The following is a 56716-nucleotide window of genomic DNA, read 5'->3' on the forward strand; positions in this document are numbered from 1 at the left end:
ATCTCGCCGGAGTCGCGGCCCACGACGGCGCACGCCTTCTCCAGCACGTCGATCTTGTGACGCACGGTGGCCGGCGCACCGAAGAAGTTGCAGGCGTCCCCGTACCGGGCCACCGTCGGGATCAGTACCCGCTCGCCGCCACCGCCGATGAGGATCGGCGGACCGTCGGCGTTGACCGGTCCCGGCACGTTGATCGGCTCGTCGATCCGGTGGTACGTGCCGGAGAACCGTGGCGCGTGCTCGGTGAACATCGCCCGGCAGATCTGCACCGCCTCGGCCAGTCCCTTGAGGCGCTCTCCGGTGGACTGGAAGTCCATGCCGTAGGCGCGGCACTCGTCCTCGTGCCAGCCGGCGCCGATGCCGAGCATCGCGCGCCCCTTGCTGATGACGTCGATGGTCGTCACCATCTTCGCCAGCAGCGCGGGGTTTCGGAATCCGTTGCACGAGACGAGCACACCGAGGCGTGCGGTCGACGTGACGGCGGCCAGCGCCGCGAGCGTCGTGTATGCCTCCAGGATCGGCTCGTCCGGCTCGCCGACCGAGGCGATCTGGTGCACGTGGTCCATGGTCCACAGGCTGTCGAAGCCGGCGGCCTCGGCGGTCCGCGCCATGTCGACGACACGGTCGAAGAGCTGGTTGTCCATGGTCCCGGGGAAGGAGTAGCCGGGGATCTGCAGGCCGACCCGGGTGATGGCTGCTCGACTCATCCGGCGGCTGCCGCCTGCTCGAGCACCGCGGCGTCGGCGGGTGTGGCGACCTGGAGGATGCCGAGTTCGACGAGGCGGCCGCAGAGGGTGTGCACGGGCTGCTCGATCTCGGCGACCGGGAGACCCGACTCCGCGGCGAGGTCCTCGACGACCCGGGCGACGCTGCGGCGCCCGTCGATGAGCCGCCAGACCTTGCGCGCGTCGGCGTCGATCACGTAGCGGCCGATCAGCCTTTCGATCAGGAGACCGCCCTCGTGGCGCTCGCTGAGTTCCACCACCTGATCGGGCACGCGGGCGGTCACGTCCAGCCGGCGGATCAGGACGTCGTTGGTGTTGACGGTGGTCATGAGGTCTTCTCCGTAGCCAGGGCCTGCTCGATGTAGGTCGAAGCGGCCTCGATTGTGGGCGCGATGAAAGGCAGGTCGATCGGCAGCTCCAGTCCGAGCTCCTCGTTCAGGCGGGCACCGATCTCCACTGCGTGCAGCGAGTCGCCGCCGAGGCCGTCCAGGAAGTGCGCGTCGTGCGCGACGCGCTCGACGCCGAGGACGTCGAGCCAGACCCGCTCGACGAGTTCGGTGATGTTCACCGTGCCGGCGCGGGTCGGTGGCCGCGGGGAGTCCTGGGCCAAGTCCGGTTGCGCCGACGGGCGTTCGAGCCAGAACCGGCGGCGGGTGAAGGGGTAGGTCGGCAGCGGGACCCGGCCGCGCGACTCGTCGCCGTAGTAGGCGGCCCAGTCGACCGCGACCCCCGCCCGCCACGCCGCGGCCACCACGCCGGCCAGGTCGAAGGACGGGCCGACGACGATGCGGCCGGCGCCCTCGCGGACGGATCCGGCGTCGGAGTCGGCGGTACAGGCGCCGAGGGCCGCCTCCAGCGACGCGGGGTCGGCGCCCGCGGCCAGCCACTGGGTGGCCGGACGCGCCCACTTCGGCCCGTCCACCCTGGCGAAGGTCAGGCCGAGGCGGCGCAGGGCCCGGGCGACACCGAGCGCGGCGAGCGCGCCGGCACGTTCCGGGGCGAGACCGCGGAGTTCGGCACGTCCGGTGAGGCCGGTCAGCGCGGAGCGCAGCAACGGCTCGGTGGCGAGCAGCCGTTCGCCCATCGCGGCCAGTTCGCCGGCGGTCCCGTGGATCGCCAGTGTCCACCGCGCGGTGGGCCGGTCGGCCTCGTCGGGAGCGCGTAACCGAGCGACGGCCTCGTCGGAGTCGGCGACCACGGCCGCCCAGCGCCGGGCGAATCTGGTGCGCCCCACTCCGAGGGTGTACGCGATGTCGGCCAGCGCGGCGTCATCGGCATCCGCCGCCGCGTCGAGCCGGTCGGCGAGCCGCTCCCGCATCCGGCTCAGTTCGTCGTCGCCGCGCGCGGACAGCGCGAGGACATGACGTGAGCGCGGGGCGGACCCGGCGGGCGCGGCGGGCGCGGCGGGCGCGGACTCCAGCACCACGTGCGCGTTGGACCCGCCGAGGCCGAACGAGCTGACACCGGCGATACGCGGTCCCTCGGGGTTCCAGGGCAGGGTTTCGGAGGTGAGGGCGAACGGGGTCGAGTCCAGGTCGATCTCGGGGTTCGGCGAGCGGAAGTGGAGCGTTCCCGGGATGGTGGCCCGCTCGACGGCCAGCGCCGCCTTGATCAGCCCCGCGACGCCCGCCGCCGCGTCGGTGTGCCCGATGTTGGGCTTGACCGCGCCGAGCGTGAGCGGCGACCCGGCCGGTCGGCCGGGGGTCGCGAAGACGCGCCGCAGCGCCTCGAATTCGACGGGGTCGCCGATGGCGGTGCCGGTGCCGTGGGTCTCCACGTAGCCCACCTGGTCGGGCTTGACGTCCGCCCGCCCGAGCGCGGCACGGATGACCGCTTCCTGCCCGTCGATGTTCGGGACGGTGAATCCCCCGCGTGACCCACCGTCGTTGTTGACCGCCCAGCCGCGGATGACCGCCCTGCGGTGGTCACGGTCGGCCCGTGCGTCCGACTCCCGTCTCAGCACGACGATTCCGGCGCCCGAGCCGGGTATCGTGCCGGAGGCCTCGGCGTCGAAGGCCCGGCACCGCCCGTCGGCCGACAGGATCCCGCCGTCGGTGTAGGTGTAGCCGTCGACGTCGGGCATCAACAGGCTCACACCGCCCGCCAGGGCGATGTCGCAGTCGCCCGCGGCCAGTGCCGAGCAGGCGAGCGCCACCGCGGTGAGCGCCGTGGCACAACCCGTCTGCACGGTGATGGCAGGACCGCTGAGGCCGAGCTTGAAGGCGAGCCGCGGTGCGAGGAAGTCCTTTTCGTTCGCCAGCGTGACGCGGACGTCGCCGGAGCGTCCCGCCCGGGCCTCCGACGGGGCCACGTATTCGCGGAAGTAGTGATTCTCGCCGGAACCGACGAACACCCCGCAAACGGAGTCGTGTTCTCCGGCGTAGCCGGCGTCCTCCAGCGCCTCGGCCGCCACTTCCAGCAGCACACGCTGCTGCGGATCCATGACGATGGCTTCCGTCGGCTGTATGCGGAAGTGGTCGGCGTCGAACGACTCGATGCCGCCGACCCGCGCGACCGCTCGCACGAACCGGCCGTTGCGGACGCCGCCTTCCGGACCGGCCTCGTCACCGGTCGGCCGGTTCGACGACTCGACGCCTTCGACAAGGTTCGTCCAGTACCGCTCGACATTTTCCGCGCCTGCGAAACGGGCCGCCAAGCCGATCAACGCAATAGGAGGTGCGCAAGGTGGCCTTTGCAGCATCTGTACAGCTCCCGGGATCAGTATGGCCTCGCGGCGACTCATTCGGCGGTGGCTTGCAGTACGGCACGCGAGAAGACATCGGCGCGTGAAACTATCAGAGAGTTGGCTCCTGCATCAATCATTTTGATCACTCCGCATTCCGGCGACAAATACGGAACCAAAGGTTCCTGAAAATCACTGCGCATACGGCATTCCGCTTTTGATTCAGTGGTCGGCGGCCGCACTCACCGGGGTCGCGGCCTGGGCACGCACCCGCTCGACGAAGTCGGCGAGCCGCGGCGCCTGGAACAGGGCGCGCGCGCCGACCTGCGCGCCGATCTCCTTGCGGGTACGACGGATGACGTTCGCGACCAGCAGCGAATGCCCACCGAGGTCGAAGAAGTCGTCGCCGGGACCGACTTCGGGGACACCGAGTTCCTCGGCCCAGATGCCCGCCACGGCCGCCTGGAGGGAATCGGCCGGGTGGGCGTCCTGCGGGGCGGGGCCGGCGGTCCGGGAGGTCGTGCGTGCCCGCTCGAGCAGGGCCTTGCGGTCGACCTTGCCGTTGGGAGTCAGGGGCATGGAGTCCACGGTTCTCAGCTCGTTGGGAACCATGTGCCCGGGCAGCCGGTCGGCCAGGAACGCCCGGAGTCCGTCCGTGCCCGGGCCCCCGGGGCGGACGGTCGCCCAGGCGAGGAGGCGGGAGCCCACCGAGTCACCGGTGTCGGTCGCGACGCAGGCGTCGACGACGTCCGGGTGGGACTTGAGCGCCGCACCGACCTCACCCAGCTCGACGCGGTAGCCGCGGACCTTCACCTGCTCGTCGCGCCGCCCCACGTAGAAGAGCCGTCCGTCGCCGTCCGCTCGCGCGAGATCGCCGCTGAGGTAGGTCCGCCGGTGGTCGTCGGGACCCCAGGCCGCCATGCGGAAGGCGCGTGCGGTGGCGTCGTCGTCGTCGAAGTACCCGCGGGCGAGCCCGGGCCCCGAGACCCATATCTCGCCGACCTCGCCCACCGGGGTCGGTGCGCCGTCCTCGTCCCGCAGCGATACCTCCAGGTCGGGCAGTGGCACACCGATGGGGCTGCCCGCGTCGGCCGCCGCGTGCTGTGCCGTGATCGGGCAGTACGTGACGTGGACCGTCGTCTCGGTGATCCCGTACATGTTCACCACGCGCGGCCGCTCGTCGCCCCGGCGGGCGAACCATCCGCTCAGCGTGGCCGGGTCGAGGCGTTCGCCGCCGAGGACGACCAGCCGCAGGCGGTCGAGGCCGGCCGGTCGCAGCTCGTCGGCGCCTGTCAGAGCCGCCAGCGCCGAGGGCGTCTGGCTCAGTACCGTGACGCCTTCGCGGTCGATCAGGTCGAGCATCTCGTCGGGAGCACGGGCCTCGTCGTCCTCGACGACGAGGAGGCGACCGCCGAACAGCAAGGCCCCCCACATCTCCCAAACGGAGAAGTCGAAGGCGTAGGAGTGCGACATCGTCCACACGTCGTCGGGACCGAGGCCGTAGATCGCCGAAGTCCCGGCCATCAGCCGCGTGACGTTGTGGTGCGTTATCTTCACGCCCTTGGGCGTGCCGGTCGAGCCCGACGTGAACATCACGTAGGCGAGGTCGTCGGGGGCGACCTCGACGCTCGGCGCCGGGCAGTCCGGATCCGCGGCGTCGCCGGCCAGCACGAAGGAGCCGGCGTGCCACGCCTTCGCCCGTACGACCAGTTCGTCATCGGTCACGATCACGCCCGCCCCGACCCGTTCGGCCAGGCTCGCGAGGCGGGTGTCGGGGTACCGGGGGTCGAGCGGCACATAGGCGGCGCCCGTCATCAGCACGCCGAGGATCGCGGGAACGACCCGGCCGCGCGGAACGAGCACCGGAACGAGGTCACCGGGACGCACGCCCGCCGCGACCAGACGTGCGGCGATGTGTCCGGCCGATTCGTGCAGTTCCGCGTAGGACATGGAGGTTCCGCCGGCGGTGAGCGCCGTGGCCCCGGGGCTCCTGGCGGCCTGCCGGGCGAACCAGGTGTGAAGTGTGTCGGCCGCTGCCGCGGGCTTCGTCGTCGGGCACGTTCTGTCGTTCAGTTCCGCCACAATTGCCCCCATAGGTTGAACCTGACCTCACGTCGGATTGCAGTGGACAGTAATTCCGCCTGCCTCAGGACGGTGTCGCCCTATTCCGTTCTCGCGTGTCACTGACTTCTGCTCGGCCTCCGATAAACCGGAATTAAACCCTCCGCCCATTCCTCGGCCTTCGGCCTCATGCGGTGAGCCACCCGGGCCGGGAAACCGTTTTCGACTATCGCGGCCAATCGCATTCGACCGATCCCGAACCGGCTGTCTCAACGGGCATGGATCACCGAGAAGTGGCGTTCGATCGCCTCGACGTACCGCGGCCGGTTGACGGGATCGAAGAGGGCGAAGTGGCCACCGGAAAGGACGTGCACCTCACACTCCGCGGCCGAGTACGCGCCCCATCCCGCCAGCGCCTCCTGGTCGATCAGGCGGTCCTCGCCTCCGCACAGCACGGTGATGGGCACGTCGAGGCGGACGCCCCTGCTCCGCTCGGCGCTCTCCGCACCGAGCCTGAGGTCCGCGCGCAGGTTGTCCAGGAGTGCCCTGCGCCATCCCGGGTCCGCCATGAACACGGACGGCATGTCACCGCCGAGTTCGAGCAACCGCAGGACGTCCTCGTCGCCGGCGTGCTCGGAGAACCGGCCGGCTCCGTCACGCGGCTCCTGCCCCGACGCGATCAGACCGACACAGTGCTCGCCGAGGGCGTGCGCGAGATGGAGACCGATCGTCGCGCCCAGGCTGTGGCCGAGTATCAGCGTGGGCACCTCGGGCGAGGGGATCGTGGCGAGGCTGCCGAGCACCTCGTCCAGGGTCGCGCCGGGAGGCTCCGTCCTGCGGCGCTCCCTGCCCGGGAGCGTGAGTCCCCGTATCTCCACGTCGTCGGGAAGATCGCCGACCAGCCGCAGGTAGCGGTTCGGGCCGCCACCGGAGTGCGGCACGACGAGGAGCCGGGCACGGGGTGCGCGGCCGGGCTCCTCACTCGGTCGCAGCAGTGACCACCACAGTGGCGGTGGTGTCGGTCGAACACGCACTACGGGGGCCTTTCTCGAAGAGCGGGACGGGATCAGGCGAGCCAGGAGTCGGGTGCCGGGTTGCCGATCACCTTGATGGCGCCGGGCTCGTCCTCCAGGATGTGGCTGGCGCCCACGATGGCGAGGTCCCAGACGTCCAGCTTGAGTTGGAGCGAGGCGAGGACACCGGAGAACTCCCGCCACGGCAGCAGTTCACCGCGCTCCGCGCTCTCCAGCCACGCCCTGATCCGCCCCGCGGGCTCCGCGAGGTCAGGACGCTCGGCGGCGCGCTCCGTGACCAGCCGGCCGATGCGCCGCACGGCTGCCGCACGGTCGAGACAGACCCCTCCGAACTCGCCGGAGTGCAGCACCCGGTCGAGAAGTTCCTCGTCCGCCGCCGAGGGGACGCCTTCCGCCAGTCGGCCGAGCAGCCGGCGACGCGGTACGGGATCCATCAGCAGGTTCAGCTCTCGGACCAGGTCAGCCGGTTCGTCGGCACAGTGGATCATGCTGCACAGCCGGTTGGGCCGCCGCAGCAGGCTGCGCAGGCTGTCCGCGGCCTGCTGCGAGATGTCCGCCTTCCCCTTGAGCGAGCTGAGGTGCACGGTCGCGGGGACGGCATGGCTGCCGTGGCTGCGCAGGAGCAGCATGAGAGCGGGCCCGGCCTGCAGCACGATGTCGTTGACGGCGAGGCGGTCCAGCGTGGCCAACGTGTGCTGGTGGCGCCAGAGTTCACGGCCCGTGTGGCGGTTGAAGGAGAACATCTCAGCGCCGACGACGGTGAACTCGTGGTCGCCCAGGAAGTCCAGGATGACCTTGAGCTTTCCGGTGGCCATGCCGTCGGGCTTGACCAGCATCAGCGCGGAGCGGTGCAGGACCTCGTCCCGCCGGCCGCCGAAGGCCTCCTGGCACTCGCTCAGGCCTTCGCGGAAACAGGTGTCGAGCTCGTAGTGGTACGCCTTGATCGGCATACGCGTGAGGGTGCTCCAGTTCAAGGGGCCCATATCGCTACTACTCTCTCGTTCAGGGTGGTGCGCGGTCCGGTGTCAGGGGTGCAGCAGTGATGCCAGGCGTGCGAAGTTGGCGTCCAGATCGGCGGAGAGGCCGAACTCGACGACAGCCATGCCCGAGAGCAGCGCGCGGAGATCGCCCTCCACCCGCTCCCGTACGGCGGGGCTCTCCTTGCCCGCCGTGAAGTCGCTGCGGCACAGGTCGAGCGCCGCCTCGACCGGCAGAGGCCGGACGGTCTCGTGGTCCCGGGTCAGCACGAGCAGCGCGCGCGGACGCACGGCGGGCCGCAACCGGCTCTGGTAGAGGGCGGGCCACTCGACGCGGCTCTTGTCGCGCGCGGGAACCGGCGCGGCCGGCGCGTCGGCGAGTTCCGGCCTGCTCTTGATCAGCGCCGGGTCGAGGTAGGCACAGCGGGGATGGCCCCAGAACCGGCCCTCCGTGTCATCGATGTGCCGCATCATCGCGTCCTCGCCGGCGAAGTCGGCGCCCTGGAACAGGCCCCATGCCGTGAAGGTCGACTTCCCGACGCCGCTGTCCGCGGTGACCAGGGCAGCGCGGCCGTCCACGGACAGCGCGCCGGCGTGCAGCCCGTAGTGCCGGTCGGAGCGGAGCGTGAGGACGAGAAAGGCCTTCTCGACGAGCCAACGGCCCCACACGATGGGGTCATCGAGGTCGGAGCGGGCCAGCGTCACCCGTACCGTCCACCGGGCGGGAGTGATCACCGCCCGGGAGCTTCCCGTGTCGAGGACGACCTCGTCCGAGGTGTCCCAGTGCTCCGGGAAATAGGGCGGCGGCACGGGTTGGCGGTCCGTGTCGGTCAGCTCGACCGACAGGTGCACGGTGTCCGGTGTCCAGGGCGACCGGGCCGCGTCGTCGGGAAGCGGCGGGGCGCCGAAGAGCCTGCCGATCACCGCCTCGGCTTCCGGGGGCGCCGTGCAGGCGACCCGGTACCCGTAGAACTCGTAACGGTCTTCGCGCATGGACTATCCCCTCCGGGCCCGGTCGGTGGCCTGTGCGCGCAGAGCGCGCCGGGCGTCGTCGTACTGCTCCAGGACCAGGCGGCGCAGCGCGGGCGGGGCCGCGCCGTGGCGTTCCAGCCAGGCTTCGGCCGCGCCGAGCGCGGTGCGGCCGCCGGCCGCCGGGTACAGGCCGAGCACGATCTGCTTGGCCATCTCGTGGCTCCTGGTCTCCCACACGTCGAGAACCGCTTCGAAGTACCGGTCCGTGTACGGCGCGAGCAGGTCGGGGTCGAGGGTTTCGGCGAAGCCCGCGATGACCGCCCGCTGAAGCTGGTTGGGCAGGTCGCCGCGGTCCACGACGGCCGCCCAGGCGGCTGCCTTGGCACCGGCGTCGGGCAGAGACGCACGGGCCGTCGCCGCGTGGCACTCGCCCGCGGGGGTGGGGTCACGTCGCTGCTCGGCCGCGACGCCGTCCTCGTCGAGGCGTCCGGCGGCGGCCAGGCGCACCACGATCGCCCAGCGCACCTCGGTGTCCACCGCGAGGCCGCGCACCGGTGCCGCTCCGTCGACGAGCGCGGCGAGCAGGTCGAGGTGCCCTTCGGTACGGGCGGCCGCCACGAAGGCCCGCAGCCACACGAGCTGGTGGTCGCTGCCGGGCTCGGCCGTGCGCAGCCGTTCGAGGGCGGCATCGGCCCAGCCGCCTGTGAGGCGCACCCGCTCGGCGGGGTCGGTGAAGTGTTCCAGGGCGTGCAGGACCTGGCGGAGCAGTGACTCCACGACGCCGATGTCGCTCTCCGAGCCGATCGCGGAGAGCACCAGACTCAGGTAGTCCCGGGCGGCCAGCTCTCCGTCCCGCGTCATGTCCCACGCCGCGGCCCAGCACAGGGCGCGGGGCAGCGGGTCGGCGAAGGAGCCGAGGTGCCGTGTCAGAGCGCGCAGGGACACGTCGTCGAAGCGGACCTTGGCGTAGCTGAGGTCGTCGTCGTTCAGCAGCACCACGTCGGGGCGCCGGCGGCCCACCATGTCGCGTACGTCCGTGTACGCGGCGGCGGCGACGTCCAGTTCCGTACGGTGGGTGCGCCGCAGCTCCCCGTGCGCGCCGTCCAGCGTGTAGCAGCCCACCGCGATGCGGTGCGGGCGCAGCGTCGCCTTGCCGGGGACGCCGGGCGGCAGGTCCTGCGCCTCCTGGCGAATGCGGAAGGCGGTGATGATCCCGTCCGCGTCCGTCTCGATCTCGGGCCGCAGCACATTGATCCCCGCGGTCTCCAGCCACTGCTTCGACCAGCTGCCCAGGTCGCGCCCCGAGGCCTCCTCCAGTGCCCTCAGCAGGTCCCCCAGCCGCGTGCTGCCGTAGGCGTGGGCGGCGAAGTAGGCGCGTACGCCCTCGAAGAAGGCGTCCATACCGACGTACGCGACCAGCTGCTTCAGGACGGAGGCGCCCTTGGCGTAGGTGATGCCGTCGAAGTTGACGAGGACGTCGTCGAGGTCCCGGATCTCCGCCACGACGGGGTGGGTGGAGGGCAGTTGGTCCTGGCGGTACGCCTTCGCTTTCTGGTGGTTGGCGAAGGTCGTCCACGCGTCGGCCCACCGCGGGTCGGGCCCGAGCGCCTGGCAGGCGAACGAACTGTAGGTGGCGAAGGACTCGTTGAGCCACAGGTCGCTCCACCACGCCATGGTGACCAGATCACCGAACCACATGTGGCTCAGCTCGTGGAGGATCGTCGCGGCCCGCTTGCGGTGAGCGGCTTCGGTGGCCCGCGAGCGGAAGAGGTACTTCTCGTGGAAGGTGACGGCGGCCGCGTTCTCCATGGCCCCCGCGTTGAAGCCGGGGACGAAGATCTGGTCGTACTTCTCGAAGGGGTAGGGGTGGCCGAACCGCTCCTCGAACCAGTCGAAGCCCTGCCGTGTCACTGCGAAGATCTCGTCGGGATCGAGGTGTCCGGCCAGGCTCCTCCTGCAGTACAGGCCGAGCGGGATGGTGCGGTCGCCGCGCCGGTGCTCCGCGCGCACGGCGTGGTAGGGCCCGGCGACCAGGGAGACGACGTACGTGGAGAGCCGGGGCGTCGTCCCGAACGACCGGACAGTGCCGTCCTGTCGGGAGCCTTCGACGGTGACGGCGGCCGAGTTGGAGACCACCGTCCAGTCAGCCGGCGCGCTCACCGTGAACCGGAACCGCGCCTTCAGATCCGGCTGGTCGAAGCACGCGAAGACCCGCCGGGCGTCCGCGACCTCGAACTGCGAGTAGAGGTAGACGCCGCCGTCGACCGGGTCGGTGAAGCGGTGCAGCCCTTCGCCGGTGTTCGTGTAGGCGCAGTCCGCCACCACCCGCACCTCGTTGCGGCCGGCCACGAGGTGCGAGAGCTCGATCCGGGAGTCCCGGAAGACCCGGTCCGCGGCCAGGGCAAGGCCGTTGACCACGACCTCCCGCACCGCGGGGGCCCGCAGGTCGAGGAAGACCGGTGCGTCCGGGTCGGCGCAGTCGAAGCGGATCTCCGTCACCGACCGGAAGGTGGCCGAGCCGGCGGCGGCGCGCAGGTCGAGCGCGATGTCGTAGGTGTCCACGGTGACCGCGCGAGAGCGTTCTTCGGCCTCCTGGGCCGTCAGGTTCGTCCCTGGCATGGGTCAGGCGTCCTCGCCGGTGAGGAGCCGGGACCGCAGCCGGTCGACCGTGTCGTCCGTGAGCCCGACCCGGTCCTTGAGGTAGCCGTGCACGGACCCGTGGCGGGCTTCGAGGTCGGCCAGGACCAGCTCCATGATCTTCGCGGGGGCGCGTCCGTAGCCAGGCCACTTCATGACCCGGTCGGGGTTGGCGGTGTGCCAGTCCGCGAGCAGGCGCTCCGTGGCCAGCTCCGTCAGCGCGAAGTCCGCGAGGACGTCCTCGCGGTCCACGCCGAGCAGGGTGAGGACGAACACTCCGATGAGACCGGTGCGGTCCTTGCCCGACGTGCAGTGGAAGACAACGGGGCCGGGAGCCTCGGCGATCTGCTCGAGGACCTGCCGGATCTCGTCGGCACCGTCCTCGGTGACCTCGGCGAACCGGTCGGCGAGGTAGCGCCACGGGTCGACGTCGGGGGAGATCTCCGCCTGGTCGTAAGGCCGGTGCTCGATGCTCAGGTTGACGTAGTGGAACCGCCCGGCCTCGGGCACCCGGCCCTTGGCCTCGATCTCCCAGGGGTAGCGCAGGTCGATGACGGTCCGCACGCCGAGCGCCAGGAACCGCTCCCAGTCGGCCCCCCGCAGCTTGCCGAGCGAGTCGGCCCGGTACAGCGTCCGCCAGGCGACGGTCCCGCCGTCGGCCGAACGGTAACCGCCCAGGTCACGGAAGTTGTGCAGCCGCTCGAACACGACGTGCCGGTTCATCGGGTCTCTCCTTGTTCGTCGGGCACCCCTCGTGCCGGTATCCAGACTCATCGCACGGCCACCCGCAGTCCGCTGTCGGTGGAGAGCCGCGCCCGGTCGAGCTTCCCCGACGGGGCGAGCGGCATCTCCGAGACCACCACGATCCGGTTGGGCAGCATGTGCGCGGGCAGCCGCGTGCGGCACGCCTCGCGCAGCCGCGCCGTGAGTTGCTCCGTCGCCGTCCGGTCCTCGGCGAGGGCCACATAGGCGACGAGGAGCGACTCGCCGCCCGCGGTCTCCTCGGTCAGGGCGACCGCGTCGAGGACGTCGGCCTCGGCGCGCAGGGCCGCCTCGACCTCGCCGAGTTCGACCCGGAACCCGCGCAGGCTGATCTGCCGGTCGTTGCGGCCGAGGTACTCGTACGTGCCGTCGGGCAGCCGCCGGGCGACATCACCCGTGCGGTACCAGGTGCGCGTCTCGTCGTCACCGGCCAGCTCGAACCGGGGGAATCGCTCGGCCGTCAGGTCCGGCCGGCCGAAGTATCCGTCGGCGAGTCCCGGGCCCGCGATGTACACCTCGCCAGGCTCGCCGACGGGAACCGGCCGCCCTTCCGGAGTCAGCACGGCCATGCGGTGGTGCGCGAGCGGCTCCCCGATCCAGGTGCCCGACCCGTCGGACGCCACCCGTTCCTCGGTGAGCTCGCCGAACGTGGTGTGCACGGTCGTCTCGGTGATCCCGTACATGTTGACCAGCGTCTCCGCGCCCGGCCGCAGTCGCATCCACCGGCGTACCGACATGGGGTCCAGCTGCTCGCCGCCGAAGACCACGTAGCGCAGGGCGAGCGGGACGGGAGCCCGCTCGTACGCCTTCGGCATGTACTTGAAGAAGCTCGGCACCGCGTTGAGCACCGTGACCCGTTCCTCGGCGAGGAGTCCGAGGAGGGCCGCGGGACGCCGGGCGGTCTCCGGCGGCACGATCACGAGCCGTCCGCCGAACAGCAGACTGCCCCAGATCTCCCAGACGGAGAAGTCGAAGCTGTAGCTGAAGTACTGCGTCCACGTGTCGTCCGGACCGAACTCGAACGGTCCGTCGGAGCAGGACCTGAACAGTTCGAGGACCGCGCTCTCGGGGACGGCGACGCCCTTGGGCAGCCCGGTCGACCCCGATGTGTAGATCACGTAGACCGGTGTGCCCGCCGGTCTCGGCAAGGGCTCGGCGGGCGCGGCCGCGGCGCCCGAGCGCGTCACCCGGACGAAGCCGGCGGGCAGCGCCGCGTTGTCCGCCGCCGAGATCGCCACCCGCACGCCGCTGTCCCGCGCCATGAAGGCGAGCCGGTCCGCCGGGTACGACGGATCCAGCGGGACGTAGCCGCAGCCGTGGCCGAGGACGGCGAGGATCGCCGCGACGACCTCCCAGCCCCGTTCGAGGCTGATGCCCACCAGATCCCCGGGCCGTACGCCGTGCCGCGCGAGACCGGCGCGGTACTCCCACGCCGCGCTCTCGAGTTCGCGGTACGTGATGTCGAGCGGGCCGTCCGTGATCGCCACGGCGTCCGGGCGCTGTACGGCCTGTCCGGCGAACACCTCGTACAGCGATGTGGCCTGCTTCAGCTCGTGCACGGCTCTCCCGGTCACTTGGCGGACCCCGCCGGCAGAGCGGTGAGGGCCGCGTGCAGCCGGTCGTAGCTCTCGTCCAGGTCGTCGGAGACCTCGAACTCCCAGAGCGGCAGCCCCGCCAGAAGGGCCCGCAGGTCCTCCTCCACCACGGCGACCTCATCGGTGCTCTTCGCGGTGGCGTAGTCGTCGCGGCAGCGGTCGAGGGCCTCGGCCAGGTCCAGCTCGCGCGGTGCGCCGCCCTCGCCCCTGACCAGGAAGACCAGGCAGGAGGGGCGGGCCCGGGACGACAGCCGGTCCTCCAGCGTCCCGGGGACGGTGACCCGGCACTTGGCGCCGTTCTCGATCGGCACGGCGGTCGCGTCCTGGAGCGCCTCGCTGCGGGCGATCATCTCGGGCGTCAGGTACAGGGCTCGCGGGTAGCCCCACAGCGCGCCGCCGGGCTCGTCCATGTTCCTGGCCAGGATGTCCTCGCCGACCAGGCGCGCGCCGCGGTGCAGCGCCCAGTACGTGAACGTCGACTTGCCCACGCCTGCCGCGGCCGTCAGGACGGCGACCCGCCCTTCCGTCTCGATGGCCCCCGCGTGCAGCGGATAGCTGCGCGGGGAGCGGCAGACGAGGTACAGGAAGAGCCGCTCCAGGATCCACCTGCCCCACACCGCGGAGCTGTCCAGGTCGGCCCGGGCCAGGGTGAGTTCCCCCGAGGCGGTCGACGGGTCGAACACGCAGCGGGAGCTTGCCGTGTCGATCACGATGGGGTCGCCCGTCATCACCTCCAGGTTGTGGGGCGGGTTCACGGGTTCGGTGGGCACGCCGTCCTGCACCGAGAAGCCGAGCCGCACGGTGCTGGTGTGGGCGCCGGTCAGGGCGTCATCGGCCAGAGCCGGTCCGAAGAAGTCCCGCACCACGCCGCGCGCCGCGACATCGTACGAGCACTCCACGCGGTAGCCGTAGCACTCGTGCACGGAGTGGATCCGGTCGGCGCCGAGCGTCGGGGCGGTGACCCGCATGGTGGTCGAGACGTCCTGGGCGGTGGGGACGAGATGGAGCCGCTGGACGTCGGACCCGGCGCCGTCGGCCGCGTCGGCTGCGGCGGCGTGGCCGCAGTCCGCGCACGGCTGCCGGCCGAACCCGGCGAACCGGTAGGCCACTTCCATGATCCGGTTGCGTTCCGTGGCACGGAAGTCGGCCGTCAGGTGCACCCCGGCGCGGTGGGCCTCGGCGATGAGCCGGCGCAGGATCGTGGCGCCGGTGCCGAAGGAGACCACGCGGCAGGACGTGGCCAGGAGCTTGAGGTGCCAGCTCCGCTCGCCGCGCTCGAGGAGCAGCACGCCGACGGCACCGTGGCTGCCGAAGCGGTCGGTCAGGCTCATGACGAGGACGTCGTGGTCCGGGTCGCAGAGCAGGGCCCGCAGGTCGGCGTCCGAGTAGTGCACGCCGGTCGCGTTCATCTGGCTCGTGCGCAGCGTCAGTTCCTCGACCCGGGCGAGGTGCTCGTCCCCCGCGTGCTCGATGACCAGGCGCAGGTCGAGCGACTTGAGGAACTCCTCGCTGGAGCCGACGTGTTCCTGCTCGGCCCGTTCACGCCGGAAGCCGGCCTGGTACATCGCACGGCGGTTCGCCGCGTCCTCGGTGACGTGGGCGGGGCTGAACTCGGGGAGCCCGGTCAGCTCCGCGGCGCGCTCGGCGTCGTAGGTCCGCACGGCGGGCAGCTCATGAGTCACCTCGGCGCGTTCGGCGGGCTGGTCGTCGATGAAGGCGACGACCGACTCGGCGAACTGGAGCCCGCTCGCGATGGCACGGACGGAGTCCGACTTGCGGCCCCAGCCGATCTGGGGCAGGACGAAGTACTCCGCGATCCCGAGCTTCTCCAGCCGCTCCCAGGCGAGGTCGTGGTCGTTGCGGCTGGCGACGGACTGCAGGATGCCCCGCGCGTCCAGTTCGAGCACGGTACGCCGGATCTCCTCGGTCAGCTCGACCTCGTCGTCCTCGAGGAGCGTGCCCCGCCACAGGGTGTTGTCCAGGTCCCAGACCAGGCACTTGACCAGCGGCTGGTCCGCTGCGGTCGGAGTCGGCTCGGCTGCGGTGTGCGACATGGTCAGATCTCCCAGAGTGTGGCAGCCCAGGCGGCGACCGGGCTGTTGTTCAGGACGAGCACGTGATCGCCCCGCCGCAGGCCGCCCTCGGCAAGCAGCATTTGGAGGTTGAGCACGACGTCCATCGCCCCCAGATGGCCGAGCTCCGCGAGATGGCGCCTGCAGACGGGGTGGATGGGCAGACCGAGCAGGGACTCGTAGAAGTCGAATGCTCCGGCGGTGACGTTCTGCATCAGGGTCGCGGCGATGTCCCGCTTGCCGATCCCGGCGTCGGCGAGCACCTCGTCGGTCAGCCGGCCGAGGCGCTCCCTGCTGTGCAGGGCCAGCTCGAACCGGTAGCGGTCCGCCGACCGGCACTCCTCACGCCACTCGTACCAAGGCGCGGATCGGTAGTCGACGCGGAACAGGTCGTGGAAGGTGCCGTCGCTCTCCATCCGGTGGGCCCGCAGCACCGGGCGGCCGCCGCGCACCATCGTCATGGCGTACGCGCCGTCGCCTATCACGGTGACCGGGTAGCGCACCCGGTCGGCCCCGGTGGGGCGGCTCGCGTGGGCGATCACCGCACTGCTCCGGTTCGGGTCCGCGACGATCAGGTCCCGGGCCAGGGCCCACGCCGCGCTGGAGCCGGTGCAGCCCAGGCCGTCCACGGTGAAGGAGAACGCCCCGGAAAGACCGGACTCGGCCTGCACCTGGCCGACGTCGGAACCGAGCAGCACGTCCGGCGAGCGGGGACTGACCAGGAGCAGCAGATCCGGCCGCTCGTCGGCCGCGAGGCCGAGCCCGCGCACGGCCTCGGCCGCCAGGCCCGCCGTGGCGCGCCCGTCGAACACGCCGACGGTCTCCACTCCCGAGTCCCGGGCGAACTCGGCCTCCTCGTGGCCGAGCAGAACCGTCTCGGGCAGCTCCGCCACCTTCGTCCGTACGTCCGGCAGCAGGCAGTGGACGGCACCCAGGCCGATCTCGCCGCCGTGCCCCTCGTGGCCCGTCATGCCCACACCGTCATGGCCTCGTCGGCGAGGATCAGCTGGCTGATCTCGTTGCTTCCTTCGATGATCTCCATCAACTTGGCGTCCCGGTACGCGCGGGCCACCACGTGCGAGTTCGAGGCCCCCGCCGACGCCAGGACCTGCACGGCGCCGGCCGCGCCGCGCGCCGCGTGCCCCGCGGCCACGTGCTTGGCCAGCACGGCTGCCGCCGTGTGCTGCGGCCGCTTGGCGTCCCAGTCCTCGCTCGCCCGCTCGCAGACGCGGGTCGAGGCGCGCTCGCCCGCGTACAGCTCGGCGATGTGCCGCCGGATCAGCTGGTGGTCCGCGAGCGGGCTGCCGAAGGTCTCTCGCCGGGCACCGTGCCGTACGACCGCGCGCAGACAGGCCCGCATCATGCCCACGCAGCCCCAGGCCACGGAGATCCGGCCGTGGGTGAGCGGCGAAGTCGCCAGCATGGTGACCGGCATTCCCGCGCCGCCGAGCAGGTGCTCGGCGGACAGCCGCACGTTCCTGAGGCGCACCGTGGAGTGGCCGGCCGCGCGGCAGCCGAGCGGGTCGGGGACGCGCTCGACGCTCACTCCGGGTGCGTCGGCCGGCACCACGGCCATGGCGGCGCCGCCGCCGTACCGGCCGAAGACCACGAGCAGGGACGCGTAGTGGGCGCCCGTCACCCAGACCTTCTCGCCCTCGACGACGATCGAGTCACCGTCCCGGGTGATCTCGGTGGCCATCGCGGACAGGTCGCTGCCGGCCCCGCTCTCGCTGAACGCCACGCCCGCGCTCTCGCCGGACGTGAGCCGCGGCAGGAAGTCCGCCCGCTGCTCGGCCGAGCCGAACCGGGACACGGTCCAGGCGGCGATGCCCTGCGACGTCATGATGCTGCGCAGGGAACTGCACGCCTCGCCCGTGGCGGCGATCAGCTGCCCGTTGTCGAGACCGCTCAGGCCGAGGCCGCCGAAGTGCTCGGGCACATCGGCGCAGAGGACACCCTTGGCACCGAGCTCGCGAATCACCTCGCGCGGCATCTCGGCGCGGCGGTCCCACTCCTCGGCCTGCCCGTCGGTGAGGCCGGTGGCGAGGGCCACCGCCTGCTCCACGGCCTCGTTCATGAGCGGGCACCGTCCCCTGGCTCGGCGCGCAGCCGCTCGATGAGCCCCACCATGGTCCGCACGCTGCGGAAGTTGTCCATGCGCAGCTCGTCCCCCTGGACGGCGACGCCGTACGTCGTCTCCACATGGACGACGAGTTCGAGGGAGAACAGCGAGGTGACCGCCCCCGAGGCGAACAGGTCGGTGTCGGCGGCCACCGGCACCTTCACGCGCTCCTCCAGGAAGGAGAGCAGCGCGGACTCGATCTCGGCTGCGGTCGGTTCGGCGGACGAGGTGGTGGACACGGTGATCAGAGGCCTCTCGGTCATGGGTCCCGAAGGAACCGCGGTGGTCGGGTCGGGGCGCGCGCGGGACGGGTCAGGACGGGTACGAATAGAAGCCACGTCCCGTCTTGCGGCCGAAGTCACCCGCGTCGACCTTGCTGAGCAGCAGGTCGCACGGTGCGTACCCGACGTCGCCGGTACGGTCGTGCAGTACCCGGAGGCTGTCGACGACGTTGTCCAGGCCGATCAGGTCGGCGGTGGCGAGCGGCCCCGTCGCATGGCCGAGGCAGCCCCGGAACAGGGAGTCGACGTCCGCGGGCGAGGAGATGCCCTCCTGGACGATCCGGGCGGATTCGTTGATCATCCGCTGCAGGATCCGGTTGATCACGAAGCCGGGGCCGTCCCCGACCACGATCGACTCCCGGTCGAGGGCCGTGAGCAGCTCCAGGGCCCGGCCGAGGGCGGCCTCGGAGGTACGCGGTCCCCTGATCACCTCGACGGTGCGGATCAGGTACGGCGGATTCATGAAGTGCGCCCCGAGGACATCGGCCGGGCGGGCGCTGTGCCCGGCGAGTTCGTCGACCGGGATGCCGGAGGTGTTCGTCACGACCGGTGTGCCGGGAGCGATCAGTTCGGACACCTCGCCGAGGACCTTGGCCTTCACCGCCGGCAGTTCCACCACGGCCTCCACGACGAGCGTGGCCCCGCTCACCTCTTCGAGCGAGGTGGTGGTCACCAGCGGTGGAACCGTCGTGTCCCGTGGCAGCTTGCCGAGGAGCCGGCCCTGGCGGATGCGCTGCGGCACCGCCTCGGCGGCCCGCTCGAGCGCGGCGGCGTCCACATCGACGAGGACCACGGGAATGCCGTGGCCGAGCGCCAGCGCGGAGATGCCCACGCCCATGACTCCCGCGCCCAGCACGGCGAGCAGAGCGGTCTGCTGTCCTTCCGTCACGTCTTCCTCACTCATCTCGATCGGATCCGGGTGCGCCACGGCTCCCGAGCAGTTCCAGATAGGCCGGGTCCTTGGCGGCGAGATGCCGCAACGCGGCGCGCAGCAGCTCCCCGGTGGGCTCCGGGCTGTGTCCGCTCTCGGCCAGCCAGGGCCGCCATGCCGCGGCTTCCACCGCGCTGTCGCCGCCCTCGTGTCCCGCGAGGTCGTAGAGCGCCATGCTGTTCAGCACCTCGTTGTCCACGGCACGGGCCCGGTCGACCATCGCGGACAGCCAGTCGGCGCGGCTCAGCGGCTCGGTGGGCAGCCCGCTCTCGCCGAGCAGCGCGAACAGCCGCTGTGCACTGACCCCTTCGGGCGCCACGAGGTGGAAGGCCCGCCCCGCCGCGCCGGGCGTGAAGGCGAGGTCGACGACGGCCCGCGACACGAGATCGACGGGCGCCATCGGCATCGGCCGGTCGTCCAGCGGATGGACACCCGTGGCGAGGCCGGCCGCCAGCATGCGCCACAGCATGTCCTTGGGGTTGCAGGCGCCGGTGGCGGTGGCGCCCAGGATGAGGCCGGGCCGGAACACGCGTACGCGCATGCCGTCCGCCTCCGCACGCTCCAGGAGCCGCTCGCAGACCCACTTGCCGACGCCGTAGCCGCCCTGGGCCGGGTCGAGCGGCTGCTCCCTGCTCTCCAGGGTCCGGCCTTCGGTGCCGAGGGCGGGTCCCGTCGCCGCGAGCGAGGAGACGAGGCTGAACTCCCGAACGCCGTGCCGCCGCGCCCAGCGCAGCAGCCCGAGGGTGGGCAGGACGTTGTCCTCGCGCAGTTCGCTGTAGGGCTCGGTGAACACGACCCGGGCGGCGCAGTGCAGGACGTGTCCGACACGGCGGATCAGTTCGCCGTCCCGGTGGTCGTCGCAGACCTTGCCCACCTCGCGCAGGTCACCGCTCACCACCCGCACCCGCTCGGGGTCGGGTTCGGGCAGCCCGTACGAGGCCGCGGCCGCCCGCAGCCGCTCGGCGCCCTCGGCCTCGCTGTCGCCCCGGACCACGCAGTACACGCGGTGCGGCGTCGTGGCCACCAACTGGTGCAGGAGGAACGCGCCGAGGAAGCCGGTGGCCCCCGTGAGCAGGACATCGGTGCCCGGGGCGGTCTCCGGCGACGCCGGTCCCAGCGGCAGGGCGAGGTCGGCGTCGACGAGGGTGCCCTCGCCGTCCGCGATCTCCTCGGGCGTCGCGTCCTTGGCGTGCTGCCCGGCCCGTACGGTGGCCGCGAGCTTGCGCACGGTGGCCCGGCTTCCGCCCACGCGGTGCAGGTTGACCAGGACACCGAGCCGGCTGTGGACCTCCATGCCCATCCTGACCGACAGCAGGGAGGTCCCGCCGAGCGCGCCGAACTCGTCGTCCAGGCCGATCGCCGGGGTGCCGAACAGCTCGGCCCAGATGCCGAGGAGCTCGTCCTCCGTCTGATCGGAGCCCACCGGGCGCTCGCCGGCCAGGGGCGCGCCGGGGGCTGCCGGGGCGCCGGGGGCGGCGAAGGACCGTACGTCGACGCGGTCGAGGGCCCAGTAGCGGCGCCGCTCGTAGGGGTAGGTGGGCAGGGCGAGCCGCCGTCCGGCGGCGCCCCGCGCGAGGTACGTCCAGTCGACCTCGGCGCCGTGCAGCCATGCCGTGGTGACGGCCTCGTCCAGGGCGTCCGGGTCCGGCACGCCCTGCGGGCCGAGCGCGAGCGGGTGGGCGCCGGCCGGGGCGGCATCGGCCGACAGCCACAGGACATGGGTGTCCCTGCCCGGTTCGGCGGGCGCCTCGGTGACCACGTCGGCCCGGCCGTTGAACACCTTCACCAAGTGGTCGAGGAGACCGGCCGGTACGGCGTTCCCGTGGTCCGGCGCGACCATGACGACCTTGCCGGGCCTGGCCCGCACGGTCCGTGCGTGCGGCGGGCGCGGCAGCCGCAGGGCGGCGGCCAGCCGGTCGGGGGCCGCCGTCACGACCCGGCGCTCGGCGAAGGAACGGCGGCCGACCCGCAGGGTGTGGGCCACGTCCCCCGCGGGGGCGCCGGCGTCCAGACGTTCGGCCAGCAGGCGGGACAGCGCGTCGAGTTCGGTGCGGGTGCGCGCCGAGACGACGAGCCGTACCCGGTCGGCGGGCCTGGCCTCGGGACGGGTGGGCGCGGGCGGCGGGGCGAGCACCACGGTGGCGTTGGTGCCGCCCAGACCCATCGAGTTGACCAGGACGTGCCAGCCGTCGCGGTCGGCGCAGTGGTCAACCCGTGCCGGTTCCGTCGGGACGCGGAAGGGGCTGTCGGCGAGGACGCCCGGGTCGCGAGGGTGTTCGAAGGACGGGTGCGGCGGTACGACACCGGTGTGCGCGATCCGCACGGCCTTGATGAATCCGGCGATGCCGGCGGCCCATCCGGCGTGCCCGATGTTGGCCTTCACCGAGCCGAGGGCGCACCCGCCCGGACTCGGTTGAGGTGTACCCGCGCTCTCGGCGGCGGCCCGGAACCCCTCGGTGAGACCGCGGAGTTCGAGGCTGTCCCCCAGCTGGGTGCCGGAGCCGTGCGCCTCGACATACCGCACGGTGTGCGGTGCCGTGTCCGCGACCGCGAGCGCCCCGGAGACGACCCCCGCGAGCCCCGTGGAGCTGGGCGCGGTGAAGCCGGAGCGCTGGGACCCGTCGTTGCCGATAGCGCTGCCGCGCACCACGGCGAGCACGGGGTCGCCGTCGGCGAGCGCGTCGTCGAGGCGGCGGAGCACCACGGCTCCCGCACCAGCGCCCGCGGCGGTGCCGGTGGAGCGGGCGTCGAACGGGCGGCACTGCCCGTCCTCGGACATCACCCCGCCGGGCTGGTAGGCGTAGCCGACCAGCGGGTCGCTGACGGCCGCACCGCCGACGACGGCCAGGTCGCATTCGCCGGACAACAGGCTCAGGACGGCGTAGTGCACTCCGGTGAGGGAGGAGGAGCACGCGGTCTGGACGCCGACCGAGGGACCCCGCAGGCCCAGCTTGTACGCGACGCGCGAGGCCAGGAAGTCGGGTGCCCCGCCCAGGGTCAGGTCCAGGTCGTCGACCGCGGCGGCGAGACCGCCCTCGCGCAGTCTGGCCGCCTGCAGGGCCACGGTGTAGGGGCTCGGGCCGCCGCTGGCGAATACGCCGACCACCGGTCCCGCACCCTCCCCGGCGGGTGCGTGCCCGGCGGACTCCAGTGCCTCCCAGCAGACTTCGAGGAAGAGCCGCTGGCCGGGGTCGATGTTCTCGGCCTCGGCCGGGGAGTACCCGAAGAACTCGGCGGCGAACAGCTCGACGTCCGGCACCGTGCCCGCGACAGGTACGAAGTTCGGGTCCTTCAACTCCGCCTCGGACAGGCCGGTGGCCCGCAGGCGCTCCTCGGACTGCGCACGCGTGGACACGACCCCCGCTACCAGGTTGCCCCAGAAGGAGTCGGCGTCGGGGCCGTCGGGGAAGCGACAGCCGAGGCCGACCACCGCGATGTCCGTCGCGCGGCTCATGCCCGGTCCTCCGCGGCCTCGGAGCGGCTGCGGCCGAGCAGCTGGGACCTGGCGCGGGCGCCGAGGCCCGCGTCGACCGCGGCAGCGGGCCCGGCGGCGAGCAGCTCGGCCTGCGCCCGGATGGTGGGATGCTCGAAGAGGTCCTCAAGGGCGATCTCGCGCGCCGCGAGTTCCTCCAGGTGCTCCTGGAGCACCATGACGAGCAGCGAATGGCCGCCCACGTCGAAGAAGTTGACTTCGGTGTCCTGGACCTCGGTGCCCAGCACCGTGCTCCAGATCCGTCGTATGTCCTCCGTCGGATCCGTCATGGCTGTCTTTCTCCAGTCTCCGGGCCCTGGCGGGGCCGGTCGGCGTGCGCGCCCTGGGGCGCCGGGGGCGAATCGTCCAGGACCCGGGAGTCCGGACGGCTGGCCAGCAGATCGGCGGCCCGCGCGATGCCGCTCAGCAGCGCGTCCGCGGTCGGGCGGTCGAACAGGGCTGTCGCATAGGCCAGTTCGAGTTCGATGTCGTCGCCGGTGTCCCGCAGCATCAGCTCCAGTTCGTACTTGATGCGCAGCCCGGGCGGTGGCGTCTGCCGGGCCCGTATCCCAGGCCCGAGGTCGGGCACGGCGGGCGGATCCGACGCGGCGGTCACGAGGACGGGGGTGACGGGCGGGCGGCCGAGGCCGCGGCCGGGGTCGAGGCCGGCGACGAGCTCCTCGAAGGGCACGTCCGCGTACCGGTAGCTCGTCAGGCTCTCTTCCCGTACGGAGGCGAGGAGCCGGCGCCAGGTGGGGTCGTCCCGCAGGTCGACCCGCAACACCAGGGTCCTGATCAGTACGGCCACGGCCTCGGTCCCCGCCGCGCTCTCCCGGCCGGCCCAGGGGAAGGCGAAGAGGAAGTCGCGCTGGCCGCAGGGGAGCGCGAGCGCCGCGGCCAGCAGGGCGGGCGCGGCCATCGAGGTGGTGACGCCCGCGCCGGCGAGAACCGCGCGCAGCCGGGCGCTGGTCGCCCCGGAGAGCCGGACGGCGCGGCTGTCCGCCGCGGTGTCCTGCACGGACGGGCGCTCGCGGTCGCGCGGGAGCGCGATGTCGGTGGGTGCCCCGCGCAGCCGCGCCAGTGACGCCTGGGTGCGTTCGGCGCGTTGGGCGGCGTCGAGCGCGGCCCAGCCGTCGGGCAGCGCGCCGGGGTGGACCGCCGCGGACAGCTCGGGCCGGACACCGGCCACGACCGCCCGGTACGCCTCCCCCAGCTGTCGCAGCAGGAGCTGCTGGGCCCAGCCGTCGGTGACGATGTGGTGGCACACGAGGACCAGCACGGTCCGATCGCCGGCCGCGGCGATCTCCGCCCGCGCCGGAGCCTCCTCGGCGAGGTCGAACGGAGTCCAGCACAGCTCCCTCAGGTGCCCCGCCAGCCGCTCGTCCCCGGACCCGGTCCAGTCGCTCACGCGGACCTCGGGGGCGGTGCCGTCAGTCGTGTAGAAGACCTGCCTGCTGTCGCGGTCCAGGGCGAACCTGGAACGCAGCGCCGGATGGTGGCCGAGGACGTGGCCGAGGGCCCGCGCCAGGGCGTGGCGATCGACCGGTCCGGTGAATTCCACGACGGTGGGCGCCAGATAGGCGGTGCGCTGACTGGCGAGCCGGTCCAGGAACAGCATGCGCTGCTGGATGGGAGTCGCCGGGTAACGGCCGTCCCGCGGCGTCGGCGCCGCGTCGCGCCGCGTCCCGGCGGGGGTCTCCTCCCGAAGCCGGGCGAGGCCGTCCACGGTCGGCTGTGCGAGGAAGGCCCCCAGCGCGGGCGCGACGCCGTCCTCGCGCTCGATGGCGGCGAGCATGCGCACGGCGAGCAGGGAGTGCCCGCCCAGGGCGAAGAAGTCGTCGCCAGGGGCGAGCCCACCCGCACGGAGCGCCCCCGCGTCGGACCCGAGCCGGCCGTCGGCGTCCAGGGCGGACAGGAACTGTTCGCTCGCCCATCGCTGTGCCGGGTCGAGGTCGGCCGGCCGGCGCTCGGCCCGGGGCAGTGGGATGCCCCGCAGCGCGCGCAGCGCCCGTAAGTCGATCTTGTCGTTCGGCGTCATGGGCAGGGCGTCCACGACATGGACCGCGCCGGGCAGGACCGCGGCGGGCAGCCAGCGCAGCAGGGGGCCGACCAGCTCGTCATGGGTCGGCGCCGCCGCGGGGTCGGCGAGCACCACGTACGCGACAAGGCGCTCGGGGTCGTCCTCGTCGAGGGTGACGGCGGCGGACAACACCGCGTCATGCCGCTCTTCGAGCAGTGCGGCCACCTCGGCGGGCTCGATCCTGTTGCCGAGGATCTTGACCTGGTCGTCGGCGCGGCCGAGGTACTCGACCAGCCCGTCGGCACGGACCACGACGCGGTCCCCGGTCCGGTACATCCGGGCGTCCGGCTCGTCGGCCGGGGCGAACGGGTCCGCGCGGAAGGCCTCGGCGGTGAGGCCGGGACGGCCGAGATAGCCCCGGGACACACCGGCCCCCGCGAGGTAGAGCTCACCGGGCAGGCCGGGCGGCAGTTCCTCCCCGGCGGGCCCGAGCACATAGGCCCGGGTGTTCCACACGGGTGAGCCGATCGGCGGCGCCTGCGGGTCGTCGGCGTCGACCGGCGCCGACAGGCTGGTGCACGACACCTCGGTGGGCCCGTAGACGTTGCGCAGGGCCACCTGCCAGCGCTGTGCGCACTCCGCGGCGAGCGCGCGGGTGAGCTTCTCGCCGCCGAGGTGGACCAGCCGCAGCGAGGATCCGGCGCGGCCGGCGCCCGTGGTGTCCGCGGCGTCTTCGGTGTCTTCGGTGTCTTCGGCGTCCAGCGCCGCGCGCAGCAGGCCTGGCGTCATGGACACCACCGTGCTGGTGCGCAGCAGGCGGAGCAGGGCCCGGCCGTCCTTGCGCTCCACGTCGTCGGCGTAGACCAGTTCCGCACCCGCGGCCAGCGCGCGGAAGGTTTCGAAGGTCGCCGGGTCGAACGAGGTGCCCACCACGCACAGCAGCCGGTCGTCCGGTCCGAGACCGGCGTCGTCGGCCCACCACAGCACGGTGTTGGCGAGGCCTCGGTGCGGCACGGGGACGCTCTTGGGCCGGCCCGTGGTGCCCGAGGTGTAGATGACCACGGCGGTGTCGTCCCCGGCGAGCACGGGAGACCGTCGGTCGCCCTGGTGGGCGTGCCGGAGCGCCGCCAGATCGAGCACGCGTACGTCGGTGTTCACCTGCCGGATCGCCGCGGCACCGGCCTCGTCGGCGAGGACGACCCGGGTGTCCAGGTCACCCAGTACATGCTCCAGGCGCTCTACGGGGGTGTCCAGGTTCAGCGGGACGTAGGCGCGGCCCGCGCGCAGGGTGCCGAGCCAGCCCGCCACCAGGGCGGGGCCGCGCGCGGCGATCACGGGGACGACACCGCCACCGACGCCACCGACGCCTCGGGAGCCGAGGCTCGCGGCGACCGACCAGGACCAGTCGTCGAGTTCGCCCCTGCTGAGCCGGGCGTCGCCCACGCGGACCGCGGTGGCGTGCGGGTCGTCGGCGAGCCGGGCCGCGATCACGTCGAGCAGCGTCCGGTCGGCGGGCGGTTCGTTCGCGCTCAGGTCCCTGCGGGGCCCGATGAGGACCCCGGGGATGGCGGCGCCCGGTGCCCTGCTGGACAGCGGGAGCGCGGCGAGGACGGTGTCCGGGGCACGCACGGCGGCGGCGAGGAGCGCGAGATAGGCGTCGCGGAGGCGCTCGGCCGTCTCTGCGGAACAGAGCGCGAGGTCGTACTCGATGGTGCCGACGACCTCGTCGGCCCGGTCCTCGATCAGGAGCAGCAGGTCGTACCGGGCGGTGCCGGTGGGCAGGACTTCCGGCTGCTGCCAGCGTTGGTGGCCCGAGGCCCGGGGGGCCGGCATGTTCTGCAGGCCGAAGGCGACCTCCACCAGCGGGCCCCGGCAGGATCCCCGCTTGGCGGCGGTCAGTGCCGTGAGCCGGTCGAAGGGGATGTCCTGGTGGGCGAGGGACCGGAAGGATTCCGTACGCGACCGCAGGCACAGCTCTTCGAACGTGATGTCGGGTGCGGGGCTGCATCGGAGTGGAACCGTGTTGACGAAGCAGCCGACCACGCCTTCCAGGACGGGTTTCGGGCGGTTCGCCATGACGGTGCCGACCACGAAGTCCGCCGCGCCCGACCAGCGGCGCAGCACCTCCTGGAAGGCGGCGAAGAGTACGACGAAGGGCGTGGCCCGCAACCGGGTGGCCAGCAGCCCGGTCTCCGCCCACAGGTCGCCGGGCACGGAGAACGCCAGATGACCGCCCGTGCGGACGTCGTCGGTGCGCGGGCCCCGGCCGGGGAAGAGCGGTGAGGCCGAGGCCTCGGCCAGCTCGTCGGCCCGTCGCCCGGCCCGGCCCTCCACATCGCGCCGCTGCCAGGTCTCGTGCTCCCACAGGGCGAAGTCGGCGTACTGAACCGCTGGTACGCCGGACGCGGCGCGGTCCTGGGCGAGGGCTGCGTCGTACGCCTCGCGCAGGTCGTCCAGGAGCGTCGCCAGGGACCAGCCGTCGAAGGCGATGTGATGCACCGTGAGCAGCAGGGTGTCGCCCTCGGGCGCCCCCTGCCACAGGTGGCACCGCAGCAGGGGCCCGTTCTCCAGGTCGAAGGGGACCCGGGCGACGGCGGCGAGCTGGTCCGGGCCCGGGCGGGCGTCGAGTCCGCTCACCGTGACGTCGACGGGACGCGGCGGGCCCACGCGCTGCACGGGCCGGCCGTCGTGCGACGAGTACGTGGTGCGCAGCGCCTCATGGCGGGTCGTCAGGTGCCGCAGAGCCCGGCGCAGCGCGGGCAGGTCCACCGTCTCGCTCCAGCGCATCAGCAGCGGCACGTGGTAGGCGGCGGTGCCGGGATGAGCCTGCTCGATGAACCACAGGCTCTGCTGCGCCGCTGACAGGGGTGCCTCGGCCAGGCCGCGCCGGCCAAGGACCGGGTTGTTCTGATCACTCATCTTCGCCCTCACCGGTCAGCCCCGACCGGGCAGCGAACGCCGCACCGAGTCGATCAGTTCGGTCAGGTCGGCAGCCAGCAGGACCTCCGCGGGGCCCAGTTCGACCGACGCGGCCTCGCTGATGCGGGACGACAGCTGGATCGCGAGGATGGAGTTGCCGCCGGACGCGATGAAGTTGTCGTCGCCGCGGGCGTCGGGCACGTCGAGGACCTCGCACCACAGGCGCAGGACGTCACCGGGCACGGTGCCCGCCCCGGGCCGTTCACCGCCGGCGGAACCGGCGGGTGCCGGGGGCGGCGTCTGTGCCCCGGCATCGCCCGCGAGCAGTGCGGCACGGTCCACCTTGCCGGTGGGACCGAGCGGCAGCCGGTCCAGCACGCTCCACCGTGCCGGGAGCATGAAGTCGGGCAGCTCCGCGGCGAGGGCGGCGTGCAACTTCCCGGCGAGGGCGACGGGTTCGAGGCCGTCACCGCCGACGGGCAGCACGAAGCCGACGAGCGCGGCAGCGGCGCCTTCGGCGGTCTTCTCGACCACCGCGGCCTCGACGAGTCCGGTGGCGACGGCCGCCCGCTCGATCTCCTCCAGCTCGACGCGGAAGCCCCGCACCTTCACCTGCCGGTCGAGCCGCCCGAAGATCTCAAGGCGGCCTTCCCGCCCCCTGCTCACCACGTCACCCGTGCGGTACAGCGTGCCCAGCTCCGCGAAGCCGGGGACGGTGACGAACCGTTCGGCGGTGAGGTCGGGGCGGCCCTGATAGCCGAGCGCGACGCCAGGACCGCCGATGCACAGTTCGCCACGCTCCCCTTCCGGGACAGGCCGCAGGTCGGGTCCGAGCACATGGAGCGTGGTGTGCTGGATGGCGTGGCCGATCGGCACCCGGTCCAGCTGGTCGAGGCGCTCGGGCGTGAGGTCGTAGTACGTGGCGAAGGTGGTGGCCTCCGTCGGCCCGTACACGTTGACCAGGCGCTTCGGAGGGCCGGCCGCGAGCACGCGGCGCGCGGCCTCGGGCGTGAGCGCCTCGCCGCCCACCAGCAGGGTGTCCAGGACCCCCAGGGCGGCAGGGCGCTCGTGCGCGATCATGTGGAACAGAGCTGTGGTCAGGAACAGCGCGTCGACCCGCTCGGTGCGCAGAAGGTCCAGCCAGCCGTCGAGGCCGACGGCGGCCACGGGCGGCAGGACCACGACGGTTCCGCCGGCGGACAGGGTCGCCCAGATCTCGAACGTGGTGGCGTCGAAGGCCGGATTGGCGGCATTGCCCACGCGGGTGCCGAGGCCGAGGGCGCAGTACGCCGGGACGTCGACGAGGCGGCGTACGGCACGGTGGGGCACGACGACCGCCTTGGGCAGGCCGCTCGTGCCGGAGGTGAAGTTCACGTACAGCGCGTCGTCGGCGCCGCTCGCGTGGCTCGTGCCCAGCGGGTCTCCCGCGCACTCACGGACCACCTCGATCACGGGCAGTCCCGGTGCCAGCGCCTGCACGCGGGTGCCGTCGCCAGGCGCGCCGATGACGGCGCGCGCCGTCGCGTCGGCCAGCTGTGCGGCGGAGCGCCGCGACGGCGCGCCGTTGTCCAGTGGGACGTAGTGGGCTCCGGTGCGGGCCACGGCGAGCATGGCCACCACGAGGTCCGCACCGCGGTCCATGGCGATGCCGCAGGCGTCGCCGGGCCGGACGCCCGCGGCGGTCATCCGCACGGCGAGGGAACCGGCCAGGTTCCACAGGTCGCGGTAGTTCAGGCGACGTCCGGTGGTCGTCTCGTGCACGGCGAGCGCCTCGGGGTGACGCTGCGCGTGCTGTCCGATGGGGTGATGCACTCCGGCCCCGCTGTCGGCTCGGAAGTGCCCGTTCATTTCAATGTCCATGACATGTGACGTCTCTTGAGAGGTCGGATACGGGCGAAAGTCCGGCGCGTGGGCCGCGTCAGCCTCCCGTGCCGGCCTGCTGCCAGAAGGTGCGCAGCCAGCAGAGGACGTTCCGCATGGCGTGGTGGTTCGCGTCCGGCTTCAGCGCGCCGCCCTGGAAGAACCGCTGTCCCTCGATGGCGGGGCCGAGCACGGAGATCCGGTCGTCGACGGAGCCGTCCGGGCGGATCACCCGGAAGTCCTCGGTCAGGTCGAGGCCGCCCGGTTCGAAGCCCTCGCCGCCGCCGGTGTGCGGGTTGTGCCAGACGCGCACGAGACCGCGGCGCAGCAGGTTCGGATAGAGCGGCGCGATGTCGGCCGAGGCGTCGAAGGAGGGGACCCGGGCGTCGACCAGGACGTCGATCGGGCGGACCGCACCGGTGCGCGGCCCGGTGACGACGAGGGTCTCGCCGTCCGTGCCCACCCGGGCCCGCGGCCCCGGCGACACGTCGAGAATCCCGTGCTCGATGAGTGCCTGGATCTTCTCCATGACGTCCGGCACCGGGCCGTAGGCCAGTCGGTTGTGCCGGCGCAGCCAGCCCCCGAGGAAGGTGCGGTGCGCGTCGGCGTGCAGGCCGCCGAAGTTGACGGCGTGCACGACGGCGGGGCGAAGACCCCGCCAGACGCCGTCCGCCGCGGCCTTGGCGGGGTTGGCGAACGTGCCTTGGCGCGCCCAGAGGTGATCGACCGTCATGAACTCGACCATCGCCTTGCGGTACTGCTCGGGCGAGGTCTGATCACTCGGCGCGATCGGGTCGAGGGTGCGTTCCCAGGAGAACAGGTTGCCCGACGGGAGGACGGCATGCCGGGTCGGCGACTCCAGGCCGGCGACGATCGAGGCGACCTCCGCCGGGTCTTCGAGCCCGGCTTCCAGGCGCTCCCTGGCGCCCTCTCCGAGGACCACGTCCACGTATCGCCACAGCAGGGCGTCGAAGGACCAGGCCCGCGTCTCGGCGCGGAGCGAGGCGTACGGGGCACGGCCGAGCAGGAGGGACTCCAGGGCGTCGACGGCCTCCGCGACACCATGCTCGATCGGCGCCGTCAGCGTGCGGACCGATTCCTCGGCCGACGCGGTGCCCGCGGTCCGGTCGAGGAAGTCCTGCCGGGCCTCGGCCGACGCCTGCACGAGGTGCGCGCCGAAGTCGGCTCCGAACAGGGTCTCGTAGTACAGCAACCACATTTCGGCGACGATGAGCGGGAGCAGGTGGCGCTCGTAGTCGATTTGCCGCGATACCGATCGCCCCACCCTGACCGGCTCGCTTCCGAAGCTTTCGCGCAGCCGGTCAATGGCTTCGACGTTGAGGAATATCCCTTTCCGCTTTTCCTTCTTCGCACCGGCCGGGCCGGACTCGAGGGGTCTGGCGAAGGCGAACAGACCAGATTCGCTGAATGCGACGATGGAACGCGGCTCCCGCCCGGAAGGCACGTAACGCAGTTCCCCGTCCGCGGTCCGCCGGAAGCGGCCGCCGCGCCCCTCGGTGAGGTGCAGGACGACGTCGATCCCCGTAAGCATCGTCCCCGCGCATCCGACCACCTGGCCGGGGCCCGCGATACTCGGAGTGAGTCGTTCCCGTAGTGGATAGGCACTGGGTACGAACTCGGAACCCGGAACGCGCTCGGCACACTCGACCCACCGGCGGGTACGTTCCGAACGCATGGGATCGTTGTAGGAGTGACCGGTCAGGAGGAGCACTCGGTCAACTGCCGTCCGCGTCACGGCACCGCCCTGACCGTCATCCACGGGGGTCGACGCGACGAGCAGCGGGCCTTTATCGCCCTGCCTTTCGGCAAGGTCCTCGATGTCGGTGACCTCGGCGTGGTGCAGGGTCACCGTGACCGAGGGCCGGGAGCGCAGGATTTCCACGTATTGTGAAAAGTGCGCCCGCAGCGCAAGGCCGTGCAGATAGCGACTGGGCCAGCTGTCCGGATCGATGTCAAAGCGGGGGTCCGCGGTCTCCTCGAACCGACGCCTGCACCATTCGTACAGGTTGGGGCGGAGCTCTGCCGGGAGCAGCGGGCCTGCGCCCTCGACGCTCTCGTCCGCGCCGAAGGACACATGCCTGGCGATGCGGTTGAGGAAGCTGGTGGGCGCCTGCGCGTCGCTGTGCACCCCACCCGCACCGAAATGACCGGTGCGGTCGAAGACATGGATGTCGAGCCTGATCGGACCTTCATGAGCAGCGACGGAAGCGGCAAGGCGCTCCATCGCGTAGGTGCAGTACGGGCCGCCGCCGACAATTGCTAAGCGCATCAAACCTACACTCCCCCAAAGCGCGAGACACCCCTCCGGTTTATCACCGACCACCCTGTTCTTCACTGGTGGAATACCGCGGCGGCGCCCACAATGACGCGCGGAAACGCCGGCTGATTGACGCTGATTTCATGCGATCGCTCCACGGCGTTCAGATAGTCAACCCGTCGGATCACATCGCGTCAACCCACAATCGGCCACATGTGCCCTTGCTGAAGCGGAACGTCCGCTTCGAGCGCTTGGAACAACAACCTCCGGAACGCGGAAAAACTTCTTCCGGCCGGACGTCGATTCCCTGCTAGCCTTCCGGATGCGTGTGCGGGCCATGGGGTGAATTGGGCGTCTCGCCGAAGAACCGCTCCATCTTCCGCCGCAGCCGCCCGACCGGCCGGGCCACCGGTGAACGAGGACCCAGCAGAATTCCGCACGTCATCGCGGAAGACAGGCCGCGCGTGCCTCAGCTGAAAGAGCGATGCCCCATGGACATGCACAGCCCCTATGCGCGTGGTGAACGCATCGAACGCGTCATCGCCCACCACGCCGAGCGCACTCCCGAAGCGATCGCCCTCCGCCAGGGCGACAGCGCCTTCACATATGCGCAACTGCGGCAGCAGGCCGCCACCATGGCAGAGGGGCTGCACGCCGCGGGGGTGCGGCATGGAGACTGCGTCCCCGTACGCATGGAACGCTCGCCGGAGTTGGTCGTGGCGCTCCTGGCCGTCCTCGAGGCCGGGGCGACCTACATCGCCGTCGACACCGCCTGGCCCGCGGCCCGCACCGACCTGGTCATCCAGCGCTCCGGCGCGTCAGTGGTGGTGTCGCAGGACAACTTCGCACGCTTCGCGGCCGGCGCGGCCGAGGCCGTCCGGATACGCCCCTTCGAGGACGGCTCCGACGCGGCGTGCGTCTTCTTCACCTCGGGCTCCACCGGGCAGCCCAAAGGCGTGATGTCACCGCACCGCGGCACCATCCGCACCCTGGTCGACTGCCCGTCCATTCCCCTGGACGCCGACAGCGTGTTCCTGCAGTCGGCGCCCCTGCCCTGGGACGGGATGTCGCTGGAGTTGTGGGCTCCGCTGTTGAACGGCGGCTGCTGCGTCCTGCTCGACCGGGACCATCCCACCGTGGACGCGGCCACCCTGCGTGACCTGGTGGCGGGCGGGGTGAACAGCCTGTGGCTGACCAGTTCGCTGTTCAATGTGCTCACGGAGGAGGACGCCGAGGTCTTCCGCGGCATCCGGTTGCTGCTCGTCGGCGGCGAACGCGTCTCGCCGGCGCATGTCCGCCGGGTCCTCACGGCCTTCCCCACCCTGCACATCGTGAACGGCTACGGACCCGCGGAAAGCACGATCTTCGCCACCACACACGTCGTGCGCGCCCAGGACACCGACGAGACGGCCACCGAAATCCCCATCGGCCGGCCGGTGCCCCGAACCGGCGTGGTCCTGGTGAACTCGTCAGGAGGCCGCACGAGCCCGGGCGACATCGGAGAGATCGCCATCTCGGGCGACGGCCTGGCCCTGCGCTACCTGGCGGACCCCGAAGCCACGGCGAAGGCCTTCTTCGACCTGGACGGCGTCCGCCACTACCGCACGGGAGACCTGGCCGTCCTCGACGAGGAAGGCAACTACCGCTACCGGGGCCGCGCCGACCGCGAGTTCAAGATCCGTGGCGTGCGCATCGCCCCCGGAGAGGTCGAGAAGGCCTTGGAAGCACACCCGGACATCGCCACGAGTTGCGTGCTGCGCATGGAGACCACACCCGGGCGGCCCGAGCTCGCCTGCGCCTACACCACGCTCGACGGCGCACCCCTCGACCCGCGGGAACTGCGCGGCTTCGCGGCCCGTACGCTGCTCGACGCGATGGTGCCGACCCGCCAACTCCACCTGCGGCAACTACCGCTGAGCGCCACCGGCAAGGCCGATCACGCGGCCGTTCGCGTCCTGCTCGAACAGGACGCCGCTCCGGCACCTGCCTCCGCCGCCCCCGTCACGGACTCTTCCGGCTCGGCCGCCCACCAGTTGCTCGCCGAGATCGGAGAACTCCTCGGCCGACCGGGGACCGCACCGCACGAGGATCTCTTCCACGCCGGGCTCACCTCCCTGGACGCGGTGCGACTCGCCTCCCGGATCAGCTCCCGCACCGGAGCTCACATAACGGCGGCCGATGTGTACCGGCAACGGACCCTCGACAGGCTGCTGACCTTGAGCGGCGACCGGGAACGATCGGCGGACGCCGGCCCGGGATCGCTGGGCGCCGGCCACGGCGACGCACCTCTGTCACGGGCCCAGAAACGGTTCTGGCTGTCCGAGGAGTTCACCGCCGGCGACGCCGACAACGTGATCGTGCTCGCCTACGCCTTGACGGGCCCCCTGGACACCCGGCGGTTCGAGGCGGCCCTCGGCAGGCTGGTCGCGCGGCACGCGGTGCTGCGGACCGTGTACCCCTACGAAGGCACCGGAGCGGTACAGCGCATCCTGCCGGCGGACGTCACCACCGTGCCCCTGGAACACACGACCGCCCCGCACCACACGGACGGGGACGATCTGCGAGAGCTCGCCGAAGAGATCTCCGCGGACTGGTGGGGCCGGCCCACGGATCTGGAGAAGGAGCCGTCGCTACGACTACGGCTGTGCCGCGTGGACGAGCAGACCCATCTGTTCTGTGTGCGCGTGCACCACCTGGCCTTCGACGGCTGGTCGGAAACCCTGTTCATGGAAGACCTCGCCGCTGCCATGACACCGGACGTACCACTGGCCGAGCCACCGCGCGTCACCTACGCCGGGTTCAGCAGGTGGGAGCAGGACCGACTCGGCTCCTGGCTCGAGCACGATCTGCCGTACTGGCAGAAGGTCCTCAGGGAGCCGCCGCGCCCCTTCCTGCCGAGGCCCTCCGAGGACACCCAGGCCCGCCGCGTCGAATCCGTCCTGCGGGTCGCCCCCGAGGTCGTCACCCGGCTGACACGCGCGGCGGACGCGTTCGGCGGCCCACCGGTGGCCGCGCTGCTGGCCGCGGCCGGCCGGTCTCTGTCCCAGGTGTTCGGCGTGGCTGACCTGTGCCTGGGCACCGTGTCGACCGGACGCCACGACCCTGAGCTGGAGCCGATCGTCGGCTGCTTCGTCAACTCCCTGCCGATTCCGCTGACAGCCGTACCCGCACAAGGTGCCGCGGAGCTCCTGACCACCTGCGCCCGGGCCGTCGCGTCGGCGTTCCAGCACGCGCGCACGCCGTTCGACGAGCTGGTCCGGTCCTTGCAGCCCAAGCGGGACCGGCACCCGTGGTTCCAGACCTGGGTGATCTTGCAGCGCGAGCCGCCACGTGTGCGCCTGTGCGAAGGGGTGCACGCGGAACCGCTGCGCGTCCGTCCGCCTCACACCGGTTTCGAGCTGCTGATCGAGGCTGTACCGCAACCCGATGGCGCCTGGGAACTGCTGTTGAGCAGACGAGCGGACGGGATGTCCGACGCTCAAGCCGAGGAGCTGCTCAAACACCTTGGGACCGTCCTGAGCGAGCTGTCCACTGCCGTCTGACGCGCACATGGCCCGCCTGCCGCAGCCCTGAGAGCTTCCTCACAGGCCAGGAGGCGGGCAGGCTGTGTGATGTCTCACAATGATCACGACAACGAGAAACGGGCCTCTGCCGGTGACTTCCGTCACCGGCAGAGACCCGTTTCATCGGTTCTCACTGTGCGCGAGGGGGGAGTTGAACCCCCACGCCCTTGCGGGCACTGGAACCTGAATCCAGCGCGTCTGCCTATTCCGCCACCCGCGCATTTGGGTGTGTCCTGGGCTCCTGCCCCTTGCGGGCCCGGCGCCTTCCGACACCCAGAACATTAGCACGCAGGACGGGGTGGGTTCACATCCCTTGTCCCCGCAGGCAGACCCGCCCCCGAACCTTCGATGCCCTGGCCACGTATCAACACGCACTGCTTCACGTATCAACCTCGTACCGGTACCCCTTGTCTCCCCAGGAGGCGGTCCGGGTCCACAGCCCGGTGCGGGACACTGGTCTACGGCCGCCTCTACGATCCTTGGCAGGAGTACGCGAGGCGGTGAAGCGCAGCGGTACCACCGGAAGAGTTCGAAGAAGAGCTCCACAGGGAACTTCGTCAGGCGTCGACACCCGTCGGCCGCACTGACAGGGGGAACCAGCCGATCGACCGGCGCGTGGATACGATCAGTAAGCAGTACCAGCAGTACCCGGCAAGCGGCCCGCAGGGCAGTACACAGGACGGCAGCCAAGGAGGAGGTGCCCCATGGGAGTCCTGAAGAAGTTCGAGCAACGTCTCGAAGGTCTGGTCAACGGCACCTTTGCCAAGGTGTTCAAGTCCGAGGTCCAGCCCGTGGAGATCGCGGGAGCGCTCCAGCGCGAGTGCGACAACAACGCCACCATCTGGAACCGCGACCGGACGGTCGTGCCCAACGACTTCATCGTCGAGCTGAGCACACCCGACTTCGAGCGGCTCAGCCCTTACTCCGGCCAGCTCGGCGACGAGCTCGCCGGCATGGTGCGCGACTACGCCAAGCAGCAGCGCTACACCTTCATGGGCGCCATCAAGGTCCATCTGGAGAAGGCGGACGACCTCGACACCGGTCTCTACCGGGTGCGCAGCCGTACGCTCGCCTCCTCCAGCAGCCAGCAGGACGGCCCGGGAGGCGGCGCCGCCGCGCCCGCCGCCCCGCAGGGCGGACGCGCCGGCGGTGGCTACGGCTACCCGCCGGCCGCCGGATCGCCCTCGGGCGCCCCGCCCATGCCGTCCGCGCCGCCCCCCGGCGGCCGCCCCGGCGGGGGGTACGGCTACCCGCAGCCCGCGAGCGGCCAGCGTCCTCCGGCCGCCCCGGCGGCCGGAGGACGTACCCGCCACTGGATCGAGATCAACGGCACCCGCCACCAGATCTCCCGCGCGACGCTCGTGATGGGCCGCAGCACCGACGCCGACGTGCGGATCGACGACCCCGGCGTCTCCCGCCGGCACTGCGAGATCCGGACCGGAACGCCCTCGACGATCCAGGATCTCGGATCCACCAACGGCATCGTGGTGGACGGGCAGCACACCACCCGCGCTACGCTCCGCGACGGCTCGCGGATCGTCGTGGGCAGCACCACCATCATTTACCGGCAAGCCGAAGGGTGAAGCGGGGGCAATGTCAGAGCTGACCCTCACGGTCATGCGGCTGGGTTTCCTGGCCGTACTGTGGCTGTTCGTGATCGTGGCCGTGCAGGTCATCCGCAGCGACCTGTTCGGTACGCGTGTCACGCAGCGCGGATCGCGCCGCGAGGCCGGCCGGCAACAGCAGGCCGCCCGCCAGGCGCCACCGCAGCAGCGCCAGCAGTCCGCAGGCGGACGACGCGGCCGTAACGCACCCACCAAGCTGGTCGTGACCGAGGGCACCCTCACCGGCACGACGGTCGCGCTCCAGGGCCAGACCATCAGCCTGGGCCGGGCGCACGACTCGACGATCGTGCTGGACGACGACTACGCGTCCAGCCGTCATGCCAGGATCTACCCGGACCGCGACGGCCAGTGGATCGTCGAGGACCTCGGCTCCACCAACGGCACGTACCTGGACCGGAACCGGCTGACGACTCCCACACCGATTGCGCTGGGCGCGCCGATCCGCATCGGCAAGACCGTCATCGAGCTGCGGAAGTAGTGCTACACCAATGAATGAGTGCGAGCGGAGCGAGCACGCGGTGGCGGGCCTCCCGGGCCCCCGCGCGCTCCCGACCGGAGGGTGGGCAGTGTGGCTCGACACGACCGGCTGTACCCGGAGCCGACAGGCGAGGTGCGCATGAGTCTGTCACTGCGCTTCGCCGCCGGATCGCACAAGGGGATGATCCGGGAGGGCAACGAGGACTCCGGTTACGCCGGCCCGCGCCTGCTCGCCATCGCCGACGGCATGGGCGGCGCCGCGGCCGGTGAGGTCGCCTCCTCCGAGGCGATCTCCACCATCGTCGCGCTCGACGACGACGTCCCCGGCTCCGACGTCCTCACCTCGCTCGGCACGGCCGTCCAGCGCGCCAACGACCAGCTGCGCTCCATGGTCGAGGAGGACCCCCAGCTGGAGGGCATGGGGACCACCCTGACCGCCCTGCTCTGGACGGGCCAGCGACTCGGCCTCGTGCACGTCGGCGACTCCCGCGCCTACCTCCTGCGCGACGGCGTCCTGACGCAGATCACACAGGACCACACCTGGGTGCAGCGCCTGGTCGACGAGGGCCGCATCACCGAGGAAGAGGCCACGACCCACCCGCAGCGCTCGCTGCTGATGCGCGCGCTCGGCTCCGGCGACCACGTCGAGCCGGACCTGTCCATCCGCGAGGTCCGCGCCGGCGACCGCTACCTGATCTGCTCCGACGGCCTGTCCGGCGTGGTGTCCCACCAGACCCTGGAGGACACCCTCGCCAGCTACCAGGGCCCCCAGGACACCGTCCAGAACCTGATCGAGCTGGCACTGCGCGGCGGCGGCCCGGACAACATCACCGTGATCGTCGCCGACGTCCTCGACCTGGACACCGGCGACACCCTCGCGGGGCAGCTCTCCGACACCCCGGTCGTGGTCGGCGCCGTCGCCGAGAACCAGCACCAGCTGCACGACAACGGCATCATGCAGACCCCCGCCGGCCGCGCCTCCGGCCTCGGCCGCCAGGGGCACGGGCACGGCGGCGGAGGCGAGTTCGGCCCGCCCGGCTCCGGCGACACCACCGGCTACATCCCGGCGAACGGCCTGGACTACGGCGACGACGACTTCGTCAAGCCGCGCCGCAAGGGCCGCTGGCTGAAGAGATCCTTCTACGGCGCCCTCGCGCTGGCCATCATCGGCGGCGGACTGTACGGCGGCTGGCGCTGGACACAGACGCAGTACTACGTCGGCGCCGAGGACGAGCACGTCGCGCTGTACCGGGGCATCAGCCAGGACCTGGCCTGGGTGTCGCTGTCGAAGATCGAGAAGGACCACCCCGAGATCGAACTCAAGTACCTGCCGCCCTACCAGCAGAAGCTGGTCGAGGCGACCATCGCCGAGGGCGGCCTGAAGAACGCCCAGTCGAAGATCCAGGAACTGTCCGTGCAGGCCTCCGCGTGCAAGAAGGAAGCGCAGCGGCGCGACGCCGAGAGCCGGACCAACTCCAAGACCGGCGAAGGCGAGGCCGGGGGCACCACGGGAACCACTCCCGCCTCCTTCACGTCCAAGGCCACACCGACGCCGAACCCGTCGAACCCGTCGGGCTCGCCGTCGGCGCCTGAGAAGTCCACGCCCCCGTCCACGACCGCACCTACTCCCAGCCCCGGCCCCAGCCTCTCGGAGGAAGAGCAGAAGGTCGTCTCGCTGTGCGGTAAGCAGTAGGCAAGCCGTGAGAGGCCCTGTCACACGATGAGCAGTACGAATACGTCGAACTCGCCGACGCACCACACGTCCACGATCGGCGCGATCGGTGCGCCGAGCCGGCGCAACACCGAGCTCGCGCTGCTGGTGTTCGCCGTCGTCATCCCGGTCTTCGCCTACCTCAACGTCGGGCTGGCCCTCAACGACGAGGTACCCGCCGGCCTGCTGAGCTACGGGCTGGGGCTCGGCCTGCTGGCCGGCGTCGGGCATCTCGTCGTACGGAAGTTCGCGCCGTACGCGGACCCGCTGATGCTGCCACTGGCCACGCTGCTGAACGGCATCGGCCTGGTCGTCATCTGGCGGCTGGACCAGTCGAAGAAGCTGCAGGCGTCCAACACGTTCGTCGAGGCGGCTCCCCGCCAGCTGCTGTACTCCGCGATGGGCGTCGCCCTGCTGGTGGCCGTGGTGGTCTTCCTCAAGGACCACCGGGTCCTGCAGCGCTACACGTACATCTCCATGGCCGGAGCGCTGTTCCTGCTGGTCCTGCCGCTCGTGCCCGGCCTCGGCGCGGACGTCTACGGCGCCAAGATCTGGATCAAGATCCCCGGCCTCGGCACGCTCCAGCCCGGTGAGTTCGCGAAGATCGCCCTCGCGGTCTTCTTCGCCGGCTACCTCATGGTCAAGCGGGACGCCCTGGCCCTGGCCAGCCGCCGCTTCATGGGCCTGTACCTGCCGCGTGGCCGCGACCTGGGTCCGATCCTGGTCGTCTGGGTGATGTCGATCCTCATCCTGGTCTTCGAGACCGACCTCGGTACGTCCCTGCTGTTCTTCGGGATGTTCGTCATCATGCTGTACGTCGCCACCGAGCGGACCAGCTGGATCGTCTTCGGTCTGCTGATGTCCGCGGTCGGCGCCGTCGGTGTGGCGAGCTTCGAGCCGCACATCCAGACCCGTGTGCAGGCCTGGCTCAACCCGATGCGCGAGTTCGAGCTCAGCCGCGCCGGCGTCCAGGACGGCATCGTCCACTCCGAGCAGGCCATGCAGGCCCTGTGGGCCTTCGGCTCCGGCGGCACCCTCGGCACCGGCCTCGGACAGGGCAACTCCGACCTCATCGGCTTCGCCGCCAACTCCGACTTCATCCTCGCCACCTTCGGCGAGGAACTGGGCCTGGCGGGCGTCATGGCGATCCTGCTGATCTACGGCCTGATCATCGAGCGGGGCGTGCGCACCTCGCTCGCGGCCCGCGACCCGTTCGGCAAGCTGCTGGCCATCGGCCTGTCCGGCGCCTTCGGCCTCCAGGTCTTCGTCGTGGCCGGCGGTGTGATGGGCCTCATCCCGCTCACCGGTATGACGCTGCCGTTCGTCGCCTACGGCGGATCCTCCGTGATCGCCAACTGGGCCCTGATCGGCATCCTGCTCCGCATCAGCGACACCGCACGCCGCCCGGCCCCCGCCCCGGCAAGCAACCCCGACGCCGAGATGACCCAGGTGGTCCGCCCGTCATGAACAAGCCCCTGCGCCGGATCGCGATCTTCTGCGGTCTCCTCGTCCTCGCCCTGCTGATCCGCGACAACTGGATCCAGTACGTCCAGGCCGACGAACTCCGCACCAACAAGAACAACCGCCGCGTGACCATCGAGCGGTACGCCTCGCCGCGCGGCGACATCATCGTCGACGGCAAGCCGATCACCGGCTCCAAGGAAACGTCGGGCAGCGACTTCAAGTTCAAGCGCACCTACAAGGACGGCGCGATGTGGGCGCCGGTCACCGGCTACGCCTCACAGGCCTTCGGTGCCACGCAGCTGGAGAACATCGAGGACGGCATCCTCACCGGCAACGACGACCGGCTGTTCTTCCGCAACACCCTCGACATGCTCACGGGCAAGAAGCAAGAGGGCGGCAACGTCGTCACCACGCTGAACGGCGCCGCGCAGAAGGCCGCGTACAACGGTCTGAAGAAGCAGGGCGCCAAGGGAGCGGTGGTGGCTCTGGAGCCGTCCACCGGCAAGATCCTGGCGCTGTCCTCCTACCCGTCGTACGACCCGTCGTCCTTCGCCGGGAACTCCACGACCACGGACACCAAGGCCTGGCAGAAGCTGGAGAAGAAGAACAACCCCGACGACCCGACGCTCAACCGGGCGCTGCGCGAGACCTACCCGCCGGGTTCCACCTTCAAGGTGCTCACCGCGGCCGCCGCGCTGGAGGACGGGCTGTACTCGGAGGCGGACCAGAAGACGGAGACGCCGCTGCCGTGGACCATGCCGGGGACCACGACCCCGCTGAAGAACGAGGGGAACATCCCCTGCAAGAACGCGACCCTGCGGGTGGCGCTCCAGTACTCCTGCAACACCGTCTTCGGCAAGATCGGCTCCGACCTCGGCAACGAGAAGATGCTGGCCATGGCCAAGAAGTTCGGCTTCACCGAGGAGCAGTTCACCCCGGTCCGTTCCAACGCCTCGGTCTTCTCCGACGACATGAACCCGTCGGAGACCGCGCTGTCGTCGATCGGCCAGTTCAACACCGCCTCGACCCCGCTGCAGATGGCCATGGTCGCCTCGGCCGTCGCCAACGACGGCAAGCTCATGAAGCCGTACATGGTCGACGAGCTCCAGGCCCGCAGCGTCGACACCATCGAGAAGACCGAGCCGGAAGAGCTCAGCCAGCCGATGTCCTCGGAGAACGCCCAGATCCTCCAGTCGATGATGGAGACGGTCGTCGACAAGGGCACCGGCGCCAACGCCAAGATCGACGGCGTCAAGGTGGGCGGCAAGACCGGTACCGCCCAGCACGGTGTCGACAACAGCGAGAACCCCTACGCGTGGTTCATCTCCTACGCCAAGGACAGCGACGGCGGCGCACCGGTGGCCGTGGCGGTCGTGATCGAGGACGACAACGCCGTCCGTGACGACATCTCCGGCGGCGGCCTCGCGGCGCCGATCGCGAGGAACGTGATGGAGGCGGTCATCAACAGCAAGAAGTGACCCCGCTCACGTCTGCTTCACATCGGTGCACGTTGCGATACCGGTCCTGTATCGGCTGACGGGCTTGGCCAGGTCACACAAAGCGAGCCGGGTACGGTAGGCCCGGACGGCAGCCTCCGACCGTACAAGATTTCCGGTCGGGAACGACGGAGAGGGCTGGTAGGTAGCTATGGAAGAGCCGCGTCGCCTCGGCGGCCGGTACGAACTGGGCCAGGTGCTCGGGCGTGGTGGCATGGCGGAGGTCTACCTCGCGCATGACACCCGCCTCGGCCGCACCGTGGCGGTGAAGACGCTGCGCGCTGATCTCGCGCGCGACCCTTCCTTCCAGGCCCGGTTCCGCCGGGAGGCCCAGTCGGCCGCCTCGCTCAACCATCCCGCGATCGTCGCGGTCTACGACACGGGCGAGGACTACATCGACAACGTGTCGATCCCGTACATCGTCATGGAGTACGTGGACGGCTCGACGCTCCGTGAGCTTCTGCACTCCGGCCGCAAGCTGCTGCCGGAGCGGACGCTGGAGATGACCATCGGCATCCTCCAGGCCCTGGAGTACTCGCACAGAGCCGGCATCGTCCACCGCGACATCAAGCCGGCCAACGTCATGCTGACGCGCAACGGCCAGGTCAAGGTCATGGACTTCGGCATCGCCCGCGCCATGGGCGACTCCGGCATGACGATGACCCAGACCTCGGCCGTCATCGGCACCGCCCAGTACCTCTCCCCGGAGCAGGCGAAGGGCGAGCAGGTCGACGCGCGCTCCGACCTCTACTCGACCGGCTGTCTGCTCTACGAGCTGCTGACGGTCCGTCCGCCGTTCGTGGGCGACTCCCCGGTCGCGGTCGCGTACCAGCACGTACGGGAAGAGCCCCAGTCCCCGTCGGTCTTCGATCCCGAGATCACGCCCGAGATGGACGCGATCGTCCTGAAGGCCCTCGTCAAGGACCCCGACTACCGGTACCAGTCGGCCGACGAGATGCGCGCCGACATCGAGGCCTGCCTCGACGGCCAGCCGGTCGCGGCCACGGCCGCGATGGGCTCGGTGGGCTACGGCGGCTACCCCGACGACCAGCCGACGACGGCCCTGCGCGCGGACTCCGGCGCGGGCGCCACGTCGATGATGCCCCCTGTGGGCCCGGACGACGGCTACGGCTACGACGACCGCCCCGACCGGCGCCGCGGACAGCAGCGCAAGTCCAACACCTCCACGATCCTGCTGGTGGCGGCGGGCATCCTGGTGCTGGTGGGCGCGATCCTGATCGGGCGCTGGGCGTTCAGCGGCAACGGGGTCGGCAACGAATCGGTCGACACGCCGAACTTCGTCGGCGAAACGGTGACCGACGCCAAGAGACTGGCGAAGAACAGCGACCTCAAGGTGACCACCACCAACAAGCCCTGCGAGAACCAGAGCAAGGGCAAGGTCTGCGACCAGGACCCGCAGGCCGGGACGAGCGTCAAGAAGAACGACACCATCTCCCTGACCGTGTCGACCGGGGCGCCGAAGGTGGCCGTGCCGAGTGTCGTCGGCAAGATCATCGACGACGCCAGGGCGACGCTGGAGGGCGACAAGTACAAGTTCAAGGTCGAGACGAAGCCGCAGGAGTCCCCGGAGGACCCCGGCACCGTTCTCGAGCAGAACCCGGACCTGGGCGATGAGGTGGAGAAGGGATCCACGATCACCCTCACCATCGCCAAGGCAGAGGCGAAGTCCACCGTCCCGGACGTCCTCGGCCAGAGCTGTGACCAGGCCAAGGCGCAGATGACGGCCAACGACCTGGTCGGCAACTGCACCGAGGTCGACACCCAGGACGACAACCAGGTCGGCAAGGTCATCCAGACCACGCCGCAGTCCGGCTCGTCCGTCGACAAGAACTCGTCGGTCAACATCCAGATCGGCAAGAAGGAACAGCAGAAGGTGCGCGTGCCTCAGGTCGTCGGCCAGACGGTCGGCCAGGCCAAGCAGACGCTCGCGGCGGCCGGCTTCACGAACATCCAGTTCGCGGGCGGCAGCGACCAGAGCGACACCGCCCTCGTCGCCGGCCAGGACCCCCAGGGCAACCAGGAGGTCGACGACCCGGCGGCCACGACGGTCACCCTTCAGACCGTCGGCGTCGGAGGCGGCAACAACAACGGCGGCAACGGCAACGGCGGCATCTTCGGCGGCCTCAACGGCCGCAGCGAAGACGACTGATCGCGCCACCTGCGGAAGGCGCCCCAACACCCTTGGTGTTGGGGCGCCTTCGTGTCTGCCGGGTTATGATCACGCCATGATCGCGTCTTGAACGCGACATGACCACATGGGGGTAATCATCAAAAAGCGAATCGTGGCCGCCCTGGGGGCTGCCTGCGCCCTGACCTTCCTCGCCTCGGGGACGGCGAACGCCGGGACGAACAGCGGCTTCGTCGAGACGACGGACTGGGACCCGGGCGGCAAGGGCGCTTTCGGCCATGACGGGGACTGCCTGACCGTCTACGACGACCAGAGCGACGGCTACGCCGTCGAGATCCACCTCTTCAGGATGAGCGACTACAAGACGATCGCCCAGCTGAAGACGAAGCAGCCCGCCCTGACGCACGAGTACCAGTGCTTCGGGAGCAAGGTGCCCGAGAACATCAAGGTCGGCGTGCGCGTCTCGCTCATCAAGAGCGGCGACAAGTTCAGCGGCTTCAAGTACAACCTCACCACCTGAACCACGGTGGAATGACGAGCAGATGAAGGGGGCTTGCCCGCAGGTCATGCGGGCAAGCCCCCTTCGGCTTGTCCAGGTCGTTCCGGGTGCGCCTCGCAGATTCGTACGCCCATCGATCGTGTCTTCACATTTCATGACTCGTTCACCGGGTGGGGTGGGGAATCGGATCCCCACTCCGGCCGTACGAGTCGAAGGACAAGACGTGATCAACGAAGTGGCTCTGCTGGAATCGCAGACTCTGCGCGGCAGCGTGCTCGCCCGCACGGACGTACTCGACCGAGTCAAGGCTCTGTCGCTGCTGCCGGACGGGATGCATGTGACGACTGCGATGGTGGCGTCGTACTTCGAAGTCGGTCTCGAAGCCATCAAGTCACTGCTCAAGGACCACCGAACCGAGCTGGAGGCCAACGGCTACTGTCTGCTGACCGGCGAAGAACTGAGGTCCTTCAAGAACCTCAGTGGGATCCAGTCCCGCACCCGCTCCCTCGCGCTCTTCTCCCGCCGCGCCGTCCTCAACATCGCCATGCTGCTCCGCGACAGCGAAGTCGCACGTCAGGTGCGTGTGTACCTCCTCGACATGGAGTACCTGGCACGCACACAGCCTGTGGAAAACCCTGCCCCCACCGACACCGCCTCCCTCGACGACCGCATCGACCAGCGCATCACCCACATCCTGGGCAAGACCGTCGTCCCCATGTTCAACGCCCTCATCGAAACCTCCGGCGAGCACCGGCGAGAGCTCATCGCCCTACGGGCAGGAGTCCAGCGCATCGAGAAGCGGCTCCGTCAGCACAACACCCGGCTGCAGCGACTGGAAAGCCCCCGAGAAGACCGTCCCCTCGCCGGAGTCATGGCCGCCATGGACGCCATGAACGGGCGCGAGTTCGAAGAACACGTCGCCGGGCTGCTGCGCCGCGACGGCTGCACACATGTCGTCGTCCAAGGCGGCGGAAGGGACCGCGGCATCGACATCACCGCGCTCACGGCCGACAGGCGGCGCATCGTCGTCCAGTGCAAGAGGTTCGCACCCCACCTCTCCATCACCAGCCCCGACCTCCAGAAGTTCGTCGGAGCCGCCAAGGTCCTGCACGACTCCGAGGTGGCCCTGTACGTGGCGACATGCCCCTTCACCCGCGACGCCCTGAACATCGCGGCCGAGAGCGGCATCACCGCCGTACATCGTGGGCTGCTGGAAGAATGGAGCGCCGGCGCGAGCCTCAGCATCCTGGAGTGACGACCGGACCACGACAAAAGGCCCGAAGCCGCAAAGAAAGGTTGCGGCTTCGGGCCTCCGTCATGCTAGCGAACGACCTCCCCGTGAGAAGGCAGTCAGCCCAGTTCCTCCGGCGGCGTCCGGTCCGAGTCCACCTTCTCGACCCGCTCCAGCTCACCCCACACGACGTACCGGTACGTGCTCGTGTACACCGGCGTGCAGGTCGTCAGGGTGATGTAGTGGCCCGGCTTCTTCTTCCCCGATTCCTTCGGGACCTCGGACAGGACCTTGACGTTGTACTTCGAGGTCTCGGGAAGGATGTCGTAGACCTTGTAGACGAACCACTTGTCCTTCGTCTCGAAGACGATCGGGTCGCCCTTCTTGATCTTGTCGATGTTGTGGAACCGGGCACCGTGGCCGTCACGATGGGCCGCGAGGGAGAAGTTGCCGTTCTTCCCCGACATCGGCAGCGCCGACTTGACCGGGTCGGTGTAGTAGCCGGCGACCCCGTCGTTGAGGATCTTGTTCGACGTGCCCTTCTCGACCAGGACCTCGCCGTTCTTCATCGCCGGCACATGCAGGAACCCGATGCCGTTCTTGGTGTCCAGCACACCCGGACCGCCCCGCCCGTGAGCCCAGTCGTCACGGACCTTGTCGGCCTGCTTGCCGGCCGCGCGGTCGGCGACGACGTTCGTCCACCACAACGAGTAGGCGACGAACAGCCCGAGGACCAGGCCCGCGGTGATGAGGAGTTCGCCGAAGACACTGACCGCTATGGCGATCGGTCCGGGCCGGCGGCGTGCCGCGGCCGGCCGTGACGCGGGCGCGCCGATGTGCTCTTCGTGGTCCGTGTCGGTGGTCGCTGCCACTGGTTCATCTGCCCTTAACTGACGAGCGCATCCGGCTTGCCCTTGCTGCGCGGCCGTTCCTCGACCATCTTGCCCCAGACGATCATCCGGTACTTGCTGGTGAACTCCGGCGTGCACGTGGTCAGCGTGATGTAACGGCCGGGCCCGGTGAATCCCGACCCGGTGGGCACGGGCTTCAGGACGCTCGTGTTGCTCGGCGGGGTCACCGGCAGGATCGACGCCATCTTGTAGACGAAGTACTCGTCCTGCGTCTCCACGACGATCGGATCACCCGGCGTGAGCCTGTTGATGTACCGGAACGGTTCTCCATGGGTGTTGCGGTGCCCCGCGAGCCCGAAGTTGCCGCTCTTGTCGCCCGGCATCGCGGTCTTCAGCGCGCCGTCCGCGTAGTGCCCGACCATGCCCCGGTCCAGGACACCCTTGTTGCTGGTGCCCTCGGCGATCGGCACGACCACGTCCAGCTTCGGGATGTGCAGGATGGCGAAGCCCTGCCCCGGCTCGAAGGCCCCCGGCTTGCGCTTGCCGCTCGCCCAGTCGTCCTGCAGGCTGCTGGCCTCGCTGCCCGCCTGCGCATGCGCCCGCACGTTCGTCCACCACAGCTGGTAGGTGACGAACAGCAGCATCAGCACACCGGTCGTGATGAACACCTCGCCGATCGCCCGGCTGGCGACGACCGCCGCGCCCGGCTTGCGCGCCTTCGCCTGCCGCCGCGCCTCCACCCGTGACAGCGGCGCCCGCCGACCCTCCCGAGCCGACTCCTCCTGAGCCGACTCCTCCTGAGCCGGGCGAGCGTCCGGAGCGCCGCCATGGCGCCCGTGACGGCGCTTGGCTGCCTTTCTGCGGGCCGCACGGCCACCGTGGGCCGGTCCGTCCTGCCGCGAGGCGGAGGAGCCCGGAGAGGCCGCCAGGGAGTCACCGGCCGCGGGCGGCGGATCCGGTATCCGCAACGCCACCGTCTCCTCGTCGACCGGAGGCAGGTACGGCTCCTCAGGAAGAGGCTCATACGACGCCGCGTACGGATCCGGCCCCGGCTCCGGCATGTACGGCTGCGACTGCGGGCCGGGCTGCGGTTCCGGCTGCGGGGAAGCACCGTACGCCCCAGAGCCCGACCAGTCCTCGAACGCACCCGGCGCCCCGTACGACTGCTGCCCGTACGAGGTGTCGGACTTACGCTCGGGGCGCAGCGCGGTCACGCCGAGGCCCTGCCCACCACCGGGGCGAGCCCGGCCGACCTCGCCACCGCGCCCTGGTCGCCGCACTCCACCAGCCAGTTGGCCAGCATCCGGTGCCCGTGCTCGGTCAGCACCGACTCCGGGTGGAACTGCACACCCTCGACCGGCAGTTCCCGGTGCCTCAGGCCCATCACTATGCCGTCGTGCGTCCGGGCCGTGACCTCCAGCTCGGCAGGGACCGTGGCCGGCTCGGCCGCCAGCGAGTGGTAACGCGTCGCCGTGAAGGGCGAGGGCAGACCCGCGAAGACGCCCTTGCCCGCGTGCTCCACCGGCGAGGTCTTCCCGTGCAGCAGCTCGGGCGCACGGTCCACGACACCGCCGTACGCCACCTGCATCGACTGCATACCGAGGCAGACACCGAAGACCGGGACACCCGTGGCGGCGCAGTGCCGGACCATGTCCACACAGACGCCCGCCTGCTCCGGAGTACCGGGACCCGGGGAGAGCAGAACACCGTCGAAGCCGTCCTGCGCGTGCGCCGTCGACACCTCGTCGTTGCGCAGGACCTCGCACTCGGCACCCAGCTGGTACAGGTACTGGACCAGGTTGAAGACGAAGCTGTCGTAGTTGTCGACGACGAGAATGCGCGCGCTCACTGGTTGTCCACCGTCACATCGTTGAAGGGCAGCAGCGGTTCCGCCCACGGGAAGACGAACTGGAAGAGGACGTAGACCACGGCCACGACCAGGGCGAGTGAGATCAGCGCCTTCACCCACGTGTTCCCCGGCAGATGCCGCCAGACCCAGCCGTACATGCCGTCCCTTCCGTCGTACCACGGCACCAGACCCACGCCGTACAGCCACCAGACTAACGGCGCAACGCCTCAGGTTTCCCGGCCTCCACAGGCTGGGTGGAGTCCAGGTGCGCCCAGACGATCAGACGATGACTGTGACCCCATTCCGGTTCGCACGTCGTCAGCGTCAGATACCGGCCCGGACCCGTGTACCCGGAAGTACGTGGAACAGGGTCGATCACCTCGATGTCCGAGGGCACTGTTTTGTACGGGCCTTTGTCGATCCGATACGTGAACCATGTCGCGCCGTCGGTCACCACCACCGCATCGCCGCGCCGCAGCCTGGGAAAGTCCTTGAAGGGGTCGCCGTAGGTGCGGCGATGGCCGGCAACCGCGAAGTTCCCCTTCTGCCCCAGCTGAGCGGTGTCCGCGTAGTGCCCGAGACCCTTCTTCAGGGTGCCGGTCGCGGTGCCCTCGAGCACCGGCTTGTTCCACGTGAAACCAAGACGCGGGATGTACATGATCGCGAAAGGCCTGCCCTTGGCGTAGGGCGCCGGCCTCTGCGGACTCGCAGGGGAGCCCTCGGCCGACGGACGAGGCTTCGACCACTCCCGCTGCAGCAGCTCGATCTGGTCGTCCATGACATGGTCGGCCTTCACACCCGTCCAGAACAGCACATAGACGACAAACAGCACGATCACGCTGCCGACGGTGATGCACAGTTCGCTGACGGTCCTGACGATCACGCGCACCGGCAGCTCCCCCGGCCTCGCTCCTACTGCTCCACGGGCTTCGCGTAGTGCAGATCCACTGTGCCCGAGTAGCCGGGAAGAGTCACCGGCCCGTTCTCCTCGACTTTCCAGCCGAGCCCGTAGACATTGACGTAGACCATGTAGTTCTGGATCGCCGGAGACGCCGCGAGCGACCTCTGCAGCTTGCCCGGGTCACCCACCGCCGTGATCTTGTACGGCGGCGAGTAGACGCGGCCCTGGAGGATCAGGGTGTTGCCCACACAGCGCACCGCACTCGTGGAGATCAGCCGCTGGTCCATGACCTTGATGCCCTTGGCCCCGCCCTGCCACAGCGCGTTCACCACGGCCTGAAGGTCCTGCTGGTGGATCACCAGGAAGTCGGGCTGCGGCTCGGGATAGCCGGGCAGCTTGGCGGTGGCGTCCGGCGGGGCGTCATTCAGGGTGACCGTCAGCGAATCGCCCTTGAGCCTCTGGGTGCCCGCGCGCTGCTCCAGGGCGGCGAGCTTGTCGTCCTCCGCCTTGGTGCTGCCGTCGTCGCGCTCGGCGAGCGCCTCTATGTCCTTGCGCAGGGTGCCGTTGGTCTCGTCCAGCTCGCCGTTCTCACGGCTGCGCTCATGGATGAGGTCGGACAGCTTCAGCAGGGAGCTGTCCGTTCGGATGTTGGTGCCCTTGGCGGTGTTGAAGCTGGTGAAGAAGATCAGACCCGCGAGAGCGAAGACGGCCGCCGTGAGGATTCGCACGGGCCGGAAGCGGCGCGCGCGCTCAGGGGTGGATCCCGTCCCGGGGGAGTCGGCAGAATTGCTCAACGTACCCTTATCTCCTTCGGCGCCACGGAAGCACTACGCTAACGGACGACCGGGGGAGCACTCAGAGTCCCCTTACGCTGCCCCGAGCCAGACCCAGATCCCTGCGCGGCCACGCAGCGCATCGACAGGAGAGACCCTCGTGCCGAAGTCACGTATCCGCAAGAAGGCCGACTACACGCCGCCGCCGGCGAAGCAGGCAACGGCCATCAAGCTGACCAACCGTTCCTGGGTCGCGCCCGTCATGCTGGCCATGTTCCTCGTGGGCCTGGCCTGGATCGTCGTCTTCTACGTCACCGACGGCTCGCTGCCCATCGACTCCCTGGGCAACTGGAACATCGTGGTCGGCTTCGGCTTCATCGCCGCCGGATTCGGTGTCTCCACCCAGTGGAAGTAGCGGTCGCCAAACGGTGAACGCAGCTCTGCCCAGGGCTGTTCGCTGAGTTATCCACAGCAGTTATCCACAGGTGGAAAAGAAAAGACGATCTGTGGATAACTCATTGAGTGTTGACGCCGGTACGACGGAAGTACCGCAGCTCGAAAACATGTTCGCCCCCTGCCTGACCTGCGGAAACGCAGGTCGGTGACAGGGGGCACATGTGTTCCCGCACCGTGTGCACAAGATTCGCCACCCGCTGTGGACAACATCACGCTCAGCTGAGCTGCGCCGTCCTCAGGAGGGTCAGCAGGACGACCACGCCGAGGACCAGCGCGCAGGTGCCGTACTGGACCAGTGCGCGGCGCGCGCGAGGGGCGTGGACCATGGCGTAGCCGACGACGACACCCGCGACGAGGCCGCCGATGTGGGCCTGCCAGGAGATGTTGAAGCCCGGGCTGAAGGTGAAGATCAGGTTGATCACCAGCAGCGCGATGATCGGCCGCATGTCGTAGTTCTGCCGGCGCATCAGCACGGCCGTGGCGCCGAAGAGGCCGAAGATCGCGCCGGAGGCGCCCAGCGTGGCCGTGGTCGGGGAGGCCAGCAGATAGGCCAGGGCGCTGCCCGCGAGGCCCGAGACCATGTAGAGCGCGAGATAGCGGACACGGCCGAGGGCTGCTTCGAGCGGGCCGCCTAGCCACCACAGGCTGAGCATGTTGAACGCGATGTGCCAGATCTCCTGGTGCGTGAACATCGAGGTCACCATGCGGTACCACTCGCCTCCCGCCACGCCCTGGGTGGGTGTGAAGGGTGCCGGCGGCCAGGCGCCGAGCAGGACGATGTCGGTGAGGATCGACTCGCGGACCTGGACGGCGATGAACACCGCCAGGTTGATACCGATGAGGATCTTGGTCAGCAGGCGGGGGTCGGAGGCGATCGCGCCGCCGGCGATCGTCCGGGGCATGGCGGCGGTGGGTGCGTGGCCTGTGCCGGAGCCGCTGCGGACGCACTCGGGGCACTGGAATCCGACGGAGGCGTTGACCATGCACTCGGGGCAGATCGGGCGCTCGCAGCGGGTGCAGCGGATGCCGGTCTCGCGGTCCGGGTGGCGGTAGCACATGGGGACGCTGTGGGCGTCCTGCGGGCTGCCCGCGGCCTGGTCGTCCATGAGATCCCCTATGTCGTGGAAGCCGTGGGTCTGTGGTGGAGGCCGTGGGTCGTGAAGGCCGTGGTGGGAAAAGCCCCGCCCCGCTCATCCTTACGGACGAGCGGGGCGATTGGTTCCCCTGTGGGGGCCTTCGTGCTCAGCGGGTCTCGATGACGACCGACTCGATGATCACGTCGTTGACCGGGCGGTCGGTGCGCGGGTTCGTCTGGATCGTGGCGATGGTGTCCACGACCTTCTGGCTCGCCGCGTCGGTGACCTCGCCGAAGATGGTGTGCTTGCGGTTCAGCCATGCCGTCGGGGAGACGGTGACGAAGAACTGCGAGCCGTTGGTGCCCGGGCCGGCGTTGGCCATGGCCAGCAGGTAGGGCTTGTCGAAGCGCAGGTCCGGGTGGAACTCGTCCTCGAACTGGTAGCCGGGACCGCCGGTGCCGTTGCCCAGCGGGTCACCGCCCTGGATCATGAAGCCACTGATCACCCGGTGGAAGACCGTACCGTCGTAGAGCCTGTCCGTGGACTTCTTCCCGGTCTCGGGGTGAGTCCACTCCCGCTCGCCCTGGGCGAGCTCGACGAAGTTCTTGACCGTCTTGGGGGCGTGGTTCGGCAGAAGCCGGACTTCGATGTCGCCGTGGTTGGTCTTCAGGGTGGCGTAGAGCTGCTCAGCCACGATCCTGCCTTCCGTTGTCTTTCCGTGACTCCCTGATCCTCGCACGGACGGGGCTCCACGTCGCCTGACCTCCGTTCGCCTGGGGGAAACAGGGCCGATCGGTTGCGGAAAACCGGTCGAGTCGTCCCGGGGCGGGGGCGCGGGGCGGCGATCCGTGGCATTGTCGACGACAAGCTCCTGTTGCCCCCGGTTCATCCGCTATTGCACGTGATCTGCTTTCGACCTGAGATGGCCCGGGGCCGTTTCCCGTGACCCGGATGCCCGTCCGCGCATGCCTGGCGGCGCTCCCGGAGGCATGATCCGTAAAAGGGTGGAAAGTCGAAATACCGTACGCCACCGAGGAGGAGGAACCCGTGACCCGCATCGACAGCGTGCGCGCCGCGACCGGTTCGGCGAAGGACAGCGTGCTGCACGCCGCGGAAGTGGTGGCGCCCTACGCCGACACGGCCAAGGACAGGGCCACGCACTACGCACACGAGGCACGCGTACGGCTGGCGCCCAAGGTGACCCAGGCCGCCGGACAGGCACGTGTTCAGTACGGCGCCCATGTGCAGCCGTATCTGGAGCAGGCCCGTACGCATGTGCCGCCGAAGGTCGACCAGGCCGCCCACGACGCCGCCGTCCGCACGCGCAAGGCCGCAAAGCAGGCGGCGGAGTACTCACGGCCGAGGCTTGAGCAGGCGATGGCCGCGGCCGGGCCCGTCACGACGGAGGCCGCGGCCCGGAGTGTGGCCGCGATGGCCGCGCTGCGTGGTCAGGTCTCGTCGAAGGAGATCCAGAAGCTGGTGCGCAAGCAGGAGCGGCGGGCGAGGGCCGGCCGTGCTGTGAAGACGCTGGCGATTCTGGGTGCTCTCGCCGGTGGTGCCTTCGCCGCCTGGAAGTGGTGGGACAAGCAGGCCAATCCGGACTGGCTGGTGGAGCCGCCTGCCGCGACGGAGGTGCCCGAGTCGGGTCGGCTGTCCTCTGTGGACGGTAGCGGCCAGTCGGTCCTGGACCCGGAGGTCCAGGCCAAGCAGGCGGAGGAAGAGGCCGCTCAGCGCGACGACCGTTCCTGACGGCCGCCGGGGCAGCCGCACGGCGGGGCGGGAGACTCGGGGTTTGGCTTGGAGAGCCGGCCGCGGGGTCTCCCGCCCCGCCGTGCTGTTTCACGTGAAACAAGCTCAGACTTTGCGTACCTTCCACACCACTTCCGCCGGCCACTTCTCGGCCCAGTTCCGGTCGAGGGCTTCTTTGAAGTAGGTGGCGCCGCCGGCCGGGGCGGTGGGTTCCACCAGTCGTTCGATGGAGAATCCGCAGTCCCGGAACATGTCGATCCACTGGGCGTAGGTGGAGTGGAAGACGACGACGTCGCCGCCGTACTGCATCCGGGCGTCGCCGTAGGGGTTCGCGAGGCGCTCGCCGACCGTGCCGCTCTGGTGGTCGAAGCACATCTGCAGGAGCGGGGAGTAGGTGCACAGGCCGAGGATGCCGCCGGGGCGGAGCACGCGGTGGGCTTCCTGGAGCAGGCGCCCGGGTGGGGAGAAGTCGAACGCGCCGTGGTCGCAGAAGGCCGCGTCGAAGACTTCTGAGCGGAACGGCAGGCGCTCCGCCGCGGCTTGGACGAAGCCCGCGGCTTCGTCGCCGGGGGTACGGGAGAGCTGGGCGGCGGAGAGTTCGACGCCGTAGGCCTGGTAGCCGGCGCGGGCGAAGCCGGTGGTGTCGTGTCCGATGCCGCAGCCGAGGTCGATGATCCGGGAGCCGGCCGGGAGGTCGTCGGTGAAGATCTTGAGGTCGCTCTCGGGCAGGTGCCAGATGCCCCAGGAGGGGTGCCGGTCGGCGTCGAAGTGTTCGGGGTGGGCGTCGTGGTAGAGCTCGCTGTTGGAGTCCCAGTACTGCTCGTTGACCTTGAGGTAATTGATCTTTGCCATCGCTTGTCCTCAGTCTGGCGGGGGTTCGCACAGCGACAGGTCGGCCCAGCCGGACGGTGGGCTGACGTAGTTCTTCACGCGGAGCCGGGTGGCCGACCTGAGCCGTCCGAACGGGCAGACTTCGCCGGTCGCGCTCAGCAGTTGTTCGGCCTGGGCGCAGTGGGCGAGCCGGTCCTGGAGGTCGTCCGCGGCGAGGGCCCGGTGCACGAGGTCCTTGAAGGCGGAGGTGGGTCCGCCGGGGAGCCGGTCTGCTGGGCGGCGGGTGAAGGGGAGCAGGAGGGCAGCCGGGTCGGGCCAGGGTGAGGCCATGAGCACGAGGCGGAAGTCTTCGCGGTGTGTGGTGTGGAGCTCGGTGAGATAGGCCCGGTAGTCGATGGCCTCGGGCCGGAGGGTGAGTCCGGTGTTCTGCCCTATCTGGTCGGTGAGGATGCGGGCCGTCTCCCGGTTCGGTGAGAAGTCCGGGAAGACCAGGCGGGCGGGGGTGCGCCCGGCCGTCGGGAACAGTTCGTGTGCCGGGCGGGCGGGTGCGGTGGGGCGGTGGGGGTTCCACAGGCCGGTGAGGGAGTCGAGCGGGGTGAGGGCGCCGTGCAGTCTGCGGGACAGGTCCTGCCGGTCGAGGGCGGCCGCGACGGCCTCCTTCTGTTCTGCGGCCATGCTGGTCGGTGGCAGGAGGGCGACGGCGATGTCGAGGTCGTCGACCTGGAGGTCCGGGTGGTCGGCGCGGTGGGCCCATCGGGGCACGGGGAACGTCGTCGGGCAGGTGATGTCGATGGCTCTTCGGTCGTAGAGGCGCTGGCCGTGTTCGGCGCCGGAGGACAGGACGTAGGTGACGTCGGGCCAGGGGCCGGTGGCTCGCAGGCGGATTTCGCCGGGTGGGCTGTCGGCCGGGGTGTAGGCGCCGCTGGTGACGGCCGGGTCGCTGTGCCGGGGGCCGAAGACGGGGTTGGCGAGGAGTGCGGGCAGGTTGCCGACGGGGTGGCGGGTGGTGAGCAGCAGCCGGTCGGGGTCGAGGGGCTGGATCTGCGAGATGAGCGACACGAGCCAGGCGAAGGGGCCGGCCTGCTTGGCGACTGCCGCGATGTGGCGGGCGATGTCGCGCGCGTGGATCGGCCGGCCGTCGGACCACTGCGCGCCGGGCCGCAGGGCGAGGTCCCAGCGCTTCTCGTCCAGGCGGAGCGGGTGGTGGAGCAGGCCTGGTGTCAGGGTGCGGTCGGGGCCTTCCGCGAAGAGCGGGCGGGTGAGTTGGCGCGTGATCGTCAGGGCGGTCCAGTCGTCGGCGGCGCCGTAGAGGCCCGACGGAATCAGGTCCGTTTCCACTCGGATCGGCTTGGACATGCCGCTTCCCCTTTGGCGCGATACTGCTGCGTTTTTGGCGCGAACCGTGCCGCTAGGGCGAGGTACAGCCACTCAAAGCATTGACCAGAGCATGCCGAGCGCCCGCTTATGAGGCCTGGTCGATGATATGACCGGTTTCGAAATCAATGATTTTCCGCGCGTCGTATTCGACGAGTTCGGTAATGCCCGCAAGGTGATGAATGATCGCGGCGGCCATCCAGGCACCGATGATGGTGTTGTTGGGGCCGAAGGAATAGCGCGTGCTCCGGAGGTTCCCGGCATCATTCTCCGGCGCGGCGTCGGCGCGCACCGGAAAGGCGAGCTGCTCCGGGGTGACAGTTGATTTTCCCGGGGCGAAGAGCGGTCCGTAGAAGCCCCGCTGCATGCCCACACCGCCGAATATGGAGGGCACATTCCGGCTCCAGGCCGTTGCGGCCACGGCATCGGAGATGCTGCCGATCGGCTGGTCGATGCACACGGCGACGACATCGACGTCCGCATGCGCTTCCAGGACTTCGCCGATTTCTGCGGACGATCGGACGAACCGGTCGACGAGCGAGATGTCGGCGTCCGGCACACGGTCCCTGATATAGGTGCGGGCCGCCTCCAGTTTGGGTTCTCCCACGGCTGCCACGGGGAAGGTGAACTGGCGGTTCAGGTTGTTCAGCTGGACCTTGTCGGCGTCGACGAGGACGAAGCGCCTGACGCCGGCTCCGATGAGGTGCTGGAGGATCACGCTGCCGGTGCCGCCGACGCCCATGACCATGACCTTGGCGCCGCAGATGCGGCGTTGTGCCTCGTCAGGGCGGTGTGTGTGCAGCGCCAGATGCCCCCACTGCCGGGCATGGACGCTGTCGTCGCCCGCGGGTCCCGAGGGCGACTCGATGAGAAGGCCGCGTTTCCTTAATGCTCCGACGAGGCCCGCGCATGCGGGATCATGGCGCGTCAGCGCTTCGAGGGCTTCGTTGTCGCAGCCGCCTTCGAGGGCTTCCAGCAGCCGGCTGACGGTGCCCTCGCCATCGTCGAGGACGTATTTCTTCTTCTCGCCCTGGAACGTCACCGTGCCGTCGGCCGATTCCAGTTGCCAGGCCGGGTTCAGCCATACACGCATAGCGCGCGAACACATCCTCGAAGCAGGAAGCGGATACCACTCAGGGATGCACGGAGCGGGGGGGGGGGGGGGGGGGGGGGGGGGGGGGGGGGGGGGGGGGGGGGGGGGGGGGGGGGGGGGGGGGGGGGGGGGGGGGGGGGGGGGGGG

Annotated in this window: 42 protein-coding genes and 1 tRNA gene (1 of these 43 only partly in view); 11 read left to right on the plus strand and 32 right to left on the minus strand. The window is 70.5% G+C overall.

Annotation, left to right across the window (positions count from 1 at the left end):
- The 20 genes from ACZ6I3_RS31575 to ACZ6I3_RS31670 form a co-directional block, all read right to left on the minus strand.
- On the minus strand, positions 1 to 707 hold the 5' portion of the coding sequence (locus tag ACZ6I3_RS31575) for a TIGR03560 family F420-dependent LLM class oxidoreductase (protein WP_469419254.1). 268 nt of this gene lie to the left of the window's left edge; only the first 707 of its 975 coding nucleotides appear in the window; it begins with the start codon at positions 705 to 707; its stop codon lies off the left edge, out of view.
- Complete coding sequence (locus tag ACZ6I3_RS31580) at positions 704 to 1054, minus strand: PqqD family protein (protein ID WP_469419255.1); 351 nt, start codon at positions 1052 to 1054, stop codon at positions 704 to 706. Before ACZ6I3_RS31580 ends, ACZ6I3_RS31575 begins: the two co-directional genes overlap by 4 nt.
- Positions 1051 to 3468, minus strand: coding sequence for a beta-ketoacyl synthase N-terminal-like domain-containing protein (locus ACZ6I3_RS31585; RefSeq protein WP_469419256.1), 2418 nt, complete (start codon positions 3466 to 3468; stop codon positions 1051 to 1053). The genes ACZ6I3_RS31580 and ACZ6I3_RS31585 overlap by 4 nt, the downstream gene beginning before the upstream one ends.
- A gap of 162 nt (positions 3469 to 3630) precedes the next feature.
- The gene (locus ACZ6I3_RS31590) at positions 3631 to 5502 is read right to left on the minus strand and encodes a non-ribosomal peptide synthetase (protein ID WP_469419257.1); all 1872 of its coding nucleotides are present in this window, start codon (positions 5500 to 5502) and stop codon (positions 3631 to 3633) included.
- A 236-nt stretch (positions 5503 to 5738) separates the two neighbouring features.
- On the minus strand, positions 5739 to 6410 hold the full coding sequence (locus ACZ6I3_RS31595; protein WP_469419259.1) for a thioesterase II family protein: 672 nt from the start codon (positions 6408 to 6410) through the stop codon (positions 5739 to 5741).
- 125 nt (positions 6411 to 6535) lie between these two features.
- A complete protein-coding gene (locus ACZ6I3_RS31600) occupies positions 6536 to 7453 on the minus strand; it encodes a nucleoside-diphosphate kinase (RefSeq protein ID WP_469419261.1) in 918 nt (305 codons plus the stop codon).
- Positions 7454 to 7528: 75 nt separating this feature from the next.
- Positions 7529 to 8473 (minus strand): hypothetical protein, encoded by a 945-nt coding sequence (locus ACZ6I3_RS31605; RefSeq protein ID WP_469419263.1) that lies wholly within the window; start codon positions 8471 to 8473, stop codon positions 7529 to 7531.
- A gap of 3 nt (positions 8474 to 8476) precedes the next feature.
- The gene (gene pepN, locus ACZ6I3_RS31610; RefSeq protein ID WP_469419264.1) at positions 8477 to 11071 is read right to left on the minus strand and encodes an aminopeptidase N; all 2595 of its coding nucleotides are present in this window, start codon (positions 11069 to 11071) and stop codon (positions 8477 to 8479) included.
- A 3-nt stretch (positions 11072 to 11074) separates the two neighbouring features.
- On the minus strand, positions 11075 to 11812 hold the full coding sequence (locus ACZ6I3_RS31615; RefSeq protein ID WP_469419266.1) for a tyrosine-protein phosphatase: 738 nt from the start codon (positions 11810 to 11812) through the stop codon (positions 11075 to 11077).
- Between the two features lie 47 nt (positions 11813 to 11859).
- A complete protein-coding gene (locus ACZ6I3_RS31620) occupies positions 11860 to 13410 on the minus strand; it encodes an amino acid adenylation domain-containing protein (protein WP_469419267.1) in 1551 nt (516 codons plus the stop codon).
- An 11-nt stretch (positions 13411 to 13421) separates the two neighbouring features.
- Positions 13422 to 15500, minus strand: coding sequence for an HAD-IIIC family phosphatase (locus ACZ6I3_RS31625; protein WP_469419269.1), 2079 nt, complete (start codon positions 15498 to 15500; stop codon positions 13422 to 13424).
- A 2-nt stretch (positions 15501 to 15502) separates the two neighbouring features.
- Entirely contained in the window at positions 15503 to 16489 is a 987-nt protein-coding gene (locus ACZ6I3_RS31630) for a 3-oxoacyl-[acyl-carrier-protein] synthase III C-terminal domain-containing protein (protein WP_469419270.1), read from the minus strand.
- Positions 16486 to 17595 (minus strand): acyl-CoA dehydrogenase family protein, encoded by a 1110-nt coding sequence (locus ACZ6I3_RS31635; RefSeq protein WP_469419272.1) that lies wholly within the window; start codon positions 17593 to 17595, stop codon positions 16486 to 16488. The genes ACZ6I3_RS31630 and ACZ6I3_RS31635 overlap by 4 nt, the downstream gene beginning before the upstream one ends.
- Entirely contained in the window at positions 17592 to 17903 is a 312-nt protein-coding gene (locus ACZ6I3_RS31640) for an acyl carrier protein (RefSeq protein WP_469419274.1), read from the minus strand. Before ACZ6I3_RS31640 ends, ACZ6I3_RS31635 begins: the two co-directional genes overlap by 4 nt.
- Positions 17904 to 17952: 49 nt before the next feature.
- Complete coding sequence (locus ACZ6I3_RS31645; RefSeq protein ID WP_469419275.1) at positions 17953 to 18825, minus strand: 3-hydroxyacyl-CoA dehydrogenase family protein; 873 nt, start codon at positions 18823 to 18825, stop codon at positions 17953 to 17955.
- Complete coding sequence (locus ACZ6I3_RS31650) at positions 18818 to 22306, minus strand: thioester reductase domain-containing protein (protein ID WP_469419277.1); 3489 nt, start codon at positions 22304 to 22306, stop codon at positions 18818 to 18820. The genes ACZ6I3_RS31645 and ACZ6I3_RS31650 overlap by 8 nt, the downstream gene beginning before the upstream one ends.
- A complete protein-coding gene (locus ACZ6I3_RS31655; RefSeq protein ID WP_469419279.1) occupies positions 22303 to 22614 on the minus strand; it encodes a phosphopantetheine-binding protein in 312 nt (103 codons plus the stop codon). The genes ACZ6I3_RS31650 and ACZ6I3_RS31655 overlap by 4 nt, the downstream gene beginning before the upstream one ends.
- Positions 22611 to 27263 (minus strand): amino acid adenylation domain-containing protein, encoded by a 4653-nt coding sequence (locus tag ACZ6I3_RS31660; protein ID WP_469419281.1) that lies wholly within the window; start codon positions 27261 to 27263, stop codon positions 22611 to 22613. Before ACZ6I3_RS31660 ends, ACZ6I3_RS31655 begins: the two co-directional genes overlap by 4 nt.
- A gap of 15 nt (positions 27264 to 27278) precedes the next feature.
- On the minus strand, positions 27279 to 29111 hold the full coding sequence (locus ACZ6I3_RS31665) for a non-ribosomal peptide synthetase (protein WP_469419282.1): 1833 nt from the start codon (positions 29109 to 29111) through the stop codon (positions 27279 to 27281).
- 70 nt (positions 29112 to 29181) lie between these two features.
- Positions 29182 to 31413 carry an FAD/NAD(P)-binding protein gene (locus ACZ6I3_RS31670; protein WP_469419284.1) on the minus strand — a complete coding sequence of 744 codons (2232 nt, stop codon included), beginning with the start codon at positions 31411 to 31413 and terminating at the stop codon, positions 29182 to 29184.
- A gap of 479 nt (positions 31414 to 31892) precedes the next feature.
- Here ACZ6I3_RS31670 and ACZ6I3_RS31675 point away from each other — a divergent pair, with 479 nt between their 5' ends.
- Positions 31893 to 34943, plus strand: coding sequence for an amino acid adenylation domain-containing protein (locus ACZ6I3_RS31675; protein ID WP_469419286.1), 3051 nt, complete (start codon positions 31893 to 31895; stop codon positions 34941 to 34943).
- A 157-nt stretch (positions 34944 to 35100) separates the two neighbouring features.
- Here ACZ6I3_RS31675 and ACZ6I3_RS31680 read toward each other — a convergent pair.
- Positions 35101 to 35184: transfer RNA gene (locus ACZ6I3_RS31680), tRNA-Leu, on the minus strand.
- Positions 35185 to 35668: 484 nt separating this feature from the next.
- Here ACZ6I3_RS31680 and ACZ6I3_RS31685 point away from each other — a divergent pair.
- From ACZ6I3_RS31685 to ACZ6I3_RS31720, 8 genes are all read left to right on the plus strand, one after another.
- On the plus strand, positions 35669 to 36547 hold the full coding sequence (locus tag ACZ6I3_RS31685) for an FhaA domain-containing protein (protein WP_469419288.1): 879 nt from the start codon (positions 35669 to 35671) through the stop codon (positions 36545 to 36547).
- 10 nt (positions 36548 to 36557) lie between these two features.
- Positions 36558 to 37067, plus strand: coding sequence for an FHA domain-containing protein FhaB/FipA (locus ACZ6I3_RS31690; protein WP_189727151.1), 510 nt, complete (start codon positions 36558 to 36560; stop codon positions 37065 to 37067).
- 138 nt (positions 37068 to 37205) lie between these two features.
- Positions 37206 to 38759 (plus strand): Stp1/IreP family PP2C-type Ser/Thr phosphatase, encoded by a 1554-nt coding sequence (locus ACZ6I3_RS31695; protein WP_469419290.1) that lies wholly within the window; start codon positions 37206 to 37208, stop codon positions 38757 to 38759.
- A gap of 27 nt (positions 38760 to 38786) precedes the next feature.
- Positions 38787 to 40244 (plus strand): FtsW/RodA/SpoVE family cell cycle protein, encoded by a 1458-nt coding sequence (locus ACZ6I3_RS31700; protein WP_469419292.1) that lies wholly within the window; start codon positions 38787 to 38789, stop codon positions 40242 to 40244.
- On the plus strand, positions 40241 to 41719 hold the full coding sequence (locus tag ACZ6I3_RS31705) for a peptidoglycan D,D-transpeptidase FtsI family protein (RefSeq protein WP_469419294.1): 1479 nt from the start codon (positions 40241 to 40243) through the stop codon (positions 41717 to 41719). The genes ACZ6I3_RS31700 and ACZ6I3_RS31705 overlap by 4 nt, the downstream gene beginning before the upstream one ends.
- A gap of 169 nt (positions 41720 to 41888) precedes the next feature.
- Positions 41889 to 43907 carry a Stk1 family PASTA domain-containing Ser/Thr kinase gene (pknB, locus tag ACZ6I3_RS31710; protein WP_469419296.1) on the plus strand — a complete coding sequence of 673 codons (2019 nt, stop codon included), beginning with the start codon at positions 41889 to 41891 and terminating at the stop codon, positions 43905 to 43907.
- 133 nt (positions 43908 to 44040) lie between these two features.
- Positions 44041 to 44406: a hypothetical protein gene (locus tag ACZ6I3_RS31715; RefSeq protein ID WP_469419298.1), complete on the plus strand. Its 366-nt coding sequence runs from the start codon at positions 44041 to 44043 to the stop codon at positions 44404 to 44406.
- 202 nt (positions 44407 to 44608) lie between these two features.
- Positions 44609 to 45640 (plus strand): restriction endonuclease, encoded by a 1032-nt coding sequence (locus ACZ6I3_RS31720; RefSeq protein ID WP_469419300.1) that lies wholly within the window; start codon positions 44609 to 44611, stop codon positions 45638 to 45640.
- Between the two features lie 95 nt (positions 45641 to 45735).
- Here the strand turns inward: ACZ6I3_RS31720 and ACZ6I3_RS31725 are convergent, their stop codons facing one another.
- The 6 genes from ACZ6I3_RS31725 to ACZ6I3_RS31750 are packed head-to-tail and all read right to left on the minus strand — an operon-like array spanning position 45736 to position 50011.
- Positions 45736 to 46488 (minus strand): class E sortase, encoded by a 753-nt coding sequence (locus ACZ6I3_RS31725; RefSeq protein ID WP_469419302.1) that lies wholly within the window; start codon positions 46486 to 46488, stop codon positions 45736 to 45738.
- A 14-nt stretch (positions 46489 to 46502) separates the two neighbouring features.
- A complete protein-coding gene (locus ACZ6I3_RS31730) occupies positions 46503 to 47681 on the minus strand; it encodes a class E sortase (RefSeq protein ID WP_469419304.1) in 1179 nt (392 codons plus the stop codon).
- Positions 47678 to 48316, minus strand: coding sequence for an aminodeoxychorismate/anthranilate synthase component II (locus tag ACZ6I3_RS31735; protein ID WP_189727159.1), 639 nt, complete (start codon positions 48314 to 48316; stop codon positions 47678 to 47680). The genes ACZ6I3_RS31730 and ACZ6I3_RS31735 overlap by 4 nt, the downstream gene beginning before the upstream one ends.
- Positions 48313 to 48510, minus strand: coding sequence for a hypothetical protein (locus tag ACZ6I3_RS31740; protein ID WP_189727378.1), 198 nt, complete (start codon positions 48508 to 48510; stop codon positions 48313 to 48315). Before ACZ6I3_RS31740 ends, ACZ6I3_RS31735 begins: the two co-directional genes overlap by 4 nt.
- Positions 48511 to 48527: 17 nt before the next feature.
- Positions 48528 to 49205 (minus strand): class E sortase, encoded by a 678-nt coding sequence (locus ACZ6I3_RS31745; protein ID WP_469419307.1) that lies wholly within the window; start codon positions 49203 to 49205, stop codon positions 48528 to 48530.
- Positions 49206 to 49228: 23 nt separating this feature from the next.
- Positions 49229 to 50011, minus strand: coding sequence for a DUF881 domain-containing protein (locus ACZ6I3_RS31750; protein ID WP_469419309.1), 783 nt, complete (start codon positions 50009 to 50011; stop codon positions 49229 to 49231).
- 139 nt (positions 50012 to 50150) lie between these two features.
- Between ACZ6I3_RS31750 and crgA the strand changes: the two genes are divergently transcribed.
- A complete protein-coding gene (gene crgA, locus ACZ6I3_RS31755; protein ID WP_399022117.1) occupies positions 50151 to 50405 on the plus strand; it encodes a cell division protein CrgA in 255 nt (84 codons plus the stop codon).
- Between the two features lie 256 nt (positions 50406 to 50661).
- Here the strand turns inward: crgA and ACZ6I3_RS31760 are convergent, their stop codons facing one another.
- Both ACZ6I3_RS31760 and ACZ6I3_RS31765 read right to left on the minus strand, forming a co-directional pair.
- Entirely contained in the window at positions 50662 to 51552 is an 891-nt protein-coding gene (locus tag ACZ6I3_RS31760; protein WP_469419310.1) for a rhomboid family intramembrane serine protease, read from the minus strand.
- Between the two features lie 136 nt (positions 51553 to 51688).
- Positions 51689 to 52216 carry a peptidylprolyl isomerase gene (locus ACZ6I3_RS31765; RefSeq protein WP_382839091.1) on the minus strand — a complete coding sequence of 176 codons (528 nt, stop codon included), beginning with the start codon at positions 52214 to 52216 and terminating at the stop codon, positions 51689 to 51691.
- Positions 52217 to 52569: 353 nt separating this feature from the next.
- On the opposite strand from ACZ6I3_RS31765, the gene ACZ6I3_RS31770 reads away from it, so the two are divergent.
- Positions 52570 to 53271: a DUF5324 family protein gene (locus ACZ6I3_RS31770; protein ID WP_469419311.1), complete on the plus strand. Its 702-nt coding sequence runs from the start codon at positions 52570 to 52572 to the stop codon at positions 53269 to 53271.
- 105 nt (positions 53272 to 53376) lie between these two features.
- Here ACZ6I3_RS31770 and ACZ6I3_RS31775 read toward each other — a convergent pair whose 3' ends face one another.
- The 3 genes from ACZ6I3_RS31775 to ACZ6I3_RS31785 form a co-directional block, all read right to left on the minus strand.
- On the minus strand, positions 53377 to 54123 hold the full coding sequence (locus ACZ6I3_RS31775) for a class I SAM-dependent methyltransferase (protein WP_469419313.1): 747 nt from the start codon (positions 54121 to 54123) through the stop codon (positions 53377 to 53379).
- A gap of 9 nt (positions 54124 to 54132) precedes the next feature.
- Positions 54133 to 55458 (minus strand): ABC transporter substrate-binding protein, encoded by a 1326-nt coding sequence (locus ACZ6I3_RS31780; RefSeq protein ID WP_469419315.1) that lies wholly within the window; start codon positions 55456 to 55458, stop codon positions 54133 to 54135.
- 106 nt (positions 55459 to 55564) lie between these two features.
- Positions 55565 to 56569 (minus strand): HesA/MoeB/ThiF family protein, encoded by a 1005-nt coding sequence (locus ACZ6I3_RS31785; RefSeq protein ID WP_469419316.1) that lies wholly within the window; start codon positions 56567 to 56569, stop codon positions 55565 to 55567.
- Between the last annotated feature and the right edge of the window lie 147 nt (positions 56570 to 56716).

Source organism: Streptomyces sp. NPDC041940, from assembly GCF_055589465.1.

Bases quoted from the DNA above. Each gene is read 5' to 3' on its own strand.
- ACZ6I3_RS31580 (WP_469419255.1), bottom strand. From the start codon at position 1,054: ATGACCACCGTCAACACCAACGACGTCCTGATCCGCCGGCTGGACGTG.
- ACZ6I3_RS31585 (WP_469419256.1), bottom strand. From the start codon at position 3,468: ATGAGTCGCCGCGAGGCCATACTGATCCCGGGAGCTGTACAGATGCTG.
- ACZ6I3_RS31590 (WP_469419257.1), bottom strand. From the start codon at position 5,502: ATGGGGGCAATTGTGGCGGAACTGAACGACAGAACGTGCCCGACGACG.
- ACZ6I3_RS31600 (WP_469419261.1), bottom strand. From the start codon at position 7,453: ATGCCGATCAAGGCGTACCACTACGAGCTCGACACCTGTTTCCGCGAA.
- ACZ6I3_RS31605 (WP_469419263.1), bottom strand. From the start codon at position 8,473: ATGCGCGAAGACCGTTACGAGTTCTACGGGTACCGGGTCGCCTGCACG.
- pepN (WP_469419264.1), bottom strand. From the start codon at position 11,071: ATGCCAGGGACGAACCTGACGGCCCAGGAGGCCGAAGAACGCTCTCGC.
- ACZ6I3_RS31615 (WP_469419266.1), bottom strand. From the start codon at position 11,812: ATGAACCGGCACGTCGTGTTCGAGCGGCTGCACAACTTCCGTGACCTG.
- ACZ6I3_RS31625 (WP_469419269.1), bottom strand. From the start codon at position 15,500: ATGTCGCACACCGCAGCCGAGCCGACTCCGACCGCAGCGGACCAGCCG.
- ACZ6I3_RS31630 (WP_469419270.1), bottom strand. From the start codon at position 16,489: ATGACGGGCCACGAGGGGCACGGCGGCGAGATCGGCCTGGGTGCCGTC.
- ACZ6I3_RS31635 (WP_469419272.1), bottom strand. From the start codon at position 17,595: ATGAACGAGGCCGTGGAGCAGGCGGTGGCCCTCGCCACCGGCCTCACC.
- ACZ6I3_RS31640 (WP_469419274.1), bottom strand. From the start codon at position 17,903: ATGACCGAGAGGCCTCTGATCACCGTGTCCACCACCTCGTCCGCCGAA.
- ACZ6I3_RS31645 (WP_469419275.1), bottom strand. From the start codon at position 18,825: ATGAGTGAGGAAGACGTGACGGAAGGACAGCAGACCGCTCTGCTCGCC.
- ACZ6I3_RS31650 (WP_469419277.1), bottom strand. From the start codon at position 22,306: ATGAGCCGCGCGACGGACATCGCGGTGGTCGGCCTCGGCTGTCGCTTC.
- ACZ6I3_RS31655 (WP_469419279.1), bottom strand. From the start codon at position 22,614: ATGACGGATCCGACGGAGGACATACGACGGATCTGGAGCACGGTGCTG.
- ACZ6I3_RS31660 (WP_469419281.1), bottom strand. From the start codon at position 27,263: ATGAGTGATCAGAACAACCCGGTCCTTGGCCGGCGCGGCCTGGCCGAG.
- ACZ6I3_RS31665 (WP_469419282.1), bottom strand. From the start codon at position 29,111: ATGAACGGGCACTTCCGAGCCGACAGCGGGGCCGGAGTGCATCACCCC.
- ACZ6I3_RS31670 (WP_469419284.1), bottom strand. From the start codon at position 31,413: ATGCGCTTAGCAATTGTCGGCGGCGGCCCGTACTGCACCTACGCGATG.
- ACZ6I3_RS31675 (WP_469419286.1), top strand. From the start codon at position 31,893: ATGGACATGCACAGCCCCTATGCGCGTGGTGAACGCATCGAACGCGTC.
- ACZ6I3_RS31685 (WP_469419288.1), top strand. From the start codon at position 35,669: ATGGGAGTCCTGAAGAAGTTCGAGCAACGTCTCGAAGGTCTGGTCAAC.
- ACZ6I3_RS31690 (WP_189727151.1), top strand. From the start codon at position 36,558: ATGTCAGAGCTGACCCTCACGGTCATGCGGCTGGGTTTCCTGGCCGTA.
- ACZ6I3_RS31695 (WP_469419290.1), top strand. From the start codon at position 37,206: ATGAGTCTGTCACTGCGCTTCGCCGCCGGATCGCACAAGGGGATGATC.
- ACZ6I3_RS31700 (WP_469419292.1), top strand. From the start codon at position 38,787: ATGAGCAGTACGAATACGTCGAACTCGCCGACGCACCACACGTCCACG.
- ACZ6I3_RS31705 (WP_469419294.1), top strand. From the start codon at position 40,241: ATGAACAAGCCCCTGCGCCGGATCGCGATCTTCTGCGGTCTCCTCGTC.
- pknB (WP_469419296.1), top strand. From the start codon at position 41,889: ATGGAAGAGCCGCGTCGCCTCGGCGGCCGGTACGAACTGGGCCAGGTG.
- ACZ6I3_RS31760 (WP_469419310.1), bottom strand. From the start codon at position 51,552: ATGGACGACCAGGCCGCGGGCAGCCCGCAGGACGCCCACAGCGTCCCC.
- ACZ6I3_RS31775 (WP_469419313.1), bottom strand. From the start codon at position 54,123: ATGGCAAAGATCAATTACCTCAAGGTCAACGAGCAGTACTGGGACTCC.
- ACZ6I3_RS31780 (WP_469419315.1), bottom strand. From the start codon at position 55,458: ATGTCCAAGCCGATCCGAGTGGAAACGGACCTGATTCCGTCGGGCCTC.
- ACZ6I3_RS31785 (WP_469419316.1), bottom strand. From the start codon at position 56,569: ATGCGTGTATGGCTGAACCCGGCCTGGCAACTGGAATCGGCCGACGGC.